56 protein-coding genes, 1 tRNA gene and 2 pseudogenes (1 of these 59 cut by a window edge) are annotated in these 56,101 nt (G+C 62.4%); 22 read left to right on the top strand and 37 right to left on the bottom strand.

Annotated elements, in window-relative coordinates:
- From X773_RS63785 to X773_RS78315, 6 genes and pseudogenes are all read left to right on the top strand, one after another.
- On the top strand, nt 1-956 hold the 3' portion of the coding sequence (locus X773_RS63785; RefSeq protein ID WP_023678726.1) for a tetratricopeptide repeat protein. The gene continues 319 nt to the left of window position 1, outside the view; only the last 956 of its 1,275 coding nucleotides appear in the window; its start codon lies beyond the left edge, outside the window; the stop codon is at nt 954-956.
- A gap of 11 nt (nt 957-967) precedes the next feature.
- Nucleotides 968-1,777: a FecR domain-containing protein gene (locus X773_RS63780; RefSeq protein ID WP_198023599.1), complete on the top strand. Its 810-nt coding sequence runs from the start codon at nt 968-970 to the stop codon at nt 1,775-1,777.
- Nucleotides 1,778-1,792: 15 nt separating this feature from the next.
- Nucleotides 1,793-3,838, top strand: coding sequence for an adenylate/guanylate cyclase domain-containing protein (locus X773_RS63775; RefSeq protein ID WP_023678724.1), 2,046 nt, complete (start codon nt 1,793-1,795; stop codon nt 3,836-3,838).
- Nucleotides 3,839-4,536: 698 nt separating this feature from the next.
- Complete coding sequence (locus tag X773_RS63770) at nt 4,537-4,782, top strand: type II toxin-antitoxin system VapB family antitoxin (RefSeq protein ID WP_023678723.1); 246 nt, start codon at nt 4,537-4,539, stop codon at nt 4,780-4,782.
- Nucleotides 4,782-5,210, top strand: coding sequence for a type II toxin-antitoxin system VapC family toxin (locus X773_RS63765; RefSeq protein ID WP_023678722.1), 429 nt, complete (start codon nt 4,782-4,784; stop codon nt 5,208-5,210). Before X773_RS63770 ends, X773_RS63765 begins: the two co-directional genes overlap by 1 nt.
- Nucleotides 5,211-5,388: 178 nt before the next feature.
- Nucleotides 5,389-6,033 (top strand): annotated as a pseudogene (locus X773_RS78315) (IS5 family transposase); the annotation flags it as partial.
- A 24-nt stretch (nt 6,034-6,057) separates the two neighbouring features.
- On the opposite strand, the gene X773_RS63755 reads toward X773_RS78315, so the two are convergent.
- The 7 genes from X773_RS63755 to X773_RS63725 are packed head-to-tail and all read right to left on the bottom strand — an operon-like array spanning nt 6,058 to nt 12,330.
- On the bottom strand, nt 6,058-6,849 hold the full coding sequence (locus tag X773_RS63755) for an SIS domain-containing protein (RefSeq protein ID WP_023678721.1): 792 nt from the start codon (nt 6,847-6,849) through the stop codon (nt 6,058-6,060).
- 43 nt (nt 6,850-6,892) lie between these two features.
- Nucleotides 6,893-7,663 (bottom strand): GntR family transcriptional regulator, encoded by a 771-nt coding sequence (locus X773_RS63750; protein ID WP_023678720.1) that lies wholly within the window; start codon nt 7,661-7,663, stop codon nt 6,893-6,895.
- Nucleotides 7,660-8,535, bottom strand: a complete 876-nt coding sequence (locus tag X773_RS63745; RefSeq protein ID WP_023678719.1) for an ROK family protein — start codon at nt 8,533-8,535, stop codon at nt 7,660-7,662. The genes X773_RS63750 and X773_RS63745 overlap by 4 nt, the downstream gene beginning before the upstream one ends.
- Nucleotides 8,532-9,272 (bottom strand): PIG-L family deacetylase, encoded by a 741-nt coding sequence (locus X773_RS63740; RefSeq protein ID WP_023678718.1) that lies wholly within the window; start codon nt 9,270-9,272, stop codon nt 8,532-8,534. Before X773_RS63740 ends, X773_RS63745 begins: the two co-directional genes overlap by 4 nt.
- The gene (locus X773_RS63735) at nt 9,269-10,102 is read right to left on the bottom strand and encodes a carbohydrate ABC transporter permease (RefSeq protein WP_031212239.1); all 834 of its coding nucleotides are present in this window, start codon (nt 10,100-10,102) and stop codon (nt 9,269-9,271) included. Before X773_RS63735 ends, X773_RS63740 begins: the two co-directional genes overlap by 4 nt.
- 2 nt (nt 10,103-10,104) lie before the next feature.
- Nucleotides 10,105-11,037, bottom strand: coding sequence for a sugar ABC transporter permease (locus X773_RS63730; protein ID WP_031212238.1), 933 nt, complete (start codon nt 11,035-11,037; stop codon nt 10,105-10,107).
- 27 nt (nt 11,038-11,064) lie between these two features.
- Nucleotides 11,065-12,330: an extracellular solute-binding protein gene (locus X773_RS63725; protein WP_023678715.1), complete on the bottom strand. Its 1,266-nt coding sequence runs from the start codon at nt 12,328-12,330 to the stop codon at nt 11,065-11,067.
- Between the two features lie 325 nt (nt 12,331-12,655).
- On the opposite strand from X773_RS63725, the gene X773_RS63720 reads away from it, so the two are divergent.
- From X773_RS63720 to X773_RS63710, 3 genes are read left to right on the top strand one after another with little or no spacing between them, the layout of a single operon-like run.
- The gene (locus X773_RS63720; RefSeq protein ID WP_023678714.1) at nt 12,656-13,948 is read left to right on the top strand and encodes an extracellular solute-binding protein; all 1,293 of its coding nucleotides are present in this window, start codon (nt 12,656-12,658) and stop codon (nt 13,946-13,948) included.
- A 43-nt stretch (nt 13,949-13,991) separates the two neighbouring features.
- Complete coding sequence (locus X773_RS63715; protein WP_023678713.1) at nt 13,992-14,882, top strand: sugar ABC transporter permease; 891 nt, start codon at nt 13,992-13,994, stop codon at nt 14,880-14,882.
- Entirely contained in the window at nt 14,879-15,751 is an 873-nt protein-coding gene (locus X773_RS63710; RefSeq protein ID WP_023678712.1) for a carbohydrate ABC transporter permease, read from the top strand. Before X773_RS63715 ends, X773_RS63710 begins: the two co-directional genes overlap by 4 nt.
- A gap of 561 nt (nt 15,752-16,312) precedes the next feature.
- Here the strand turns inward: X773_RS63710 and X773_RS63705 are convergent.
- The 9 genes and pseudogenes from X773_RS63705 to fdnG all read right to left on the bottom strand — a co-directional run bounded on the left by X773_RS63705 (nt 16,313) and on the right by fdnG (nt 26,808).
- Nucleotides 16,313-16,621 (bottom strand): hypothetical protein, encoded by a 309-nt coding sequence (locus tag X773_RS63705; protein ID WP_156937398.1) that lies wholly within the window; start codon nt 16,619-16,621, stop codon nt 16,313-16,315.
- Nucleotides 16,622-16,783: 162 nt separating this feature from the next.
- Nucleotides 16,784-16,879 (bottom strand) — tRNA-Sec (locus X773_RS76575).
- Between the two features lie 123 nt (nt 16,880-17,002).
- Nucleotides 17,003-18,838, bottom strand: a pseudogene (selB, locus tag X773_RS63700) (selenocysteine-specific translation elongation factor); the annotation flags it as partial.
- A complete protein-coding gene (locus X773_RS63695; RefSeq protein ID WP_023678709.1) occupies nt 18,835-19,623 on the bottom strand; it encodes a tetratricopeptide repeat protein in 789 nt (262 codons plus the stop codon). The gene X773_RS63695 and the pseudogene selB, both read right to left, overlap by 4 nt.
- Complete coding sequence (selA, locus tag X773_RS63690) at nt 19,610-21,031, bottom strand: L-seryl-tRNA(Sec) selenium transferase (RefSeq protein ID WP_023678708.1); 1,422 nt, start codon at nt 21,029-21,031, stop codon at nt 19,610-19,612. Before selA ends, X773_RS63695 begins: the two co-directional genes overlap by 14 nt.
- A 7-nt stretch (nt 21,032-21,038) precedes the next feature.
- Nucleotides 21,039-21,959: a formate dehydrogenase accessory protein FdhE gene (gene fdhE / locus X773_RS63685; protein WP_023678707.1), complete on the bottom strand. Its 921-nt coding sequence runs from the start codon at nt 21,957-21,959 to the stop codon at nt 21,039-21,041.
- 114 nt (nt 21,960-22,073) lie between these two features.
- A complete protein-coding gene (locus tag X773_RS63680) occupies nt 22,074-22,772 on the bottom strand; it encodes a formate dehydrogenase subunit gamma (protein WP_023678706.1) in 699 nt (232 codons plus the stop codon).
- Entirely contained in the window at nt 22,759-23,709 is a 951-nt protein-coding gene (gene fdxH, locus X773_RS63675; RefSeq protein WP_023678705.1) for a formate dehydrogenase subunit beta, read from the bottom strand. The genes X773_RS63680 and fdxH overlap by 14 nt, the downstream gene beginning before the upstream one ends.
- Before the next feature lie 12 nt (nt 23,710-23,721).
- Nucleotides 23,722-26,808 carry a formate dehydrogenase-N subunit alpha gene (gene fdnG / locus X773_RS63670; protein WP_156937397.1) on the bottom strand — a complete coding sequence of 1,029 codons (3,087 nt, stop codon included), beginning with the start codon at nt 26,806-26,808 and terminating at the stop codon, nt 23,722-23,724.
- Between the two features lie 478 nt (nt 26,809-27,286).
- Here fdnG and selD point away from each other — a divergent pair, with 478 nt between their 5' ends.
- The gene (gene selD, locus X773_RS63660) at nt 27,287-28,363 is read left to right on the top strand and encodes a selenide, water dikinase SelD (protein ID WP_031212232.1); all 1,077 of its coding nucleotides are present in this window, start codon (nt 27,287-27,289) and stop codon (nt 28,361-28,363) included.
- Here selD and X773_RS77470 read toward each other — a convergent pair.
- Nucleotides 28,314-28,655, bottom strand: coding sequence for a hypothetical protein (locus X773_RS77470; protein ID WP_280952122.1), 342 nt, complete (start codon nt 28,653-28,655; stop codon nt 28,314-28,316). The two genes, selD and X773_RS77470, sit on opposite strands and share 50 nt — an antisense overlap.
- A 50-nt stretch (nt 28,656-28,705) precedes the next feature.
- Here X773_RS77470 and X773_RS79340 point away from each other — a divergent pair, with 50 nt between their 5' ends.
- Nucleotides 28,706-28,867 carry a hypothetical protein gene (locus X773_RS79340; protein WP_023678701.1) on the top strand — a complete coding sequence of 54 codons (162 nt, stop codon included), beginning with the start codon at nt 28,706-28,708 and terminating at the stop codon, nt 28,865-28,867.
- Nucleotides 28,868-29,017: 150 nt separating this feature from the next.
- Here the strand turns inward: X773_RS79340 and X773_RS76560 are convergent, their stop codons facing one another.
- Nucleotides 29,018-29,188, bottom strand: a complete 171-nt coding sequence (locus X773_RS76560) for a hypothetical protein (protein WP_023678700.1) — start codon at nt 29,186-29,188, stop codon at nt 29,018-29,020.
- A gap of 11 nt (nt 29,189-29,199) precedes the next feature.
- On the opposite strand from X773_RS76560, the gene X773_RS63650 reads away from it, so the two are divergent.
- The 3 genes from X773_RS63650 to X773_RS63645 all read left to right on the top strand — a co-directional run bounded on the left by X773_RS63650 (nt 29,200) and on the right by X773_RS63645 (nt 31,781).
- Entirely contained in the window at nt 29,200-29,889 is a 690-nt protein-coding gene (locus X773_RS63650; protein WP_023678699.1) for a DUF899 family protein, read from the top strand.
- A 132-nt stretch (nt 29,890-30,021) separates the two neighbouring features.
- Nucleotides 30,022-31,029, top strand: a complete 1,008-nt coding sequence (locus tag X773_RS76555; protein WP_156937396.1) for a hypothetical protein — start codon at nt 30,022-30,024, stop codon at nt 31,027-31,029.
- On the top strand, nt 31,023-31,781 hold the full coding sequence (locus X773_RS63645) for a hypothetical protein (RefSeq protein WP_023678697.1): 759 nt from the start codon (nt 31,023-31,025) through the stop codon (nt 31,779-31,781). Before X773_RS76555 ends, X773_RS63645 begins: the two co-directional genes overlap by 7 nt.
- A gap of 442 nt (nt 31,782-32,223) precedes the next feature.
- Here the strand turns inward: X773_RS63645 and X773_RS63640 are convergent, their stop codons facing one another.
- The 5 genes from X773_RS63640 to X773_RS63620 form a co-directional block, all read right to left on the bottom strand.
- Entirely contained in the window at nt 32,224-32,763 is a 540-nt protein-coding gene (locus tag X773_RS63640) for an aminotransferase class V-fold PLP-dependent enzyme (RefSeq protein WP_198023597.1), read from the bottom strand.
- A 4-nt stretch (nt 32,764-32,767) separates the two neighbouring features.
- Complete coding sequence (locus tag X773_RS63635) at nt 32,768-33,121, bottom strand: DsrE family protein (RefSeq protein WP_023678695.1); 354 nt, start codon at nt 33,119-33,121, stop codon at nt 32,768-32,770.
- 492 nt (nt 33,122-33,613) lie between these two features.
- A complete protein-coding gene (locus tag X773_RS63630; RefSeq protein ID WP_023678693.1) occupies nt 33,614-34,051 on the bottom strand; it encodes an EF-hand domain-containing protein in 438 nt (145 codons plus the stop codon).
- A gap of 184 nt (nt 34,052-34,235) precedes the next feature.
- Nucleotides 34,236-35,534 carry an MFS transporter gene (locus tag X773_RS63625; protein ID WP_156937395.1) on the bottom strand — a complete coding sequence of 433 codons (1,299 nt, stop codon included), beginning with the start codon at nt 35,532-35,534 and terminating at the stop codon, nt 34,236-34,238.
- Nucleotides 35,535-35,537: 3 nt separating this feature from the next.
- The gene (locus tag X773_RS63620; protein WP_023678691.1) at nt 35,538-36,278 is read right to left on the bottom strand and encodes an MBL fold metallo-hydrolase; all 741 of its coding nucleotides are present in this window, start codon (nt 36,276-36,278) and stop codon (nt 35,538-35,540) included.
- A gap of 73 nt (nt 36,279-36,351) precedes the next feature.
- Between X773_RS63620 and X773_RS63615 the strand changes: the two genes are divergently transcribed.
- The 4 genes from X773_RS63615 (at nt 36,352) to X773_RS63605 (ending at nt 39,071) form a co-directional block, all read left to right on the top strand.
- Nucleotides 36,352-37,020 (top strand): metalloregulator ArsR/SmtB family transcription factor, encoded by a 669-nt coding sequence (locus X773_RS63615; RefSeq protein ID WP_023678690.1) that lies wholly within the window; start codon nt 36,352-36,354, stop codon nt 37,018-37,020.
- Nucleotides 37,021-37,080: 60 nt separating this feature from the next.
- Complete coding sequence (locus X773_RS63610) at nt 37,081-37,893, top strand: nucleoside phosphorylase (RefSeq protein ID WP_031212222.1); 813 nt, start codon at nt 37,081-37,083, stop codon at nt 37,891-37,893.
- Between the two features lie 232 nt (nt 37,894-38,125).
- Complete coding sequence (locus X773_RS73770) at nt 38,126-38,596, top strand: hypothetical protein (RefSeq protein WP_156937394.1); 471 nt, start codon at nt 38,126-38,128, stop codon at nt 38,594-38,596.
- A gap of 13 nt (nt 38,597-38,609) precedes the next feature.
- Nucleotides 38,610-39,071, top strand: coding sequence for a hypothetical protein (locus X773_RS63605; RefSeq protein ID WP_023678687.1), 462 nt, complete (start codon nt 38,610-38,612; stop codon nt 39,069-39,071).
- 321 nt (nt 39,072-39,392) lie between these two features.
- Here the strand turns inward: X773_RS63605 and X773_RS63600 are convergent, their stop codons facing one another.
- The 10 genes from X773_RS63600 to X773_RS63560 all read right to left on the bottom strand — a co-directional run bounded on the left by X773_RS63600 (nt 39,393) and on the right by X773_RS63560 (nt 49,357).
- On the bottom strand, nt 39,393-39,824 hold the full coding sequence (locus tag X773_RS63600) for an mRNA interferase PemK (protein WP_023678686.1): 432 nt from the start codon (nt 39,822-39,824) through the stop codon (nt 39,393-39,395).
- A gap of 9 nt (nt 39,825-39,833) precedes the next feature.
- Entirely contained in the window at nt 39,834-40,133 is a 300-nt protein-coding gene (locus X773_RS63595) for a type II toxin-antitoxin system Phd/YefM family antitoxin (protein WP_023678685.1), read from the bottom strand.
- A 534-nt stretch (nt 40,134-40,667) separates the two neighbouring features.
- Complete coding sequence (locus tag X773_RS79090; protein WP_280952121.1) at nt 40,668-40,796, bottom strand: hypothetical protein; 129 nt, start codon at nt 40,794-40,796, stop codon at nt 40,668-40,670.
- A 109-nt stretch (nt 40,797-40,905) separates the two neighbouring features.
- The gene (locus X773_RS63590; protein ID WP_023678683.1) at nt 40,906-41,784 is read right to left on the bottom strand and encodes an SMP-30/gluconolactonase/LRE family protein; all 879 of its coding nucleotides are present in this window, start codon (nt 41,782-41,784) and stop codon (nt 40,906-40,908) included.
- A 35-nt stretch (nt 41,785-41,819) separates the two neighbouring features.
- On the bottom strand, nt 41,820-42,776 hold the full coding sequence (locus tag X773_RS63585; RefSeq protein WP_023678682.1) for a 3-keto-5-aminohexanoate cleavage protein: 957 nt from the start codon (nt 42,774-42,776) through the stop codon (nt 41,820-41,822).
- Nucleotides 42,773-43,720 carry a 3-hydroxyacyl-CoA dehydrogenase gene (locus tag X773_RS63580; protein WP_023678681.1) on the bottom strand — a complete coding sequence of 316 codons (948 nt, stop codon included), beginning with the start codon at nt 43,718-43,720 and terminating at the stop codon, nt 42,773-42,775. The genes X773_RS63585 and X773_RS63580 overlap by 4 nt, the downstream gene beginning before the upstream one ends.
- 10 nt (nt 43,721-43,730) lie before the next feature.
- Nucleotides 43,731-44,537 carry an SDR family oxidoreductase gene (locus tag X773_RS63575; RefSeq protein WP_023678680.1) on the bottom strand — a complete coding sequence of 269 codons (807 nt, stop codon included), beginning with the start codon at nt 44,535-44,537 and terminating at the stop codon, nt 43,731-43,733.
- A gap of 13 nt (nt 44,538-44,550) precedes the next feature.
- On the bottom strand, nt 44,551-46,623 hold the full coding sequence (locus tag X773_RS63570) for an ABC transporter permease (RefSeq protein WP_023678679.1): 2,073 nt from the start codon (nt 46,621-46,623) through the stop codon (nt 44,551-44,553).
- A complete protein-coding gene (locus X773_RS63565; RefSeq protein WP_084641443.1) occupies nt 46,620-48,158 on the bottom strand; it encodes a sugar ABC transporter ATP-binding protein in 1,539 nt (512 codons plus the stop codon). The genes X773_RS63570 and X773_RS63565 overlap by 4 nt, the downstream gene beginning before the upstream one ends.
- A gap of 71 nt (nt 48,159-48,229) precedes the next feature.
- Nucleotides 48,230-49,357, bottom strand: coding sequence for a sugar ABC transporter substrate-binding protein (locus X773_RS63560; RefSeq protein WP_023678677.1), 1,128 nt, complete (start codon nt 49,355-49,357; stop codon nt 48,230-48,232).
- 242 nt (nt 49,358-49,599) lie between these two features.
- On the opposite strand from X773_RS63560, the gene X773_RS63555 reads away from it, so the two are divergent.
- Nucleotides 49,600-50,280, top strand: coding sequence for a GntR family transcriptional regulator (locus X773_RS63555; protein WP_023678676.1), 681 nt, complete (start codon nt 49,600-49,602; stop codon nt 50,278-50,280).
- A 139-nt stretch (nt 50,281-50,419) separates the two neighbouring features.
- Here X773_RS63555 and panC read toward each other — a convergent pair whose 3' ends face one another.
- A complete protein-coding gene (gene panC, locus X773_RS63550; protein ID WP_023678675.1) occupies nt 50,420-51,379 on the bottom strand; it encodes a pantoate--beta-alanine ligase in 960 nt (319 codons plus the stop codon).
- Nucleotides 51,376-52,212, bottom strand: coding sequence for a 3-methyl-2-oxobutanoate hydroxymethyltransferase (gene panB, locus X773_RS63545; protein ID WP_023678674.1), 837 nt, complete (start codon nt 52,210-52,212; stop codon nt 51,376-51,378). The genes panC and panB overlap by 4 nt, the downstream gene beginning before the upstream one ends.
- 448 nt (nt 52,213-52,660) lie before the next feature.
- On the opposite strand from panB, the gene X773_RS63540 reads away from it, so the two are divergent.
- Together X773_RS63540 and X773_RS63535 are read left to right on the top strand one after the other, a co-directional pair.
- A complete protein-coding gene (locus X773_RS63540; RefSeq protein ID WP_031212213.1) occupies nt 52,661-52,972 on the top strand; it encodes a hypothetical protein in 312 nt (103 codons plus the stop codon).
- An 865-nt stretch (nt 52,973-53,837) separates the two neighbouring features.
- The gene (locus X773_RS63535; RefSeq protein ID WP_023678672.1) at nt 53,838-54,149 is read left to right on the top strand and encodes an FCD domain-containing protein; all 312 of its coding nucleotides are present in this window, start codon (nt 53,838-53,840) and stop codon (nt 54,147-54,149) included.
- Between the two features lie 58 nt (nt 54,150-54,207).
- Here the strand turns inward: X773_RS63535 and X773_RS0138565 are convergent, their stop codons facing one another.
- Both X773_RS0138565 and X773_RS77465 read right to left on the bottom strand, forming a co-directional pair.
- Entirely contained in the window at nt 54,208-54,522 is a 315-nt protein-coding gene (locus X773_RS0138565; RefSeq protein WP_245274764.1) for a hypothetical protein, read from the bottom strand.
- Between the two features lie 97 nt (nt 54,523-54,619).
- A complete protein-coding gene (locus X773_RS77465; protein ID WP_023678670.1) occupies nt 54,620-55,282 on the bottom strand; it encodes a nucleotidyltransferase domain-containing protein in 663 nt (220 codons plus the stop codon).
- A gap of 517 nt (nt 55,283-55,799) precedes the next feature.
- Between X773_RS77465 and X773_RS63525 the strand changes: the two genes are divergently transcribed.
- A partial coding sequence (locus X773_RS63525) for an SOS response-associated peptidase family protein (RefSeq protein WP_023678669.1) occupies nt 55,800-56,101 on the top strand: 302 nt, incomplete at its 3' end.

Below are 56,101 nucleotides of genomic sequence, written 5' to 3'. Positions count from 1 at the left end.
TCGAAGTCGGCGGTCTGACCGCAAGTGACCAGCAGGAAGCGGTTCGCCTGCTCGCCCGCATCGAGCGCGCGTTGCGTGGCGTCACCTGGGAACTCGCCCTGACCGGCGGCGTGTTCAGCGCATTTACCGATTTTGAGCCCGGCGGGGCGCAGGACGACGACAGCTTCGTCTCGCCCTATGGGCGGGCGGAAGGCTTTGTCCGGTGGGACCTCGGCACGCCAAGTGCTGACGCTCTCGTCCTTTCAGGGTCATTGACGGCGACAGAGCGTTTTTTCACGGAAGACCTGTCGGTTCCAGGCAGCGAGAAGACTTTTATCCACGGCAACGCCGCGATTACCTGGGACAAGGGGCTACCCAACAGTGGGATCGATTCGCTGCGCCTGCTGCTTTCGGCGTTTACCGTTACGGATCGTTTCGACAGCGATATCCACGAAACCGGCATCGGCCTCAGTGGACGCTTCCTCGTTCGCCCGACGGTCGAGACGACGCTCTTCGCCGGTGGCGGCTATATCGATCTAAGCCCCTCGCAAGGCATTTTCGCCGATAGCAGGGTCTTCTATGAGGCAGGCGGCAGCTACCGCTTCCGCAATGGCCAGGCGCTCGGACTGCGCTTTGTCGGCTCGAATGACTTCGCTTCCGGATCTGGCGAAATCGGCCGCAGCTACACGGGCGAGGTCCGCTATGGCGGCCTCTTGATGAACGTACCGGATCTTTTCGCATGGTCGCACCAGATCGCCTTCTCGGCCGGCCACAGCGACACTCCCGATCTGTCTGTCGGCATCGGTACAAATATCAAGAGCGACTTCTGGCGCATTGCCTCGGAAAGCGATTTTCAGCTGACGGAGGCGCAGAAGATCAGCGTCGATCTCGCCTATCGCGAAACCAACTTCGACATCGCCAACCGCGACCGAAAATCGTTCGAAATGCTCATGAGCTATACGTTGACGCTCAATTGAAAGAGGCCGCGATGAGGACCCCGTACCGTCAGATCGCCATTTTTATCGCCTGCCTTGCCTTCGCGGCACCATCCGCCGCTGAGACGGTCGGGTCGATGACGGCCTATCAGACCAACATCGTCCGCAACAACGGCGGGACAATGAACGTTGGTGCCGGCGTCGAACTCGGCGACCAGTTGCGCAGCAATCCCACCGGTCTTGGAATGCTGGTGTTCCGGGATGAATCGAGCGCCAAGATTGGTCCGAACACCAGCCTGACGATCGATGAATTCGTCTACAATCCAGGCTCCGGATCGGGAAAGATCGACATCGGCATGAACAGCGGCCTGGCCCGTTTCTATGGCGGCCAGGTTTCGAAAGGGGGCGTCATGCAGGTTGCGACGCCGCACATGGTGCTCGGGGCGAGAGGCGGCATCATCGAAGTGCTGGTGGCAGCCGGCCAGACCGTCGGCATACTGCGCGCCGGCCGCATGACCTGCACGATCAATGGCAAACGGCTGGTCATCACAAACCCGGGCTACGCCTGCACATCGGAAGATGGCAAGCTGCTGACCGGCTACGGCGGAATCGACACCTTCCCGATATTGGACAGCATCGACCGGATAGCCGGCACCGGCCTGCCAGGCGCACCGGGTCCTGGATTGGACGTAAGCGCGATTTGTGCGTCGGCACTCGGCGGCTCGCTCAAAGTCTGCGAGTCCACGGACGGCGCATTGCCAGGAGTGGTCATGGAGTTCCCCGACAGCCTAACGCCACCTGTGGGCGGGGGCGTGGATAAGGGCGAGTGTGAGGGTGAGGGTTGCTGCTACTACTGCAATTAGGCCTGGCCGCACGACATGAGCCCTTTGGTCGGTTGGCGCTGGGCTGATTGGCGGCAAGCTGGCAGGCGCAAAATATCCGGCCTTGTGGTCGTGCTCCTGCTGCTCGCTTGCCATTTGGCTTTTGACGGGCCGTTGTCGCGCCTGCGTGAGCGGACGTACGACTTCTACCAGTTTCTCGCCCCACGCCAGGCGACGAGCAATCCTGTCGTGATCGTCTCGATAGACGACGCCAGCCTCAAGGCACATGGGCGATGGCCCTGGAACCGTGGCCTCTTGGCCGATCTGGTCGATGGCATCACCGAATCCGGCGCGGCGGTGATCGGGCTTGCGCTGGTACTGCCCGAGGCCGACACCTCACCTGAGGGCATCGCCGGAGACAAGCGCCTGGCAGCGGCGCTGGCCAAAAATCGAACGGCGCTTGCCGTCAGCCTGGGCGATGAGGCGACGGTTTCAGAAGCAGGGCCCAAAGCCGGCTGGTCGATCGTCGGGCAAGTACCCGACACACTTCCCGGCTTCACCGGCCTGACCGGCTCGCTTGCCGAATTCTCGAACGCCGCCGCGGGCCTCGGCGTAATTCGCACCTTGCCCGATCCCGACGGCGTGCTGCGCCATGTGCCGCTGCTCTGGCTTCGCAATACCGCTCAAGGCGTGCAGCTGTGGCCGTCCTTCGCGCTCGAGCTTCTGCGCCTTTACGCCGGGCAGGACGGCTACATAGCCCGGATGAATGCCGCCGGGTTCGACGCACTCAGGATGGCCGGCGCCATTGTGCCGCTCGAGCCGGAGGGAAGCATCCGGCTCTGGGAAACCGCCACCGATACGCCGCGTATATCTGCCAGCACTATCCTTTCGGGCCATGGCGATCCGCGGCTGCGGGACGCCATCGCCATCGTCGATCTGTCGGCCGTGGGACTGACGCAGTATCTGCCCACCCCGACGCGTCCAGCGCGACCAGGCGCGGACATCCACGCCGATGCAATCGCCCAGTTGCTTGCCGGGCGCTACCTTGCAGAGCCAACGCACGCACGTACGCTTGAGCGGCTCTGGTTTGTCCTCGGCGCCATCGTTTTCATCGGACTTTCCGGAGTGCTCGCCGGGCGTGTCGTGCTTGGTGCCCTGGCTCTCGTGCTGCTGGCCGTCACGCCGTTCGTGTTCGGCGCTCTCGAATACAGCCTGCAGGGTGCACTCTATGACCCGCTGCAGCCGGCGCTTGCGACGATCCTTGTAGCCGGCTTCGAAGGCTATGTCCTCTACAGGCGCAGCGAGCAGCGCCGGTCCACCCTGGCACGGCAATTCTCCCAGTATCTGTCGCCTTCCGTGGTGCAGCGCCTCGCAAGCTCGGACACCGAAGCGATCCTGTCCGGCGAGAAGCGCGAGATCACAATTCTGCTCAGCGACATACGCGGCTTCACGACGATGAGCGAACAGCTCGATACCCAGGAAATCGCCAAGGTGGTCAACCACTTCCTCGGCATTGCGACCGATGAGATCCTCAAGCGCGACGGCACCATCGACAAGTTCATGGGCGATGCGGTGCTCGCCTTCTGGAACGCGCCGCTTGATCAACCCGATCATCGCGAGCGTGCGCTCGACGCGGGCCTTGCCCTTATCGAGCGGGTGAAGCGTGAAGACGCCGCCTTCAGCGCGGACGGTCACCCCTCCATCGCAATCGGCGTCGCCATCGAGACGGGCATTTGCTCGGTAGGCAATTTCGGCTCCGAACGGCGTTTCGATTACACCGCGATCGGCTCCCCGGTGAACCGCACGGCTCGGCTCGAGTCGACGACCAAGAAGCTGGGCATCCCCCTGGTGCTTGGTCCCGGCTTTGCGGCAGGAGCGCCGATGCCGGTCGTCCAGGCGGGCGCCTTTGAACTCCAGGGTTTCAAGGGCGAGGTGCCGGTTTTCACCGTTCCGGAGATGCAAGCTGCTCACCAAAGTATGAGCCGCGAAGTAGACAGCCAACGTGGTGAGCAATCTGGCGCCCCTGCCGTGGTGGTTGGTTCGCCGCCATCCGTGCAAATGGCACCGCCTGATCTTGCACCCCGAACCCGAAGCACACGCTGACCGGATCCAGCGGATCGCAGGGGTGCCGACCTGCTTTGTGAACTAATACTGTTGGGGAGGCCTAGGTGTCATCAAACGGCCCTTTAATTGCGGGTGGCTGTCAATCCGGATCAGCGCGACAGCCGATGAGACGCGGATAGACGGCGAAGGGATCGGTCGAGGTAACCCCGGCAATGATTGTCGAGGCCGCCGAGTTTTCGTGTTATCCAGTTCACCACCAATGGCAGCACGGCTTCGTTGAGTTCGCCGGCGCCATCATGTGGAGGCAGCGCGTGCGCTCGGGATGTTCCCAAGAGCATCCAGCCGTAGCACTCCCCGAGCTGCCCTAACGAGAGAGTTCGCTGGGCCGGGATTATGGCCGTTATGAACCTGACGCAATCGATGCAGCTAGCGCTGGCCTCGTCGGCGTGGGCGCTCTATCGACATCAATCGGTCGCCGCGGATCTTGGGGTGCGCAGGCGTCGGCGCACGTAGCGCCAATGCGCCTTGGGCATGTGTGCGTTGACAGTGACATGGCCGGAGCGACGTGTTTCAGACGCCGAGCAATTCCAAGGACTGAGCACCAGAACCGAACCTCCCGACGGATTTTCGCGGGCTGCATTCCTCCCTCCCCTCCTTATCAAAACCGCCGCTCGCGAATTCGCTGGCGAGTATATCTCCGATATGATATAGATATATCACTCATGAGGATATACAAAATGCCGCTTTTCATTCGCGATCCCGACGTCGACGCCATGGCCGTCGAGCTGCAGCACATTACCAACGCGCGCAGCAAGACAGAGGCCGTCAGAACCGCCTTGCGCCATGAGATCGAGCGCAACCGCGGCAGCGTCCCGCTGCGCGAGAGACTTGCCAAAGTCAAGGAAATGGCGCGGCGGATCGGGCCGGCCAACCCTGATTTCGATATGAAGAAATTCACCGACCAGATGTGGAGCGACGACTGATGTTCGTCGATGCCTCGGTGATCGTTGCCATCCTGAACGAGGAACCTGGCGCGGAAGAACTGGAAAAGCGGCTCGCGGCCGCGACCAAGCCGCTGTATATCTCCCCGCTCGTCCGGTTCGAGGCAGTCCAGGGTCTCGCGCGAGCGTCGGCCGAAGCCATCAAAAAGAACGCCAAGCCCACGGCCAACATGCTGGCGCAAGCCCGTGATACCGTCGACGCCTTTTTGATCGAGATCGCCGGCAAGGAAATCATGATATCCGGCGACATCGGCGACCGGGCGATCGAAGCCAGCATGAAATACGGCAAAGCAGTCGGGCACAAAGCCGATCTCAATTTCGGCGATTGTTTTGCCTACGCTTGCGCGAAGGCTCACCGGCTTGCCCTGCTTTACAAGGGCAATGACTTTTCACAAACTGATCTGGCGTAAGGCTTTCCTGGCCTTGCATCGCGGCGCGAGAGCCGATGGGCCCTTTTGCATGCTTTGGGCGAATCGTCGTCTTTCATGGCTAAACGCAATATTGCGAGGAACGTTCGCTGCAGCACTGGTTTTCTTCGGCACGATCACCGTCCAGGCACAGCGGGCAGACGGCAGCTTCTGGGTGCTGCGATCGGGTGCGCCATGGCGCGATCTGCCAGGGGCGATACGGCCCACGCACCACCTGCTACAATCGCTTCGTTCGATGGCGGAAAGCAGGTGTGTGGGACCGCCTCATGCATGGCATCACCAAAGCCCATGATGCAACGATGCAGATGATCGATACCTCCATTGTTCGCGTCCATCAGCATGGCGCGTCGGCAAAAAGGGGTTCGAGATCATTGTCTCGGTCGATCCCGAGGGCGGGCTGACAACCAAAATCCATGCTCTTGTCGACGCCAAAGGCAGGCCGATCAGGCTGATGCTCACGGCAGGACAGAAGAGTGACATCGCCTCCGCGGCGGACTTGATCACGGATTTGCCCAAGGGCGCCATGCTGCTCGCCGACAAGGGCTATGATGCCAACGCCTTGCGCAATGCCGTCACCGAGCGAAAGGCATAGGCCAACATCCCGCCCAAGGCCAACCGCAAGGACCCGATGTGCTTCAGCCGCTTTCTCTACAAGGCCCGCAACCTCGTCGAACGCTTCTTCAACAAGGCCAAGCAGTTCCGTCGCATCGCAACTCGATATGACAAGCTGGCAGAAAACTACCTTGCTGCCCTGAAACTCGTGTCAACTCGCATCTGGCTACGCGGTGATGAGTCTACGTCCTAGCGTTTTGCGTGCCCTGCCCGGTTGTCATTCGCCGCGCATGGTCGCCTGGAACGTCGGCAGGTGCTTCTTCTGCGCCTCGAGCATTTTCTCGCGATAGACGCCATAGATGACGTCGGTGTCGTGCAGTGTGACGCCGGCAATTGTCGGCGAGGCAAAAACCGGCAGTTCGATGCCGCGTTTCGAAAGCGCCTCGGCGGTGCGGGCGATCAGCTCATGCGCCAGGATCATGGCAAGCACGGTCGACGAGCCGGAGACCGGCCGGCTCCAGCCCTCGACCGGCACGATGGCATCCTCGATCGGCGAGCAGGTGTCGATGACAAGGTCGGCGGCGTCGGCAAGCCGCTTGCCGGAGGAGTGCGTCGCCGGCTTGTCGAGATTGTTCTTGCTGGTCACCGCAACGACGAAGATGCCGCGTTTTTTCGCATAAAGCGCGGTGTCGATGCCGGACGAATTGCGGCCGCTGTGGCCAAAGATGATGATCGAATCGCCTTTGTTCAGCGGCTGGTGGTCGAGGAATTTCTCGGCGTATTTCTCGGTCCGCTCCAGCCACAGAAGTTCGCGCACGCCGCCGGCGCCGAGCACGTTATGCCACATGACACGCGGGTCGGTCAGCGGATTGAAGCCGACATAGCTGCCGTAGCGCGGAAACACTTCCTGGACCGGCAACACCGAGTGGCCCGAGCCGTAAAGATGAACCAACCCGCCGCTCTCGAGCGTGTCGGCAAAGCGGCTGGCCGCCTCGCCAAAGGCTTCGGCATTGGCTTTCGAGGCCTGTTCGATCAGAGCGGCGAGGCGGGGTATGTAGAGATCGGACACGTCGGTACTCCTGTTATTGTTATGTGTCGGCTTCGGTAATGGCTCAGCTTCGTGCGTTTGGCGGGGCGCGGCCGGCGCGCAGCGTCGAGCGGATTTCGTAGCGGTCGCCACGCATGACCGAGACGGTGAATTCGAATGGGCCACGCTCGTCGGTGGTGATGCGCTCGACCACGAAAGCGGGACTCCCCGCAGGCAGATCGAGCAACTCGGCATCCGCCGCCCCGACAGCGCCAACACGGTAGTTTTCGCGCGCCGCGACCGGCACGATGCCATAATGGCGTTCCAACGCTTCGTAGAGCGAGCCCTGCAACAGGCCGGCATCGAGAAAGCCGGGCACGCGCGCGGCCGAGAGTTGCGCAGTCTGAATACCGATCGGTTCGTTGTTGCCGAGCCTGAGCCGCCGGATGCGCACCACCGGGTCGCTCTCCTCGATCTCCAGCGCTCCGGCCGCAGCGGCATTGGCGGTGGTCAGGCTGCAGTCGAGCAAGCGCGAGCCGGCGACCACGCCCATATTGCCCATTTCCTGCGTGAAGCTGGTGAGTTCGCGGGTGCCGGCGACCAGCGTGGTGGAGCGCACGAAGGTGCCACGGCCATGTTCGCGCCTGAGCAGCCCGTGCTCCTCCAGATTGCGCAGCGCGTGGCGCAGCGTGATGCGGCTCACCCCGAACAGGGCGCACAGTCTGTCTTCGGCCGGAATCTGGTCGCCAGTCGCCCAATCGCCACTCTTGACGATGGCGCGAATGGCCTCTTCCACCTGATACCAGAGCGGCTCGGGCCTTCGGCGGTCGGGCAGCTGGAAGCTGACTTGGCTCATCTTATCTGCCTCCACTGTGCTCCGGCGAGACCGGCCAGCGAGGCGCCGACGAGACCGGCGCGGGAGCCGAATTCGCCGGACCGCAGCACGACATCGCGCAGATGCGGCGGCAGCTGACGCTGCAAAGCCGCAAGCAGCGGCGGTCCGACCACGTCCAGCGCATCGGCAAGCCCGCCGGAAATCAGGACCGCCTGGGTGTCAAGCAGCGCGACCGCACCCGCAAGGGCAGTGCCCAGCCGGCGCGCCGGCAGCTCCAAGGCGTCAAGGGCGGCCGTGTTGCCAGCCCGCGCGGCCTCGACAAGCCTGCCGCCATTGGCCACCCCGATCTGGCGCGCCGCGGCGTCGAACGCCCCCCCGGAAGCGAAGCGCTCCAGCCAGCCGCTGCGGTCCTCGCCTTCATCCTCGATGTCGGCGCAGGCCCAGCCGAATGAGCAGGCGCCGCCACGTGCGCCTGCAACGATGCGGTTGTTGGCCAGAACGGCGGAACCGATGCCGGTGCCGATCGCCAGCAGGATGGCATCGGACAGGCCTGTTGCAGCACCTTCGACCGCCTCGGCCAGCATGGCGATCTGCGCATCGTTGCCAATGGCAACAGGCAGACGAGGAAACAAGGTCGCGACGTCGACACCATCGAAATAGGGCAGGTTCGGAACCCAGCGGCAGATCGAGCCCTCGACAAGCCCCGGCACCGCCAGGCCAAGTGCCTCGACCGGACCGGCCTCGGCGCGCAAGGCACCGATTCGGGCGACGAAGGCATCAAGGCTTGCCGGCGCAGGCTCGCGGCTCAGCATCTCCAGCCAGCGAACATCGCCGGTATGGATTGCGGCGCGCAAATTGGTGCCGCCAAGATCGATGGCCAGAACGCGTGTCATCGAGAGCGGCTCCGATTGGCAGCCGGCGCGAACAGCCCGCTGCCGGCATGCCAGGATTGCGACGCTGCCACAAAACCCTGCGCGTAGCGCGTGCCGCGCAGGCAGCCGCGCAGCCGATAAAGTGCGCTATAATAATCGACGTAGGGGAAACTGCTCAGGCCACGTGCAAGTTCGTATTCCTGCACCGCCTCGCTCCAGGCGTCGAAGCCGTCACTGACATCGACGAGATGCTCGGCACGAAAGCCTTCGTCGTCCTCCCAGTTTTCGCCGAACAGCAGCAGTTGCGGCGTGTATGCGCCATGCTCGCGCTTCAGCGTCGGCAATGCCGCAAAAAAAATACCGGTCTGTGTCAGTCGGGCCGCGGCGCGATGGTCCTTGTGCCAGCTGCCATGCCAGTGGGTGATGACGATTTGCGGCTTCAACTCGCGCACGACATCGCAAACCTTGAGCGCCGTCTCGTCGTCGCAAGGCAGGAAGGCGTCGTGCAGCCCGAGACTGCGCATGGCAACGCCGAGCCTGGCTGCGGCCTTTGCGGCCTCCTCCTCCTTCTGGACGAAATAGTGCTCGGGGGCGAGGCTTGGATGGCCCTGCTCGCCCATGCTGAGATGCAGGAAGGTGACTTCGGCACCGCCTTGGACCGCAACCGCCGCCAGCGGACCGGCAATCACCTCGGCATCGAAGGCGTGCGCTCCCACGACCAGGATCGAGCGTGCGGCATAGACCTTGTCCTCGATCATTTCGCGCCTCCCCCGGAGCCGACGCCCTCGCGAATCTGGCGGGCCAGCAGACAGTACATGATCAGGATGGGCGCCATGGAGATGGCAAGCGAGGCGAACACCAGGCCCCAGTCCGTGCGGAACTGGCCGACAAACACGCTGATCGCCAGCGGAACAGTCTTGTAGCGGTCGTCGAAGATGAAGATCAGCGGGAAGAAGAAGTCGTTCCACACGGCGATAGCGGTGAAGATGGCGACGATCGATATGGCCGGCTTCACCATTGGCAGCACGATCTGGAACAGGATGCGCGCCTCGCCGGCCCCGTCCATGCGCGCAGCCTCGTCGAGCTCGGACGGCAGCACCCGCATGAAGTTTGCGAAGATGAAGACGGCGAAGGGAATGCGGATCGCCGAATAGACGAGGATCAGGCCGGTCAGCGAATCGAGCAGGCCAAGGTTGCGCATCAGCGTGAACAGCTCCACCGAGGCAAGCCGGATCGGCAGCATGATGCCGGACAGGAACAGGCCGAGCATGATGCCGTTCCAGCCCAGCCGATAGCGGCTCAGCGGATAGGCGGCCATTGCCGACACGATAATCGTCAGGATCACCGCGCCGGCGGTGACGATCAGGCTGTTGATGAAATTCTGGCCGAGATCGGCGCGCGTCCAGGCCGCAACGAAATTGTCGAAGGCAAAGCTTTGCGGCAGGCCGAGCCTGTTGTCGTAGATCTCCGCCGTGGTCTTGAAACAGGAGACGACGAGAATATAGAGCGGCAGCAGCACCGCTGCGGTCCACAGGACCAGCGCCGTCCAGCCGGGCAGCCGTGCGAGCTGTTGAGGGATGGCGAGCATATTCACAGTTGCACCGCGCGGCGGTCGAAGAAGCGCAACATCAAAAGCGTGCCGATGCTCAGGATCAGGAACAGCAGCGTGCCGAGCGCCAGCGCCAGGCCTATATCGGTGATACCGACCGCGCCTTCGGCGCCGAAAGCGAGCCGGTAGAAATAGGTCACCAGCGTGTCTGTGGAATAGCTCGGATTGCCCTGCACGCCTTGCATGACATAGACGATGTCGAACTGGTTGAAGGTGTTGATGAATGACAGCGTCGTCAACGTGCCGACGGCCGGCATCAGCAAAGGCAGGGCAATCGAGACCAGCATGCGGCCGCTGCCGGCGCCATCCAGCCTGGCAGCCTCGAATATCTGGGACGAAATCTGCCTGAGGCCGGCGGTGTAGATCAGCACCGGCAGGCCCATCCAGTTCCAGGCGTCGACGGCGATCAGCATCACGAGTGCCGTGTGGCTGTTGCCGAGAACCGTCAGGCTGCCTTGATGCAGGCCAAGGCCGTTGAGCATCCATTCGATGGTGCCGCCGGGCGCCAGCAGCAGCCGCCACAGGGCGCCGACGATGACCGGGCTCAGCACTGCCGGGAAGAAGAAGACCGACTGGAAGAAGGCCGCCCCTTTGGCGCGCAGGAACAGCAGCCAGGCCAACAGCAGACCAAGGCCGTTCTGAAACAGCATGATGCCGAAGAACCAGGCGACGTTGTGCCAGAGCGCTCCGTAGAGCCGCCCACCGCTCGGGAAAACGAACAGGCGGGTAAAATTCGACAGGCCGGTGAACTCCAGCATCCGCAGGCCCCTCCAGACGAAGAAGCTGCCCCACAGCGACATCAGCAGCGGATAAAGGACAAACAGCGCATAAACGGCCAGCGCCGGCACGATGAACAGCACGGCCATGCGCTGCTGGGTGCGCTGAAGGCTGCTTTTGCGGCGGCGGGTGATCATGTGCTGTTTCGCGCAGGGTGTGACGGCCTACTGCTTCGGCTTGAACCAGCTGCTGACGGCGGCCTGCATGTCCGCCGCCAGCTTCTGCGGCGTGATGTTGCCTTCGACCATGTCGATGATCTCGGACTGCAGGATCGAGGAGGCCGTCGGCGTCTGCCAGCGGAAGCCGACAAGCGTCAGATAGGGGGTGGAGTTCTTCGACATCTCCATCATCGTGGCGAGTACCGGGTCTTTGACGGTGACGTCGGTGCGGGCCGGCGGCCAGCCCAACTCGTCGGCGAAGAGCTGCGCGAACTCGGCCGAGGCCATGAAGTTGAGCACCTTGGTCGCCGCCTCCTTGTTGGCGCTTTCAGAGACCAGGCCATAGGAGCCGTCTGAAAAGGCCGATGTGTAGAGCTTGGTTGCCGGGTCATCGGCGGGGAACGGGAAGATCGAGAATTTCAGCTTCGGGTTCTGCGCCTTGAAGCTGCCGTTCTCGAACGAGCCGCCGAAGAACATGGCCGCCTTGCCGCCGATGAATTGCTGTGTCGAGGTGGTGTAATCGACCCCGGCAAAGCCGTCGGAGAAATACGGTTTCAACTCGGCATAGCGTTTCAGGGCAGCCACGTAGCGCGGATCCTCGAAGGTCGCCTTGCCGCTCATCATTTCGTCGTAGAAGCCCGGGCCATAGATGGTCGGGCCGACGACGCCGACGCCGATCTCCAGCGCCCAGGCGGAGCCGTTGGCGCCGCCGGCGGCTATTGGCGTTATCCGCGCCCCTTTCAGCTTCTCGCAGGCGGCGACGAAATCTCTGTAGGTCTTGGGGATTTCGATGCCCTGGGCGGCGAAGATGTCTTGATTGTAGAAGACACCCATCATCGGCACCGAATAGGGCACGCCATAGATCTTGCCGTCGGCGCGGCCACGAGCGCCGCCCAGCGCGCTATCGGGCATGCTCTTCAGCTCCGGCACGCTGTCGTCGAGCGCGTCGAGATAGCCACCCTCGATGAACGGCTGCAGTTCGCCGTAAGCCTTGAGCTGGGCGATATCAGGCCCGCGGCCGCCACGCAGCGCCGTGCTCAGCCGGTTCTGGTAGTCGGCGTCGGGGGTGAACTGGATGTTGACCTTAATGCCGGGAGTCTTGGCCTCGAAGGCGTCGAAGATGCGGCGCATCGCAGCCTCGTCCTCGGTGCGCCAACTCCACAGGGTCACGGTATCGTCAGCCTTTGCCGGCAGTGCGGTGAAGACCCCGGTGCAGACTGCGGCAAAGCCGCCGATCAGGCCGAGTGCGGCGCGTCGATGAATTGAAAACATACTCAGTCTCCCATTCTTGTCGATTGTCATTCCCACGGCGGTTCAAAAGCCGAGAGGCAGTCATAAGCTTTTCTCATGTCATTATAACGACATGATCTCGACCGCAAGTGCCTTGCAGTAAGTCGGGCACGGCCGGCAGGGGAGAATCAGCTCGAACTGTATCAGATAACTCTTTGTTTTTACAAGATAATCTCGCATGCTTGTGGACCGTAGTAAGAAAACGCCGCAACACCGGCAGGAGCTCTCCACGAAGATAGCGCTTGCATCGTTGCTTCACGTTGTCATAACGTTATGGACATCGCTGTGCGGCTATGCGGAGGGTCGGATGTCTTTGGCTTGGATTTCGAAACTGGCACTGGCTGCAGGGTTGTTGGCCTCGCCCACCGTTGGTTGGGCCCAATCGGTCAACATCTCCTATCTGACCCACTGGTCGCCCGAAACGGTCGCTTTGCTGGACGCCGCGGCCAAGGACTACGCCAAGAGCAATCCGGATGTGACCGTCACCGTGCGCGCCGTCCCCTTCGGCGATCTCCTGACGACACTGCGTTCCCAGGGCGGCAGCTCGGACGGGCCGACGATCGGCGGCATCTATGATTTGTGGCTGCCCGAACTGGCGCGAGACAAGCTGGTCGCGCCGGCCCCCGATGCGGTTGCCGGCGAGGTCAAGAGTGCGTGGCCGGCCGGTGTCGTCAGTGCGGCCTCTGTTGGCGCCACGCTTTACGGCATTCCAAACGAGATCGACGTCTATGCGCTGAACTACAACAAGGAGCTGTTCAAACGGGCAGGCATCACAGCCGCGCCGAAGACCTGGTCCGAATTGAAGGATGCGGCCCAGAAGCTGACCAGGAAAGATGCCGGCCAGCAAGGCTTCGGCATGATCAATTCCTGGGCGGCGGGCGTCGTCCATCCCTTCGCCTCGCTGCTGGTCTCCAATGGCGGCGAGCTGGTCAAGGACGGCAAACCGATGCTCGACAGTCCTCAAGCCGGTGAGACTTTCCAGCTTTACGAGGACCTGATCAAGTCCGGCGCCAGCGATCCGGCGATGGCCACGGCCGACGCCAACACAACCGGCCCCTTCCTAGACAATTTCGTCTCCGGCAAGACCGGCATGATCATCATGGCCAACTGGTGGGAAAGCGCATTGAAGAGCGGCATGGGCGACAAGTTCTCCAATATCGCCACCGCACCCATCCCGGTCGGTCCGAGCGGCGACAAGCCGCACTCGATCTCCTATTCATGGATGACCGTCGTCAACGCCAATGCCGGTCAGGCCGAACAAAAAGCGGCATGGGATTTCCTGGTATGGCTGAACAGTCCGAAGTCCGGCAAGAACGGCGCATCGGCAATGTCGGATATTCTGATGTCGATGGGCATCCTGCCGACGCGGACCTCCGACATCGAAGCCCACAAGGACAAGCTTGGTTCCGAGTTCCTGTCCGGCTATGTCAGCGTGCTTGCCGACGCCAAGCCCTTCCCTGTCGTCCCGGGCGGCCAGGAGTTCAGCGAATCGCTCCAGCAGACGCTCGAGGCGTTGCAGTATGGGCAGCTCTCGGCCAAGGATGCACAGGCGAACGCGCAGGCCGATGCCGTCTCGATCCTGGAGCGTGCCGCCAAATAGCGAAGGCGCTGTTTCGAGAGCCCGACGCTTTGGAAGCAGAGCGATGATCAAGACCTATCGTGCCTCGGCGGGCATCATGCTGGCGCCCGCCGTAACACTGATCGGCGTTTTCATCCTGCTGCCGATGCTGCTCACCATCTGGCTGTCATTCCAGGACTGGTCGACGCAGACGCCTTTTTCCAATGCGAGCTTCATCGGCTTCGACAATTTTCGCGAAATATTCGGGCCGACCTCGGTCGGGCGGGATTTCAAGCGAGCGCTGCTCAACACCGCCATCTACACGGCATTGTCGGTGATGCTCATCCTGCCCCTTTCGGTAGTGTTCGGCTTGATGGTCCACCAGCGCGATGTCGCAGGCGGCACGGCGCTGCGGACCGTGTTGTTTTCCACCTACATGGTGCCGATGATCGCCGTGACGCTGGTCTGGTCGAAGCTCTATTCGCCGAGCGAGGGGCCGCTCAACCAGGTGCTCGGTCTCGCCGGCATCGGCCCGCAACTCTGGTTGTCCTCGCCAAGATCGGCGTTGATCTCGATCGTCGTCCTCAATGTCTGGCAGCAGATCGGCTATTTTACGGTGCTGGCCGTTGCCGGGCTGACCCAGATCCCGGGCAGTCTTTACGAGGCGGCGACGCTTGACGGCGCCAACCGGCGCGAACAGTTCCGCTTCATCACCTTGCCGCTATTGAGCCGCACGCTCTTGTTCAGCGCCGTCATTGCCATCATCAACGCCGTGCAGGTGTTCGAGCCGGTGGCGCTGATCACCCAAGGCGGGCCGGTCGGCTCGACCAACGTGCTGACCTACCATATCCGCCGAGTCGGCATCGAGCGGGCACAAGGCGGGCTGGGCTCGGCCATGGCAGTGATGCTGATGCTGGCGCTGATCGTCATTGTGTGTGCGCTGTTTGCATTCGCCAACCGGAAGGATGACGAATGAGCGCGCCGGGCCGCTCAGCATCGAGCCGGTTGGCGCGCAAACGCCTGGCGGGCCGCGGAGCGCTGCTCGCCACGCTGATGCTGCTGGTTGCCGTGGCCTCCGCCTTCCCGCTGTTGTGGATGGTGCTCTCCAGCCTGAAAACGCCGGCCGAAACCATGCAGGTGCCGCCGGTGTGGATACCGCGCACGCCGACCCTCGAAGCGTACGAGAAAGTGTCCGGCGTCATCAATGTCGGCCGCTCGATGTGGAATTCGCTCGTGATCGCCACGATCACCACCGCCGGCATTCTGGTCACCAGCATGATGGCTGGCTACGCCTTCGCCAAGCATCACTTTCCCGGCCGCTCACTGCTGTTTTCGGTGCTGATCGCCACCATGTTCCTGCCGCCGATCGTCACGCTGATCCCGCTTTACCGTCTCGTCGGATCAATCGGCCTGAACGCCAGCCTTGCCGGTATTATCGTGCCCAATCTCGCCAATGCGTTCGGCATTTTCCTGATGCGCCAGTTCATAGCCGGCGTGCCCGACGATCTGATCGACGCAGCACGGATGGATGGGGCGTCGGAACTCCTGATCCTGTTCAAGATCGTCGCGCCGAGCGTGGCGCCGGCAATCGCGGCACTGGCGCTGTTTGCCTTCGTCTATCACTGGAATAGCTATCTCTGGCCGCTGACCGTTCTACAGGGCAATGCACACGAATATCCGATCGTCATCAGCCTTAGTCGCCTGCTCAGCTACAATCGAGGCGCTCTCAACACGGGACTGGTGATGGCTGGGGCGACGCTTGCCGTGCTCCCGCCACTGGTGCTCTTCGTCTTGCTGCAGCGGTTCTTCGTGGATTCGATCGTCGGCTCGGCGGTCAAGGGATAGCGTCGGCGGCATTGGCTATCTGTTTATCGCGAATCTGATGCGAATGCCTCACAAGTGAACGTCGGACGTACGTTGTTGTCACTTACCGAACAAACTCAACCACCTATGTCCTGGTGCATGGTCGGCCAGCTCGCCTTTCCGCGTACATCGCCTGTCAATGCCCAAATGCCACGCACCATGGCTCAGTTAGCCGGATTCGGCCGGGTTTCGACACCAAAGAGGAAGTGCGAGTGGCCATGCTGCCGCGCTCCGCGGGCCGCCTGCTGATTGCTCTCTGTCTTCTTGCGCGTCGTTCCTGGCGCCGAGCGCCTTTCGTTCTGTGACATATCCCCTGGCTTGAGAGCGCGCGCGATCTCTAGGTAGCCGGTCAATTTGTCAACCTCGACGACATAAGGCTCGAATATGGCTCCTATGTCATGGGAGTGAACGCCTTCCGGCGTCCGCCCCCAAAGCAGCTGCTTGCGGCGGTGACCGAGGCGCCGGTTACCGCATCGTATCGTCGGTAATAAAGCGACGTTGCGCTCTCTGCTTTCGCATCCGGGTATGCCGAAAGTCCGTCGGTCAAAAGTCGACCAGCGGCGTGTCCACGATCTGGTGCTCGAATAGCAACCAGAACGGCGATCCCCGGGATTCGGAGTACCAATGCTCAAAAATCGCAAGGGCCTCGCCGATATTGGTGGCGGGTTCGTCCTCGGGCAGCCTCGCGGCCTGGAACAACGAAAGCGCAACGGGGCCAAAATGCGTGATCGCTTCCGTGCGCGCCTCGCTGTCCGCATTCCAGCCGAGCCGCAAGCGCAGGACGGCCAAAGCGCTGGCCACGGCGATCTCCTCACTTTCGGCTGAGGCCACGGCGTCCGAGATCGCCTGCATGAGGTTGAGCCGCCTGAAGGCGAAAGCGCGCTCCTGTTCCAGAACCGCGATCTGATTGGCCGCTTGTCGCCTGAAGCTTGCCTCGGTTGTCCTGGCGGTCTCAGCCGTCGTTTTCAGGTCATTCAGAAAGGAAGCCGTCGGGTTCATCTTGGCTCACTAGGATGGCGGAAGAGAGTGGGAGTCGAACCCACCAGAGACCGACTCGCGGCCCCTCCCGGATTTGAAGTCCGGACGCCCCACCGGGGACGATGCTCCTCCAGAAATTTGCGCCATCGGCGGCTCACCCTCGCCTGTCAGGCGGAACAGGTCCAGCCTGCGCCTGTTCAGACGGCGCAAGTCTCCCCGCCGCAGCGTCACGCCGTGCCGATCGAGAAATTCGAGGATATGGATGGCGACCTTGCGTCCGCTGCCCACGCGATCGCGAAATTGAGCAGCGGTGAACTCGTCTGTGGGCATCGACGCAGCGAGGTCGCGCGCGATCTCGATGATCTGCGCCAACGCCTGGCGCTGGAAGAAGTGGTCATGAGCGACCTCGTGGACCTTCCCCATGCGGCCGGCAAGCTTCAGAAGCCGCCGGATTTCCGTCGCCGGCGCGGCCAGCACCTCGGCAATATCCCACACTCTCGGCGGATGGAACCGTTCGGGTCCGCCGATGAGAGGCTGGATTTGCAGCCAGAGAGTTTCATCCTTTGCCGTCAGGTGCGCCTCATGACCGGGCAGCCGCACCCAGGCGCCGTCCAAGGCAACTTCTCCAGCGTGCGAAAGGCTCCGCAGAACTGCCGTGAAAGCGGGCGCCGGCAGACGTGGATCAAGCCCAATACGCAGTCTCTCCATTCCTACGCCCGGCAAATCCGGATTGTCGGCATGGAAGGTCTCCAGGGTCGCGGCCAAGTCGCGCTTGAATCGCAACCAGCGCTCCGGCGACAGCACGAGGAGCATTTCTCCGACGGCAAAACGGACAAGCCCGAGTTGATCGATCAGGCCTTCCGTCTCGCAGTCACTAAGCGCCCTGTCGCGCGCGAAAGCCTTCAGGTCGAAATAGTGGGGCGGCGCATCAAGGAGTGCGGCGGCGGCCAGTTCGGGCGCCAATAGCGCATGGGCATCGAGTTGGACCAGCCGTTCCGGCGCGCGGCGTTTGCGGCTGGGCGCCCGCAGATCGAGAAAATGTCCGCCGCCGATGGTTCGCTGCGCGGAGGTGTCGCGCACCACGTAAACGTCGCCGGCAGCGGCCGCGATCGGACTGTCCAGCACCAATTGAACATTGGCCGTGCCGCCAGGCTCGATCGGTTCGTCTCCGAGGAGTACGATGCGTGCCCCGACCTCCGTCGCGGCATGGTGGAGCCGCACCGGAAACCATTGGCCGATCGGCTTGCGTTCACCCGGCAGAACGCGAAGGCTTGCATCGATCCGGCCCGACGGCGCGTGAAGCTTCGGATCGACAATTACGTCGCCGCGCCGGATCGCCTCCTTGAAAACCCTTTCGCCGGTCAGATTGAGCGCGCAACGGTCTCCCGACCGACCACGTTCAGTCGGCCGGTTCTGGGCGTGGATCGATCGGACCCGCGCAAGCAATCCCGACGGGCTTACGACCACGTTGTCCCCAATACCGAGAGAACCCGAAAGCACGGTGCCCGTCACGACGGTGCCCACGCCGCGCAGCGTGAACGAGCGGTCCACCGCTAATCGAAAACGGCCCGAAACTGCACGCCGGGCAAGATGCGACGCCTCCTCGAACAAGAGATACCTGAGTTCATCGATACCTTCGCCTGTAACGACCGAGACGGGAATCAGGTGGGCCTCGGCAAGCATCGTCCCGGCAAGCACCGAGCGGATATCGCTCGCCACCGCGGTGCGGCGCTCGGGACCGGCCAGATCGCATTTCGTGAGCAGGACGGCGCCGCGCTTGACACCGAGCAGATCGACGATGGCGAGATGCTCCCGGGTTTGCGGCATGACGCCGTCGTCGGCGGCCACCACGAGCAACACGAAGTCGATGCCGCTGGCGCCGGCAAGCATCGTGTGTACGAAACGCTCGTGCCCGGGAACATCGACGAAACCGATGCTATCCCCACCCGGCACCGGCAAATAGGCGAAGCCGAGATCGATGGTCATGCCGCGTGTCTTTTCCTCCTGCAAACGATCGGTGTTTATACCGGTCAGCGCATGCACCAGCGCAGTTTTGCCATGATCGACATGTCCCGCCGTGCCGACGATCATGATGCGGTCTCCGGCAACGGCGCGGCGGCGCGACGCTCGGCCTCGGCGGCATCGCCCGCGCTCAATTCGGCCCGCACCGCAGCCAGATAGCGGCGGGCAAGGGCGCTGCCGCCTGCCTCGGCACGCAGGAGCCAAACCAGCGCCTCGACCGCGTCAGCCGGCACGCCCGTACCAAGATGGCAGGCGGCGCCGAGCATTGCCTGCCCTTCGGCGTCTCCTCGCATGGCAGCACGGCGCCACCAGCGGACAGCCTCGTCCGGATCGCGCGGCACGCCGAGCGCATTGTGATAAAGCATGCCGATCCGGGTCATAGCGGATGCGATGCCCTGATCGGCCGCGGCAAGCGCCCAGCGTCGCGCCTCGCCGGCATCGGGAGCCATCACTTCGCCCTCCAGCAGCATCCAGCTCAGCATATCCTGCGCCGGTCCGTCGCCAGTTTCCGCTGCGGCCCGATAGAGCTCGGCCGCCCGGCGAAAGTCCTGCTGAACGCCTTCGCCGCGGAAATAGAGCGACGCCAGGTTCCTTTGCCCGACAGGATCTCCTGCCTCGGCGGCGAGCGCCAGCCAGCGAAAGGCCATATCCGCATCACGCTCGACGCCGAGCCCTTCGGCGAAGCAGGCACCGATATTGTTCTGAGCGCGGGCAACGCCCTGGTGAGCCAGCGGCTCCCATATGGAGAGAGCCACGGCATGATCGCCTCGCCGCGCGGCTTCGAGGGCCTCGGTCATGCGTGCGGCCACAGGCGTCTCGGCTGGGCGGCGCGCAAGGCGGTCAAGCCAGCGCATCGGTTCCTCCCAGATTTAAGCCAGCTAGATTGGCGATGAAGTTCGCCTCGTCTTCCAGGCAGCGGAAATCGAGCACGAGCGCCTGGTTTTCGATGCGCCCGATCACGGGGACGCCCAGCCCACGCAGCGCAGCCGCAAGCGCTTCGAGCGCCCGGCCGCTCCCTGAGCGCGGCTTGAGAGCAAGCCCGGCGCTTGGCACAGTTTCGAGCGGCAGCGCGCCGGATCCGACTTGGCTCCGGCACTCCACCGTGTCGACCGCAAAGGCTTCGCCCACGGCGTCAGCAACCAGGGGAGCAAGGCGCTTTGCCTGCGCTGCAATCTCCCTCACCGGGCGCGCCAGCAGCCTTAGCGTCGGCAGGCGCTCGGCCAGGCGGTCGGGGTCGCGGTAGAGCTTCAACGTCGCCTCGAGCGCGGCCAGACGAAGCTTGTCGACCCTGAGCGCCCGCTTCATCGGGTTGCGGCTGATCGCTGCGAGCAGGTCCCTGCGGCCGACGATGAAACCCGCCTGCGGACCGCCGAGCAGCTTGTCGCCGGAGAATGTGACGAGATCGGCGCCGTCGGCGACCGCCTCGCGCACGGTCGGCTCGCGCCCAAGGCCGTAGCGGGCTAGATCGACCAGCGTGCCCGAACCGAGATCATGGACCAGCGGTACCCCATGCGCCTTTGCGATTGAAGCGAGCTCGGGTGCCCGGATCTCGGCCGTGAATCCTTCGACCCGGTAGTTCGATGTGTGCACCTTGAGGATGAGCCCGGTCTCCGGGCCGATCGCCGCGACATAGTCTTTGCGATGCGTGCGGTTGGTGGTGCCGACCTCGACAAGCCTGGCGCCGGCGCGCGTCATGATCTCGGGCATCCGGAAAGAGCCGCCGATCTCGATCAACTCGCCTCGCGAAACGATCGCTTCGCGACCGAGCGCCAGCGTGTTGAGGACGAGAAGCACGGCAGCCGCGTTGTTGTTGACGACGGTTGCATCCTCGGCTCCGGTCAGCTCGCAAACGAGCGATCGAAGATGATCGTCCCGTTCGCCGCGCTCGCCTTTCTCGACATCGAATTCGAGAGCCACCGGTTCGCGCATCGCCAGCCCAATAGCCTCGACCGCCTCTTTCGCGAGGAGGGCTCGTCCGAGATTGGTATGCAGCACCGTTCCGGTCAGGTTGAAAACGGGGCGCAGGGAAGAGCGTTCGCCGCCCCTGAGCTGCACGAGCGCGTCGCCGGCAAGATCGTTTGCCTCCGGCACGACGGCTGCAGCATTGCGGGAGGCCATTCGTGCATCGGCGACGGCTCGGCGAATGGCCTCCGTCGCGGCCTGCCGTCCGAAGCGCTCGATTGCGGCCGCCGCCAGCGGGGTCCTCAGCACTTGGTCGACCGACGGAAGATTGCGCAAAGGGTTTGCGGATGAAGCGGTCATCGTATCCTCAATAGCCAACAAGGAACGGATTGAACGATCCGCGGCGATGGCCACCCTCGCGGACGAGCAGGTCGAGGCCGAGCGTCGCCACGTCGTCGGCGACCGGATCGAGAGCCGGATCCTTGTGCTGGTACAGGATCTTTACATAGCAGCCGCATGCATCGCAGGTCTCGGCCTTGACCGTGCCAGGGCCTCCCTCGATTTCCTGATAGCCTATCCCCTTGGTCGAGCCGCACAGCGTACATTTGACACGGACGTGGTTCCACAATGTTCCACACAGCGCGCAGACGCAGAACCGCGCCCCGTGTGCGCCGTGCCAACCGACGATGATCGAGGATACGGGCGGCCCACCGCAGGCCGGACAGGCGCCGTCGGCAACCGGAACCAGCTTCGAGCTGTCGAGACATGCCGCGAGGCGGGCAAAGTGAACCTGCAGCGCGGCCGCGACATAGACATGCTCGGCAAGCGCGTTCATTGGGATCGCATCGGTGAGCACATTGCGCACCATAGAGTCGACCCCGGACGCATCGATATTCGCCAGCCTGTCCAAGGCGGCTGCGGCCGCCTTGGGTTTTTCGATCGTGGCTGCCACTTCGAACAGGCGGCCGAGCGTCATTCCAAGGGCGGCATCCGAAGTGGATTGGTTGCGATCGAGCGGCGGCATACCGAAGGTTCGTGCGCGCTCGCGCGCCTCCGCGGTCGGCAATTCGATCTCCGGCAAGCCGTCCTGGATGCGGTGCTGCGCATCCGTCAGTGCAGAGAGGAAGCGGAGATAGGGGCCGAGCTGGTGGTCATCCGCCAACACATCCAATCGCTCGGAGCGGCGAATGAACAAGGTCCGCGGATCAGGCAGGCGCGCAAAGGGTGGGGCCGAGACCTCGCCGATTACAGTCGGGTCAGGGCGTGACGGATCTTGTTGCTTTGGCATTTCAACCTCACGAACCTCACGGGCCACGTGGTCGGCTTGATACTGCTCCAGAGCAATTCCACGAAAAGTGTATAACGGTTTTCCGTCCGGAATTGCGTAAAAACAAATACCCGCTCATTCGGCGGGATTCGATCCCGAACGTCCGTCCGGTTTGCCTGCGATCAGTTCACGCAGCCATTTGCGATGATGCCGCCAAGCCCAGCCGCCGGTCACCCGTCCGCGCGTCATGGCGGGAATGGTGCCGCGTACCCAGATGGCCGAATAGAAATGGATAATCCAGACGCCGATGATCGCCACGGCAGCGATCGAATGAACAAGCAGCGCCACCCGCTGCTGACCGATCGTGGTGTAAGCGGCGAAATATTGTTGCCAGATGACGATGCCGCTCGAAATCAGGATGACGATAAGGATCGACATTGACCAGAAGACGAGCTTCTGGCCGGCATTGTACTTGCCGACTTCGGGGACGTTGTCCTCGTGATTGGACAATACGTCACGGAAACGGGCGAGCCACGTTCCGTCCTCGGGCCTCCACAAATTGGCCTTCCAGAACCGAAGGAAAAGCCCAAGGAAGCTGAAGAAGAGCAAGACGCCGATCCATGGATGAATGAAGCGCGTGAACTGGCCGCCGCCAAACAGCCCCGACAGGAAGAACAGGCTCGGGTGAAACATGGCAAGGCCGGACAAGGCGAGCAGGATCAGGCTGGCCGCCGTGATCCAATGGTTGATCCGCGCGCTCACCGTGTAGCGGTCCACGATGACTGGCTTGCCGGGATGTACCTGCTCGTTCGGCTTCACGTCATATGCGGCCATCGTTGTCGCCTTCCGTCAGCTCTTCGGCATGCTCCTCATCCGTCTCGGAGACCCTGTTCGGTCCCATGACCAGATGGTGAAGCAGGCCGACGCCGGCCGCCACGCCGAGAATGGTGAGGCCGGCATATTTGGTCACGCCCTTCCACGCCTCCACGAGCGGACTGATCTTCGGCTCCTTCGGCAGACCCGAATAGAGCTCCGGCTGGTCGGCATGGTGCAGCACATACATCACATGCGTCCCTCCGACGCCGGGCGGATCGTAGAGGCCGGCATTCGAATAGCCGCGCGATTTCAGGTCCTTGATGCGGCCGTCGGCGTGCTGTTTCATCTCGTCTTTTGTGCCGAACACGATCGCCTGGGTCGGGCAGGCCTTGGCGCAGGCTGGTCCCTGGCCGACAGCCACGCGGTCGGAGCAGAGCGTGCATTTGTAGGCCGTGTGATCGACTTTGGAGATGCGCGGAATGTTGAACGGGCAACCCTTGATGCAATAGCCGCAGCCAATGCAGTTCTCATGGACGAAATCGACGATGCCGTTCGAATACTGCACTATGGCGCCTGGTGCCGGACAAGCCTTGAGGCAGCCCGGGTCAGCGCAGTGCATACAGCCATCCTTGCGGATCAGCCATTCGAGTTCGTTCGTCTCGGGATTGTCCCATTCGCTGTAGCGCATCAGCGTGAACATGTCCGGCGTCAGATCGGCAGGATTCTCATAGACGCCGGCATTGAAGCCGATCTCCGGATGCGTGTCGTTCCACTCGATGCAGGCCGTCTGGCATGCCTTGCAGCCGATGCATTTCGAAACATCGATGAGCTTGGCGACTTCTGTCAATCGCTGCTCGGGCGCGGGGACCGTCGAGGCAGAGCGGCGGATGAGGTCCTTGCCGGAAAAACGCGGTGCGGTATCCGTCGTCGAAGGATTTGGAAGTGGAGGAAACATCGCTTACTCCTCCTACGCTACCGGCCCGGCGATGGGCTCGATGTTGACAAGGAACGCCTTGTATTCCGGCGTCTCGATGTTAGCGTCGCCGACAAAGGGGGTGAGCATGTTCGGGCCAAAGCCTTTCTTCGCCGCTCCCGTGAAGCCCCAGTGCAGCGGTATTCCGACGATGTGGACGGTCTTGCCATCGCAGGTGAGCGGCCTGATCCGCTTGGTCACCATGGCCTTCGCCACAACGGAACCGCGCTTCGACCAGACGCGCACCCAGCCGCCTTTGGTGATGCCCTTTTCGGCCGCAAGCTGTTCCGAAATTTCCACGAAAAACTCCGGCTGCATCACCGCATTGGTGATGACGTGCTTGGTCCAGAAGTGGAAATGCTCCGTCAGTCGGTAGGAGGTCGCCGCGTAGGGGAACTCCTGCGAAGCCGATTCGGCGAACTGGGCCATATCGCCTTCGAACACCCGCGCTGCGGGGTTGCCGCGGACTTTGGGAGCTATCGGGTTCGCGATGGGCGACTCGAATGGCTCGTAATGCGCCGGGAATGGTCCGTCGCGCATCATGCCCCGGGTAAAGAGGCGCGAGACGCCTTCCGGATTCATGATGAACGGGCCTACTTGATCGGGCTTTGCCGTTGGCAAGATGTCGGGGACATCGTAGCCCGACCATTTCGTGCCGTCCCATTCAATCACCTTGCGGCTTGGATCCCAAGCCTTTCCGGTGAGGTCAGCCGACGCCCTGTTGTAGAGAATGCGGCGGTTGGCAGGCCATGAGAACGCCCATTTGGAATAGGCGCCGGTTTCGTCAGGATCGGTGGTGTCCCGCCTGGCCATGTTGTTGCCGTTTTCGTTGAAGCAGCCGGAATAGATCCAGCAGCCGCAGGAGGTGGAGCCGTCGTCGCGCAGCGCGGCGAAGCCCGGCAAGAGCTTTCCGGCCTCGGCCAGCACCTTTGTCGGGTCGGCCGTGTCGGTTACCCTGGCGAGCGCCCTACCATTGATCTCCTGGGCAAGCTCCTCGGCCGTCGGATCGCCGGGATCGGCATAAGGCCAGTTGAGCTTGACGATCGGCTCGGCGAAGGCGCCACCTTCCTTGGTGTAGAGCTCCTTCAGGCGCAGATAGAGCTGCGCCATAATCCAGGTATCGCGTTTGGCCTCGCCGGGGGGCGTGCCGCCGGCCCAATGCCACTGCAGCCAGCGCCCCGAATTGACCAGCGAGCCGTCGTCCTCGGCGAAGCAGGTGGAGGGAAGCTGGTAGACTTCCGTCTGAATCTGCGACGGATCGACATCGTTGTACGGCCCGTGGTTCTCCCAGAACCGGCCCGTCTCCGTGTCCAACGGATCCATGATGACGAGGTATTTGAGCTTCGAGAGGGACTCGATCACCTTCTTCTTGTTCGGAGCTGCCTGTAGCGGGTTGAAGCCCTGGCAGAAATAGCCGTTCATCTTGCCCTGGTGCATCAGCTCGAACGCCCGCAGCAGATCGTAGCCCGGCAGGTCGAGCTTCGGCAGGTAGTCATAGGCGAAGCCGTTCTCCGGCGTTGCCGCATTGCCCCACATTGACTTTTGGAAGCTTACGAAGAACTTCCTGTAGTTCTGCCAGTAGCTCATCTGGTTCGGCCGGAGCGGCTTGAAGCCTCGGGTCGACATGTAGGCTGCCAGATCGACCTCCTTCTCGGTCGGCAGCGTCAGATAACCGGGCAGCAGGTTCGACATCAGCCCGAGGTCGGTCAGCCCCTGGATGTTGGAGTGACCGCGAAGCGCGTTCATGCCGCCGCCGCGTATACCGATATTGCCCAGAACAAGCTGCAGCATCGCCATGGCGCGGATGTTCTGCGAGCCCTTCGAGTGCTGGGTCCAGCCGAGCGCGTACATCGAGGTCATCGCCTTGGTCGGAGACGATGTCTCGGCGACCATCGCGGCCACCTTCAGGAACCGGTCCTTCGGCGTGCCGCAGATGCGCTCGACCATCTCCGGCGTGTAGACCGCGACATGCTTCTTGAGAAGATTCCAGACGCAGCGGGGATTGGCCAATGTCGCGTCGACAACGGCAAAGCCGGCCGTGCCTATGTCATAGTCCCAACTGGACTTGTCATAGTCTCGCTTCGCCTCGTTATAGCCGGAGAAGAGGCCGTCCTGATAGGTGAAGCCCTCCTTGACGACATACGTCGCGTTGGTGAAGGCCTTCAGATAGTCCCATTGCACCTTGTCGTTCTGGATGCAGTAGTTGATCAGCCCGAGCAGGAAGGCGATGTCCGTTCCCTGGCGGATCGGCGCGTAAAGATCCGACACCGAAGCCGAGCGCGTAAAGCGCGGGTCGATGACGATGAGCTTGGCGCCGCGGTTGGCCTTCGCCTCTGTGACCCATTTGAAGCCGCAAGGATGCGCTTCCGCGGCATTGCCGCCCATGATGACGACGAGATCCGTGTTCTTGATGTCGGTCCAGGAATTGGTCATTGCGCCGCGGCCGAATGTTGGGGCGAGACTCGCCACCGTCGGGCCGTGTCAGACACGTGCCTGGTTGTCGAACACCAGCATGCCCGCGCTGCGGACCACCTTGTAGGTCGCGAACGCGGTTTCATTGGTCGAAGCCGAGGCGGCGAGGAAGCCGGTGGTGATCCACCGGTTGACCGTCACGCCGTCATTGTTCGTCGCAACGAAGTTCTTGTCGCGATCGTCCTTCATCAGACGGGCGATGCGGCCGAGTGCGTCTTCCCAGCTTATCGGCTCGAACTTGTCCGAGCCCGGTTTGCGGATCATCGGATGTTGCAGACGGGTCGGCGACTTGACAAATCCGAGCAGGGCCGACCCTTTGGGGCACAAGGTGCCGCGATTGGTCGGATGATCAGTGTCACCCTCGATATGGGTGATCTCGGCCGGCTCGCCCTTTCTGAGATCGCCCTTCGAATACAAGATTATGCCGCAAGCCACCGAGCAGTATGGACAGGTGTTGCGTGTTTCGGTGGTGTTCGCGAGCTTGAAGGGCCGTATAGCGGCCGCGTGGGCGGCCTCGCTATCGCCGAAGCCGAGGGCTCCAAGCGTAGTGCCGGCGAGACCCGCGCCTGCTGTTTGCAGGAACGCGCGTCGAGAAAGATCGATGTTCATGGGTTCCTCCCGAAGCCGATGCCCCACAAGGCAACTCGAACCAACGGTCAATCCGACTAACTAGTCTCGGACCAAATAAAATCAATGCCAAAGAACGAGGTGCGTACGGTGCAGCAAAAGTGCCCCTCCGAACCGCCTTCCTGCAACAGGCGTGTGCCCGCAAATCGGCTTTGTGTATTATTGTTGAATATTCTTGTCATCTTTTCGTAACCGCGACTGCGATTGACGAAAACGAACGCATTACCATACAGTAAAGCGTGGTGGTGAAACAGCTCCCGCGGGTCGGGGCGCCTTTCGATCGATACCCAATGACGGCGATGCCTCGCACGCCGGATACGGTGCTTGCCTTTCCTAACTTAATGAAATCCGCTGAGAGCAAGCGTGCTCCAAACGCGCCGTGCGTTGGCGCGATCGTATTTTCCATTCCGGTTGACCTTGATCCCTACTAAAGCGTGCCAGCAGAGGAGGCTCGACGACTATGGCAATCGCCCTCTCGCCCGAAAAAACCGATGCGCCCGTTGTGCGCCTGACCAGCCTCGCCCATGGCGGCGGTTGCGGCTGTAAGCTGGCACCGTCAGTGCTGCAGCAGCTTCTCGCTAATCCGGCGGCTGCCAGTCCCTATCATCAGCTTCTCGTCGGCACGGAGACCGGCGACGATGCGGCAGTCTGGCAACTCGACGGCGCGACTTGCGTCATCGCGACCACCGACTTCTTCATGCCTATGGTAGATAACCCCTACGATTTCGGCCGGATTGCCGCAACCAACGCCCTGTCCGATATCTATGCGATGGGTGGCCGGCCGATCATGGCGCTGGCGATCCTCGGGATGCCTCTCGACAAGATCCCGATGCTCATGGTCCGCGAAATCCTGAAAGGTGGCGAAGCTGTCTGCGCCGACGCCGGAATCCCGGTTGCAGGTGGCCACTCGATCGACTCGCCGGAGCCGATTTATGGCCTCGCAGTCATCGGCACATGCCGACCCGGAGATATCCGACGCAATTCTGACACCAGGCCGGGTGACGCCTTGATCCTGACGAAAGGGCTCGGCGTCGGCATCTACTCCGCCGCCATCAAGAAGCAGGCGCTTTCCGAGAGCGGCTATCGCGAAATGATCGCCTCCACCACCCTTCTCAACCGGATCGGATCGGAGCTGGCGCAGGACGCGAGCGTCCACGCCGTCACCGACGTGACCGGATTTGGCTTGCTCGGACATGCCCTCGAGATGGCACGCGGTTCCGGGTGCACGCTGATAATTTGCAGCCACGACGTGCCGCTCTTTTCCGAAGCTGCCTCGCTCGCGGTCGACGGCCACGTCACCGGCGCATCGCGGCGCAACTGGGCGAGCTATGGCGACGCGGTAAGCTTACCTCCCGGCATGCCCGAGTGGCGACGCCATCTTCTCACGGATCCACAGACTTCGGGCGGGTTGCTGGTTGCTTGCGAGACCGACCGCGCAGCGGCGCTCGTCGAGAGGATCGTCGCGGAAGGTTATCCTTTGGCTCGCATCATCGGCCATGCCAGACCCGGCGCGCCGACAATAGTAGTAGAGGCCTGAACGGCCGCTCCGCTTCCCCGCCAGATGACGGGGCGCGCCCTCCAGTCCGCGGCACTCCACCTCCTGCCACCACTGGATCGGCAGGCAAAGACGCCGCCTGCCCTGTCCACGCTGGATTGGCGGCGAACGCTGCGACTGCTTTGGTGACCGGATGATTCGAGCGAGCCTGAGTTCGCCAGATCATGACTGGGCGCCAGGCACGAGCTTGAAACATCAGCTCCTCTATCCGGAGCATCTCGTTCCATTTGGCCATGCGTTCGGAACGCGTGATCGAACCAATTTTTCCCGCCAAGTATCGCAGCGCTTGCCCCGATTGTGCTGGCTAGACCGGCGTTTGCCGCCATGGCGACCGGCAACTTGACCGTGCGCAACATGATCCAAGCTGAAGGCAAAGTTCAGACTGTCAGCGATCTGGATTTCGGCACGAGGGGTGTCGTCAATATCGATCAGTCCAACACCGTTGGCGTGCAATGCACGACGTGCAAACTTGTAACGTCGGCGTGAGTGCCGGCGACAGCGCCGGCGCTACTATCGCGGTTCGCAAATTGACTGGCCCGCGTCCGCAAGTGGTACGACAGCCTTGACGCGTTCCGCCGCGGCAGCGACAAGCACGCCGCGCCCGGGCCGCATCTCCTTGTCCCCGCCGCGGCGAACCTACAGCCCGCCGTCGCGGTGTACCTGTGCCCGCCGGGCGAGCCGGGCTACCATCCGTTCGCCCTGTGCGTCCTGCACCTCGAGGACGGACGGGTCGCGGAGGCCGTCGACTTCCAGGTGCCGATGAGATTTCTGCTCCCGCGCGGTTTCAACAAGGACGAGGTCGAACATAGGAAGATCGGATGAAGGTCGCGACTGAGCAGGAGTGGCAGGCCGCCCGCAAGGAGCTGCTGGCGGCCGAGCAGGAGCTGGCGGCGCACGAACAGCGCGTCACCAAGCAGCGGCGTGAGTTGCCCTGGGTTCCGGTCGAGAAGCACTACGCCTTCGCCACCGACGACGGGCTCAAATCCTTGCCGGAGCTGTTTGATGGCCGCTCGCAGCTCCTCATCTATCACCTGATGTTCGGGGAAGACTGGAAGATGGCGTGCCCGGGCTGCACCTCGGTCGGCGATGGGCTGGGCGGCATGATCACGCACGTTAACGACCGCGACGTGACGCTCATCGCGATGTCGCTGGCGCCGCTGGAGAAGCTGATGGCAACTAAGGCACAGCGCGGGTGGACGATACCCTACGTGTCGGCCTGCGGCGACGACTTCCTGTTCGACTACGGCTTCGCATTCCGCCGGGAGGAGATGTCCGGAATCGCCCGCGACGAGTTCGACATGGGGCAGCTGCTCCGCGAGGCGCCGCAATGGCTGCAGGATTACCGGGACGACGTCGGTGCGCCGGACCTCCAGTCGGCCGTGTCGGTGAGCGCAGGGTGGAGCGTCTTCGCGATGGAGGACGGAGCGGTCTACAACACCTACCGCCGCTATCCGCCGCTGGTGGGGCCGCCCTACGCGCCGTTGCTCGAGTTCGTGCCAAAGCCGTGACATCCGCAACTTCGGTGCGCACGCCCGCCTGATCGATGCGGTCATGTAATCCCCATAGGACGGAGCTGCTGCCTGATTTGCTTCTAACATCACACTTGCATAATAACACTAACGAGGTTAGCGTGCAGATCAATGTTAGAACGTGACCGGATCAGCACTGAAGGAGCGTTCGCTGAGACGCTTGAGCGCTATCTCGGAGATACGCTTCATGACCACGTTCGGGTTCAGGAATCTACAGCCCCACAAAACCTTCCTTCATTCCTCGATCGGGCCTACCATTTCTACGAAGCGCGGATAGCGGGAAGACGGTGCGTCTTCCTTGCCGCCCTGGACAGTGCCGCTACCCCTTCCGACATTACCAAGCACGTCGGTTTGGTCCGCAACTCGATTGACGCAATCGTCATATTCGCTGCTCCATCACTGAGCGCACACAACCGCGCACGCCTGATCGGTCAACGCGTCCCGTTCGTCGTTCCCGGGAACCAGCTCTACATCCCTGACCTCGCCATGGATTTGCGTGAGCATTTTCGGGCCCCCAGACAGCGGCATGACGACGGTCTATCACCGGCGGCGCAAGCTGTGTTGTTCGACCATCTCTTGCGGCACGCCGACAAGGCGATGATCCCGTCGCTCATTGCCGCGCGACTGCGCTACTCGGCAATGTCGATCGGTCGTGCTTTCGACGATCTGGCTGCATCGGGCCTCGCACACACCGAAAAGCACGGCAAGGAAAGACACATCCGATTCAAGGCGGAAGGACGCCAGCTGTTCGAGGCAGCGCGCGATCTCCTCCGCAGCCCGGTACGCGCGGTGAAATTCGTCCGAGGCGATCACTCCCAGGCACCGCTCAAGCAGGGGGGCGAATGGGCGCTTGCCGCGCTGACCGATTTGTCCCGGCCGTCGATAATTACCTACGCCGTCGCCGCCGGCAACTGGAAAGCCATCGCGCAAGCCTCCGGCTTTGTTGAAACCTCCCGCGATCAAGCCGAACTCGTCATCGAAACATGGTCGTACGACCCTGCCGCCTTGTCTGATACCGACACCGTGGACCCGCTGTCACTTTATGCGCAGTTCAGGGACCACCGTGACGAGCGTGTCTCCATGGCGGCAGAACATCTGTTGGAGAACATCGCATGGTAGCCGGCATCGAGAAGTTCCGGGAGCATTTCGCCCAACATGAGGATCACTACGCGATCATCGGCGGGGCCGCGTGCGACCTGCTCTTCGATGCGGCCGGTCTTCCGTTCAGAGCGACCAAAGACATCGACATGGTGCTCTGTGTCGAGGTGGTCGATCCCGCATTCGGCGCGGCTTTCAAGGCGTTTCTTGATGCAGGCGTCTATCAGGCGCGGGAGCGCAGCGATGGCAAGAAGGAATTCTATCGCTTCCACAAGCCGGAAGACCAAAGCTTCCCGTTCATGATCGAACTCTTTTCGCGCAAGCCGGGGGCTCTCGAGCTTCCGGAGGACGCAGCGCTCACACCCATCCCCGTCGAAGAGGACATCGTCAGTCTCTCGGCGATCCTCCTCGACGAGGGCTACTACGAGGCGCTGCAGGCCGCGAAACGCAAGGTGGATGGCGTCACGGTCATAGACGAAACACTGCTCATTCCGTTCAAGTCCCGCGCCTTTCTCGATCTGACCAAACGCGCAGAGGCAGGCGAGAAGATCGATGGCAAGAACATCAAGAAACATCGCAACGATGTCTTCCGCCTGGTCCAGTTGCTGCGCAGAGACGCCTCAATCAAGCTGGCCGACCCGATCCGCGAGGATCTGCGAAAATTCCTCGAACTTGCTCAAGCCGACGATACTCTGGACCCCAAGGCGTTCGATGTGCCGCTCTCTCGCGACGAGACCATCGGTCTTCTTCGTTCGGTCTACGATTTGAATTAGACTAACCTCCGCTCTCGACCGCGATTCCCGAAAGGCGGCGCTAGACGGGTTCCTTGGCGAAACTTCTCGTGAGCCGATGACGAGATATGGCAGAGACGTGCTGCGCAGCTTGGTGCTGCCTCTTCGGACATCGCCTGCCAAGTGAGGTTTGACATGCACGAGGTCGAGGAATTCGTCGATGACCGTCAGAACTCGTGGTGCATCCTTGCGCGCGGCCGCTTGCGGGCCTCGACACAAACGAGGATCATGTCCCGTCGAAAAGCCTGCTCATCAAACCCCGCCCGCACCATCTGCCGATCGTGAAGATCTGCAGGGAGTGCAACACGACCTTGTCGGCTGTTGTCGTGAAAGTCAGGAAGTGGCGCGACCGAGCCGGTCGGCGCATGGGCTGGGAATATACCGCGATCGAGCGTTCTAGGTATCAATTGGGTGGGAAGCAGACTTACCGAAGCGCAACCGTATGAACGCGGATGTCGTGCTCCCGGGCGATGGCGCTGATGTCCTCGATCGGCTGGATCGTGCCGACCTCGTTGTTGGCGTGCATGACGCTTATCAGGACGATGCGCGGGGTGATGGCACGGCGCACGGCTTCGGGATCGACCCGACCCGTCGAGCCGACGGGCAGATATGTCACCGTCGCGCCAAGCCGCTCGAGAAACCGACAGGAGGCGAGAACGGCGGGATGCTCGACGGCGGTGGTGATGATGTGCTCGCGCTTGTGCTTGAGCGCGAAGAACGTGCCCTTGATGGCAAGGTTATTGGCCTCGCTGCCGCCGCTTGTGAACACGATCTCGTCGGGCGCCGCGCCGAGCAGCGTGGCGACCTGGCCGCGGGCGCGCTCCAGTGCGGCCTTTGCCGGCGTGCTCGCCCAATGGCCGCTGGACGGATTGCCAAAGGCTTCGTCGAGGAAGGGTTGCATTGCCGTTGCCACCGCCGGATCGATCGGCGTGCTGGCGTTGTAGTCGAGATAGATCTGAGCCATCGGATCAGAACACCAGTACTTTGTCGGCGGCGATGGTGGCGGCCGCGAGTTCATTCATTGTACTGCGCCTTGCACCAGCCATGAGATCGGCTTCAGTCAGGCCGCGCGCGTTCATGCAAGTGCCACACAGCAAGATCTGTCCCTTGCCGGCAATTGCCCCCTTCAGCATGCACTCGACATTGTAGTAGCCGTCGGCAGTCTTCTGACCCGCCTTTGCGGCCACCACGGCGTCGGCCATCAGGAACACTGTGACTCCGGTTCCGCGCTCGTTCTTGATGAGAGCAAGAGCCAGGCGCAGGCCGTTGTAACACCGCTCGGTGCCATAGGGCGGGTCATTCAGGATGAACAGGATCTGCACAGGTGTCCCTTTCTTCGGTTCTTCGAATGCGCCTCCATCAAAAGGCGACTTCCGCAACCATCAGCCGTGCGACGAGCCCGCCCTATTCGCCGAGAACGCGGCGCCGCTCCTCGAACTCTATTTGTCGATCTCGCCGCGCGCAAAGCGCTCTTTGAGAATGTCGAGCGGCGTGCGGCCCGGCAGCGTGTGATGCGGTGGCGCCGTTGTCTTCACGGGCCGCCGACCCGGCGGACGAGAGGGACCCGGCCGCGATCAGCACAGCGAGAAAGAGGATCATGAACAGCGGCCCGAAAATCATGGGCCAGCCTCCACCCCACCCCATCATATGAGGCCCGCGTGCGTATCGTTCGGCGTCCGAAGGTGCCTGAGCCCACAGAGCATTTGGCGCGAGGACCGCGCCCGCAGCGACGAATATCGGAACCAGAACCTTCTTCATGGATCAGCATTGGATGGGCGGCGCGGCCGCGAAGCTCGCCCGCGCCCGTCGTGCGGCTACTCCCGCATGAAGGTCTGAACCTCCTCGGGCGTCACTTTGCCGTCCTTGTCTGCGTCGACCTTCTCGAAGATTCGCTTTTGGATGGTCGTAATCTCCTCGAAGGAAAGCCCGCCGTCGCCGTTCGTGTCGGCAATGGCGAACATGATCTTCATCATGTGCCCGTGCATGCGCATCATTGGCATGCCTCCCATCATCCCTTGACCCATCATGCCTTGGCCCATCATTCCAGGAGGCATCATGCCGGGCTGAGCGGGCTGTGCTCCTTGGTCCTGTCCCGCCGCATCTCCAGGCTCAGCAGGTGGGGTGGCCTGTGCAGTCCTCGAATCGGGGTGGTGCGGGTCGACGGCGGTTGTTTGCCCGGCGTCTGCGGCCGTCATGCCGGTGGCGATGGTGGCAGCTAACGCAGTCGCGCGTGATAGTGCAGTCAACGTCATGGGAACCTCCTTCTTGTGCAGAGCTCTGCGGAACCCGTTCCAACCCGCTTGCGGCTGCGGCTTCCAAACGCAAAAACCGGCAAGTCGCGGTCGCGATTTGAACCGCAGTCTAGGTCAAAAGCAGCGCGGCGAATTTGTGCCGGATCAACTGCTCGGCCAGTCGGACTTCGATCTGCCATCATCGTCATGTTGCTCGCCTCGAAGACGGATGCGGCTCCGTAGGCGTGCGCGAAAGATCAGGTTCGCGCATCACGAGGGCCACGACCAACCCGGAGAGAAACGTCAGGGCGGCGATAGAAGCGATTGCGTACGAGAGCCCGAAAAAGTCAGCAATAAGGCCCGCCGACAGCGCCCCGATCGCGTAGCCGAGATCCCGCCAGAACCGATAGACGCTGAGCGAGCGGGCGCGCCAGGTTGGATGCGAGGCGTCAGAGACGGCCGCAATCAGGCTCGGGTAGACCATGGCCGTCCCCAGTCCGAGTAACAGGCTGCCCAGGAGCCACCACTCGAACTGGCGTGTTGCGGCCGTGAGGAACAGGCCCGCGGCTTGCACCCACATGCCGGCGACGATCAGGCCCTTGCGGCCCCAACGGTCGCTCAAGGGGCCGGTTGCGATCTGCAAGATGCCCCACGTCGCGGGATAGATCGCCTTCAAAATGCCGATGCGCTCGACGCCGAGGCCGAAGGAGGCGAAGAACAGCGGGAAGATACCCCAGCTCATGCCGTCATTAAGGTTGTTGACGAGGCCGGCCTGCGAGGCGGCGAAGAGATTACGGTCCTTGAACGACGTGAGCGCGAAGACTTCCCGGAAACGGATCGGCGCAGCCTTCTGCGTGTGCGAGGAGGCCTCCAGCCGGACATGGTCTCGCGTATCGCGCACCAGCAGGATCGACAACGCGGCTCCCAGCATTGCATAGCCGATGCCGAAATAGATCGGCGCCGGGCGCAAGCCATATCGCGAGGCGACATAGCCAGTCAGAAACGCGGTCACGCCGACGGCGAGATAGCCGGCGAACTCATTGAGGCCGACGGCCAAGCCGCGCGACTTCGGTCCGACGAGATCGACCTTCATGATCACCGTCATCGACCAGGCAAGCCCCTGGTTGATGCCGAGAAGCGCGTTGGCGGCGATGACCCATTCCCAGTTCGGCGCCCAGATAATCATGAAGGGAACCGGCAGGCCAACAAGCCAGCCGAGGACGAGAACGCGCTTGCGGCCCCAGATATCGGCGAGTTGCCCGGAGACGAGATTGGCAAAGGCCTTCACCAGGCCGAAGCTGATGATGAAGGAGACGACGAGCGTCGTCGAGGTGATGTGGAACTCCTCGGCGCCGATGAGCGGCACAACGGTGCGCTCGATCCCGACCATGCCGCCGACGAAGGCGTTGATCAGGATGAGCAGCGCGAACTGCGGCCAGTTCTCTCTAAGGCCCAGCCTGACTGCCGAGCTCGCCGACCGAGAATCCGATTTTGCCACTCTCATCGGTCAGGCCGCGGCAGCCGTGTGGCTGGAATTGGCGGTCCTGATCTGCGCGGCCTGCGGCGGGGCCGGCGGAATCTCGGCGAGCATGAAGCAGATGAACTCGGCCTCGTCCTCGATTCCGAAGGCCTCGTTATGGCGCTTCTCGAAGCCGATGGTGGACCAGGGCTTGCCGCTCAAACGCCGGCCGCAGACCGAGCCGGCATAGGCCCCGGAAAGGACTTCGACATGGTCGGGAAGAGCCTTGAGGCGGCCGGCGCTCCGGAAGAGGTCTTTGGCACCTTCTTCGGAGCTGACCGCTAGCTCGGTGCGGCCGAGATCGCCGACCATCAGAGTGTGGCCGGTCAACACAAACCAGGGCTCGGCGGCCCGCGTGCGGTCGCTCACGAGCAGGCAGATGTGCTCAGGCGTGTGCCCGGGCGTATGCATGACCGTCGCGCTCACGTTGCCGAGCGGGAGGACGTCGCCGTCGCGTACTCCTCTGAACGGGAACGAGACGTCCGCCTCGGTCGACAGCACGTACTCCGCACCGGTAGCCTCGGCGAGCGCGCGGCCGGCGGAGAGATGGTCGGCGTGAACATGCGTGTCGATGACGAAATGAATGCGCATGCCGGCGTCTTCAGCTGCGCGCAGGTAAGGCTTGATGTCGCCGACTGGATCGACGACGGCTGCGGCCGACTTGCCGCCACAGCCGAAAAGATAGGAGATGCCGACCGGATCTGTGTGGAGGAATTGGCGAAGGATCATGGGGTTGCACTCCCTGCTGCGAAGGGTTAGAAACATTCAATCATTCCGCTGACTGTTCCACTGAGGAGCTGCCGTGTCAAGCATCGGACCGAAACAAGCGATCTACGAAAGCCTCGCCGAGGTGGCGCAGGCGCTCGGCCATGCCCACCGGCTCGAGCTTCTGGAGCACCTGGCGCAAGGGGTGCGCAGCGTCGAGGAACTCTCCGCGCGAACCCGCCTGAGCTTCGCCAACACGTCGCGCCACCTGCAGATCCTGCGGCGCGCGCGCCTCGTCGAGACGGCGCGCCGCGGCAAGCATGTGCTCTACAACCTCGCCGGTGATGCCGAGGTGGTGACACTGATCAAGGCGCTCGGCCGTGTCGGCGAGCGAAACGTGGCCGAGGTCGACCGCGTGATGGCCGACTACTTCCGCGCTCGTGATGCACTGGAGCCCGTGTCGCGGAAAGATCTGGTCTCGAGGCTGCATGATGGGGCGGTCACGGTTCTCGACGTGCGGCCGGAGGATGAGTTTGCGGTCGGACATCTTCCGGGCGCCCTCAACATTCCACTGGCCGAGCTGGAGCGCCGCTTAGGCGAGCTTCCGGCAGACCGGGAAGTGATCGCCTATTGTCGCGGTCCGTATTGCGTTCTCTCGTTCGAAGCGGTTGCCGCCTTGCGAGAGCGGGGTTATCTCGTCCGTCGGCTTGAGGACGGCTATCCCGAATGGAAGGCTGCCGGGCTGCCGGTCGAAGCGGTTGGCTGAAACGAGACACACGCGGCTAATTCCATGGATCAGAAGGCAGGCGAAACGGGAAGAGAGGGCTTGGCGTGGCCGATCGTGAACGGCAAGGACCACGCGTCTCCCTCCGTGTTCCGGCCGGACGCTCTGCTGCGCGAGGCACGCCGGCAGAAAGAACTGCCGCTCGTCGCAGTTCCTCCTGTGTGTGTTCTCGATCCCGACGGCGACGTGGTGCGGCTCCTCAAGCGTGCAGGCAAGGGCCGTGCACACGAGGGGTGGGCCTGCTACCACACCGAGCTTCTTGCCTTCGATCTCGACGGCATCGGCGAGATCGGCATCATCGGCTGCGCGGTGGGCGCTCCCTTTGCAGTGCTCGTGGCCGAGCAGCTTTTTGCGTCGGGCTGCCGCCTGCTCGTCAGCGTTACGTCCGCCGGCCAGATCACCGACAACGGAGCGACGCCCTACTTCGTGCTGATCGATCGCGCCATGCGCGACGAGGGCACGAGCTACCACTATCTTCCGCCAGCGACCTTCGCCGAAGCCCCCGACGCAGGGCTTCTCGGCGATGTCGAGAGGGCTTTGTCGGATCTCTCCGGCGTCAGTGTCCACCGCGGTGCGACCTGGACGACGGATGCGCCCTATCGCGAAACCGAGATCGCGATTGCGTCCGCACGGGAGCTGGGCGCACTTGCTGTGGAGATGGAGGCTGCCGCCCTGTACGCGTTTGCAACCGCAATGAACCGGTCGGTCGTCTGCTTCGCGCATGTAACCAATGCCATGGCGCGGAGTGAAGGCGACTTTGAAAAAGGCGAGGCGGACGGAACCACGGCAACGCTTGCCGTCATCGCGGCGACGGCGCGCGCCTGGTCGAGCGCTGCGACCGCCGCCGAGAAATGAGCAGATGCGGGGCGCCTATGCGGCGCCCTCGACGATTTGCGCGGCGCCGAACGGCCCGGCCTAGCCATCTCTCCGTCATCGATGGACTTTGCGACGCCGAGAATGGACGCCGCATCCACCGCAACAAATCGGTCGAAAAATAGTGCACGCGGCCTTTCCGCATTCGCGTCCGTCACCCGATCCAATGCTCAAGTCCGGCATGTTGCCGAACCTGAGCAGAGGAAATTTGAGAATGAAAACTGCAATCTTTGTCGCGATCGGTGCCGGGCCACTCGATCGCGTTGAACTGGACGAGACCGCTGTCCTAGCGGATCTTCTCCACCTGCTGAAACAGCGCGGCGTCGACGTCGAGGAATTCCTCATTTTCATGGAGGATCACGACGAGCCGCTGGAGCACTATCATCCGCTTCATGGCCACGACCATCCGATCTTTCATGCCCACCGTTGCAAGAAGGTCGAGATCACGGTCCACTACAAGACCGACGCTTTCAAGCACAAGTTTGCGCCTTCGGCGACCATCGCCAAGGTTACCCGCTGGGCTGTCGAGAAGGTCGGCCTCGGCAAGGAAGAGGCCGAGGAACACGTCCTCCATATCCATGGCAGCCAGCTTCAGCCGCCGTCCAATGCCCATTTGGGCAGCTACGCCACCGACAGCTGCGCCGTGGTGTTCGATCTGGTGCGCAAGAAGCTGGTGCAAGGCTGATGGAGGCGTCAATGTGCGCAGAAGAAAGGGTGTTCCAGGCACATCTGGAACGCCCGATTTCCTGCTTGGCAATATCAAGGGGCAGTGGCGCCTGTTGCGCGTGGCGTGGCCGACCGCGGACTTCGCGGTCAGGGCGCGTGACGGCAGGGAGTGGGGCTTTCGGTTTCTGTTGGATGGCTATCCGGCCGCACTGCCGAATGCGAGGCCTTGCGATGTGGAGACGGGCACTCCGCTGACCGGAGAGCATTGGCCGAGCGGTTCGGGGCGGGTGCGAGCAGCCTTCAACCCGGCCTGGAACCCAGCCGCCCTGTATTTGCCCTGCGACCGCCTTGCCCTGCCCGGCCACGAGCAGTGGATCACCGAACATCCCGAACTGCTTTGGCAGCCGACGCGCGGCATCATTCATTATCTGGAGATCATGTATGACCCTCTTTCTTCGTTCGCTTATCTCTCGGCTGTTCGGCCGGCCGCCTGATCTGGCCATCCCACGCCTCTGGCGCGAACTGCTGCAGGGGTTGCGCCTGCGTGGCGGAACCGCCGCGAAAGCGGCGCCTTCCTGATTCGAGTTAGTCAAGCTATCCGGGCTGTTAGGTTGACTTGCAGGGGATTTTCCCTGGCGTCATTCTCACTATCGATAATGACGTCTTATCGATAGCGTGATGGCTTTGGCGCCGCAAAGGCCCTGGACTCGGCGCAAAGCACGGCCGCGACGGCCGCAGAAACCCGCCTGGAAGACGCCTTGATGGAGACTGCCCCTGCCCTGATGCCGCCCGGCATGCCGCAGCGCCTGCCGGCGTCACGCCGTGCGCGACGTGCTGGTGTGCGCCAGGCTTGTCGCGATGGCGACAAACCGGCGCTTGACCGCGGTAAACAAAGCCGGCGGCAGCGGCCCGTAATAGCCGCTCTCCGTCTCCAGCGGCCGGATGTCGGGGCCAGGCCAGGCGAACCGATTGCTTTCCGTCAAAACGATCCACGACCGCTCACCGTCAAGCCGCAAACGCAGCTTGACCGCAGCCGGAATCTCGATGGCATCATCGGGATCGGACGGCGGCGTATGGGTGATCGGCAGGACCCGGACGACCGGCGAGCCGTCCTCCTGCATGGCGACCAGCGCGAGCACCAGGCAGGGCCGGTCCTTGTCGCCTTCCTCGCGGCCTTCGCGGTGTTGCCAATGCCAGAGGTAGGAGTAACGGAAGACGTGGCCGACCTTGATTTCAGCCGGTAGCATTTTTTGCCGTCAGGCCTTTTGCCCCGAGGGGTTTCGACCCGAGGGTTTTGACCCAGAGAGCTCGTCGTTGAGATGGTCGAGATCCGGCTCCATTTCAGAGGCTTCGACCGCGGCGATCTCGTCCGAGCCGAGTTCCGCTGTCAGATCGACCCGCCGGTCGCGCTTCGACAGCCGGACGAAATCCTCATAGGCCAGCAGCACCGTGCGCGGGCGACCGTTCTTGGTGATGATTACCGGGTCCCGGACCGCAGCATCCTGATAGGCGCCAAAATTTTTCGAGACGGCGGCGGCGGTGACGGTGGTGCTCATCGGCGAGACTCCTTTATTCCAGAATATACGGGCTTTCCGGGCTTTCCGCAAATGTCGGCGCCCGCCAAATGGAAACGAGGCAGTGACAGGGCAGCTTCCAAAGGCCCTCGTCTGTTCGCCTGGGTTCGTTCTGCGAGTGCGCCGCCGATATTGTCCAAGACGCAACGCCCAGAACACCTCCACTTGCTGTAGGCAGCCGCAACTGGAAATGATGCCGGACGTTGCTATGACGAACAGGAATAAGGCTGTCTGTGGCGGCAAGGCTGATTGAGGAAAGCCCAGACCGTTATGAAGCCAATGACCGAAGAGCATCCTGCGGCACTAGCACAATACGTCCCGCGGCAGCTCTCGACTAGCGAAAGACTGACGACGACGTCTGTTTGGGGTCGAACTTGCCTATTGGCCGCTTGCCGGAGGGTGGACATTCGCGGACCGCCACACTGCTATAGCCAATGCTATGGATCGACTGCAGCACCTGGTGCCCGCGTGCGGCGGCCGTGATGATTTTTCGGGATCGTCGGTCCAGACGAAGGACTATGACTGCAGCTTGTGGTCGATGACGAAGCGGTTGATGGCGGAAACCCACATGCCCTCAACACGGGACTGGTGATGGCTCGCGGCGCCTGCCGTGCTGCCGCCATTGGTGCTTTTAGTTCCTGGCACGACCCCCACGCCAGAACCGCACGGCACGAGCTTCCAGCGCCGGTTGCCCTGCGGCGGGAGGCTGGGTGGTACCAAGAGGCCGGGAGGATGATCGCCATTAACCACCGATTTATGCGGCGAATCTTGGCTCCGGAACTCCCGTTGCACCCAGGCCGGTGATGGCAAAAAGGCTGCCGCGCAAGACACCGTCGCTTGGAAAGCGCGGCAGCGGCGGCTTGGCCATCGAAGTGACGTACAGGGTGTCGAGCTTCGGCCCGCCGAACATGACGCTGGTGATCTTCTTGACGGGCATGTCGATGATGCGATCAACGCTGCCGTCGGGCGCGTAACGCACCAACCTGCCGTCATAGACCAGCGCGTTCCACAGGAATCCTTCCGCATCGACGGTCGAGCCGTCAGCCGCCCCTCCCCGGCTGGTATCGACGCGGGTGAAGGTGCGCCGGTTGTTGGCGGCACCCGTTTCGATATTATAGTCGTAGGCCCAGATCTCGCCGGTCCAGGTGTCGGCGAAATAGAAGGTGCGGTCGTCCGGGCTCCAGCACGGACCGTTCGAGCAGATGATGCCGGAATCTATTCTGGTAACGGAGAAATCCGGATCGAGCCGGTAGAGCCCGCCGGAGGGTCCCTCTTCCATCGTGTCCATTGAGCCGGCGAAGAAGCGGCCGCGCCGATCGACCTTGCCGTCATTGAGCCGGTTCATCGGCCTGTCCGGCTCCGGATCGTGAATCGGCGTCACCTCGCCGGTGGCGAAATCAAGCAGATGGAAACCGCGCTGCAGCGATACCACCGCGCCACCGCCGTCCTTGCGCAATGCCATCGAACCGATCTTCATCGGCACGTCCCAGCAACGGATCTCGCGGCCGTCGGCGGTCGCCCGAAACACACGCCCGTCGAAACTGTCGATCCAATAGAGGCGCTCCTGCTCAACGTCCCACAGCGGTCCCTCGCCCAGCGTGGTCTTCACGTCCACCACGACTTCGATCTTCATGCCGTCCTCCTCTGTTCGAACCTTGCAGAAACCCGTCAGAACGCGACCTGGTCGCCGCCCTTCAATGACAGGATTTCGCGGGCCTCTTCAGGCGTCGCCACTTCCATGCCGAGGCCTTCGATGATCTTGCGGGCAAGCACCACCTGCTCGGCATTTGACTTGGCAAGCTTGCCCTTGCCGGCCCACAGACTGTCTTCGAGCCCAACGCGAATATTGCCGCCAAGCGCTGCCGATTGCGCGGCTATGCGCAACTGGCTGGCGCCCGCACCCAGAACCGACCAGCGAAACTGATCGCCGAACAGGCGATCGGCGGTACGCTTCATATGGGCGACGTCTTCCGGGTGCGTGCCGATGCCGCCGAGCAGGCCGAACACGGACTGCACGAAGAATGGCGGTTTCACCAGTCCGCGATCGGCGAAGTGGGAGAGGTTATACAGATGGGCGATGTCGTAGCACTCGAACTCGAAGCGCGTGCCATTGTCGTAGCAGGTCGCCAGTATGTATTCGATGTCCTTGAATGAGTTGCGGAAGACCAGATCGCGCGTCGCTTCCAGATGCGGCTTTTCCCAATCGAACTTGAACCTCTCGTATTTGTCGGCGAGGTGATAGAGCCCGAAATTGATCGATCCCATGTTGAGCGAGGCGACTTCCGGCTTGAACTGGGCGGCGGGGCGCACACGCTCCTCGACCTTCATGTAGGGACTGCCGCCGGTCGTGATGTTGATGGCGGCATTGGTGCCTTGCTTGACGCGCGGCAGGAAACGCGCGAACGCCTCCGGCGTCTGGTCGGGCTTGCCGGTCTCAGGGTCGCGGGCATGCAGATGCAGGATCGCCGCACCAGCCTCGGCCGCCGCGATCGCCTCCGACGCGATCTGGTCTGGCGTGATCGGTAGATAAGGCGACATCGTCGGCGTATGGATTGCCCCCGTCACCGCGCAGGTGATGATGACCTTGGGCTGTGGGGCGCCGGGCTTGCGGGTTGTTTGCGTCATCGTCCAAACTCCTGATCCGATTTTTTCTTGTGCGCCGCCAGTGCCATCAGCCGGCGGTCGCGCCAGACCTGCCGTTCGCCGAGTTCTTCTCGCGGCAGGCGCTTGCGACGCTCGGCCTCGATGGTCTCCATGACCTCGCCGGCCCAGTCGACACGGCGCAGCATCTGCGGGAAGATGTTGGAATAGATCGTCTGATAGCGATCGACATAGTCGCGCACACCACCTGGTGCATTGAGGTCGATCGTCTCGAACGGACCCATGAACGACCAGCGCAGCGCCAGCCCGTCGCGCAAGCCAGTGTCGACGTCCTCGACGCTGGCATAGCCGTCGGAGACAAGCCGGAATGCCTCCTCCAGCAGTGCGCCTTGCAGGCGGTTCATGATGAAGCCGTCGAGCTCGCGCTTCATCACCAGTGGCGCATGGCCCGCCTCGACAAGAAAAGCGCGGGTCCTTTCCACCGTTTCGGCGGAGGTCCATGGCGCCGGCACGACTTCCGCCGCCGGGATGAGATAGGGCGGATTGATCGGGTGCACGACGAGGCAGCGATGGCGCCCCTCAAGATGATCGGTGAATTTCGACGGCAACAGCGCCGAGGTGGAACTGGCGATCACCGCCTGCGGACCGGCAAGTGCGTCGATCCGGGAGAACACTTCCCGCTTCACCTCGAGGTTTTCCGGCGTGTTCTCCTGGACGTGGACGGCATCGGCCAGGGCCTCGCCGAGCTCCGCCACAATGGTGATGCGGCCGAGCACGGCATCGACCGCCTGTCCCCGCAGCAAATCGTTGGCGGCAAGGTCGCCGAGCACGCCAGCGATATAGTCGCGCGCACCGCTGGCCGCGGCCGGCGCCTGGTCCCACATGCGCACATCATGGCCTGCACGAGCGAAGCTGATCGCCCATGCCCGCCCGATGAAACCGCTTCCAATGATTGCGACATTGGCCATTGTCAGTCCCTCACAGTGTTTCGACGTTGCCGTCGACGCCGAGCGACTGGCCGGAAATGTTGACGCCCGCCTCGGAAAGCAGAAAAGCCACCATCGCCGCGACATCGTATGGGCTGGTCATGCGGCGTAGCGAGATGTTCTGCAGATAGCGTCGTGTCATCTCCTCGTTTGAAACGCCTAATTGCTTTGCCCGGTCGGCAATGACCTTGTCGATGCGCGGCCCTTCGATGATGCCGGGCAAGATGGCGTTGACCCTGATCCCATGCGGTCCGAGTTCCTTGGCAAGACTCTGGGTCAGGCCGACAACGCCGAACTTGGCAGCCGAATACGGCGTGCGGAACGCGTAGCCATGGCGGCCGGCGGCGGAAGACATTGAGACGATCGAGCCGCCGCCCGCCGCCTTGATCAGCGGCACGGCACGCCGCGCGCACAGGAACTGGCCGGTCAGGCAAATGTCTATGCAACGCCGCCAGTCTGCCGGATCGATCTCATCGACGCCACCGGTCGGCCCGGCAATGCCGGCATTGTTGATCAGGGCGTCGAGCCCGCCGAGCTTCTCCTTGACCGTCTCGAACAGCCGGTCGACATCGTCGTCGCGAGAGACGTCGGCCTTGACCGCGGCGGCAAGCGCTATCTTATTCGGAGCGGCAGCCAATGCTTCGTCGGAAATGTCGCAGATCACGACACGCGCTCCGAGCCGCGACAGCGTCTCGGCAATGGCAAAGCCGATGCCGCCGGCGCCCGCCGTCACCAGCACGCGCTGGCCTTTGAGCCCGGTCAGGAATTTGTCCGCCGATGCCGGGGCGCTTGAGCTCATTGTTCAATTCCTTTCACTGAATCCGCCTTTCGCGCAGCGCCATGACGGCACCGAGCACCACCAGCCCGAACAGGATCGCCCGCGTTGCATAAGGCAGCGTCGTGCCGGCGAGCAGCATCTGCAACGCGGTCAAAAGCAGCACGCCGCCCAGCATGCCGAGATAGTGCCCGCGCCCGCCGGTGATCAGCGCACCGCCGACCACGACAACGGCGATCGAGGGCAGCAGATAATCGTCGCCCATGCCGAGGCTGGCCTGGCCGGAAAAGCCGGTCAGCATGATGCCGACGAGCCCCGCGCAGACCGCCGACAGCACATAGACGAGGATGAGCGTGCGCCCGACCGCGATGCCGGAGAGCTGGGCGGCGCGCAGGCTGTTGCCGATGCCATAAACCCGGCGGCCGAAAGCGGTGCGGCCGAGCAGCAGCACGGCAAAGACGACGAAGGCGATCATGAACAGCACCACCGGCGTCACAACGAATACCTTCCCGGTCATGAACCAGCGCAGCATCGGCGAGGAGAAGCCGGCCGGCGTACCCTGCGAGTAGAGCAGCGCGACGCCTTGCAGAATGCCGTTGGTGGCCAGCGTCATCACGATCGGCGAAATGCCGAGGAAGACGATGCCGATGCCGTTGGCAAGACCGATCAGGCAAGCGATGAGCAGCACCGCCGGCAGCGCATAGGCAAGTGCAGCATCCGAGCCGTTGACCATGCCGGCAAGCAGGATGCCCGAGAGGCCGATCGTCCACGGCACCGACAGGTCGAGCCCACCGGTGAGGATTACGCTACCTTGCCCAAGCGCCAGGATGGCGAGGAAGCTCGACAGCACGAACAGCGAGTTCCAGTAGGTGACGTTGACGATGGCGCGTCCGAGCCAGATCTGGGTGACGATCACGACGACGGCCAGGCAGACATAGGCCGGCAGCGCATAACGCAGCGTCTCGGCATTGCGGATATGGAAGGCCGGATGCGGCGCCTGCTGATCGTCGGTGCTGCCACGCGCGATCCTCAGCCGCCGGTCGGTGCGATCGATCTGCGAGGGCAGCATTCCGGCGCGCCATGCGGCCAGCCGAGCGTGGAGCGCACGCAGTTGGCGGGCGAGCACAGAGCCATGCGACAGCGAGCCGGCAAGCACGGCAAGGATCAGGATCATGCCCTCGGCGATCGTCGAATAATAGGCCGAGACGTTGAGCACGAGCAGGATGTTGACGACCATCATCAGTATGTAGGCGCCAAAGACAGTGCCAACCGGCCCGCCTTGACCGCCGCCCAGCCTTGTACCGCCGACAACGACCGCCGCGAACATCGACAGCAACAACGGGTTGCCGACGAGCGGATCGCCGCTGCCGGTCTGGGCACTGATGAAGACGCCGGCAAGCCCGTAGCAGCCGCCGGCTACGACGTAGACCAGGAAGCGCACGAGAACGACGCGCACGCCGACCGATGCGGCCGCATCCGGATCGCTGCCGATCGCATAGAGAGCCGTCCCGAAGCGTGTGCCTTTGAGCCAGAACCAGCCGAGCAGGACGACACCAATAACCACCAGCGGCATCGGTATCCAGCCGGCGATGGCATCACCGAGATAGAAGGCGCCAAGATCGGGAGAGACGAAGCCGCCCGGCTTGTCCATAACCAGCAGCGTTACCCCCTGCAGGATGAACATGGTCGACAGCGTGACGACGATTGGCTGCATGCGCAGGACGGCGATGAAGAAGCCGTTGAAGGCGCCGACCAGCATGCCGACACCAATTCCGGCCAAGGTCCACAGCGCGACACTGGTGCCGGTCGCCATCGGATCCATGCCTTTTGCCAGGACGACATTGACCAGCGAGATCACCGCGCCGGCGGACAGGTCGAAACCGCCGGACAGGATGACCACGGTCTGGCCGATCGCCGCCAGTGCCGAGGTGGCGCCGCCGCTGGAGAGAAACGAAATGTCGAAATAGGTGAGCCGCCCGGCACTGACCAGATCGACGATAAGCAGGAGCACCGCAAAGACGATCGCCGCGATGATCGCGCCGCTGTGCCGCGCGAGAAGCCGCGACACTGTTGCGGCCGGTGCCGCGGCGGGCGAACTCGTCACGCTCATTCCGCCGCCTCCCGGACCAAGTCGCCGTGCCCCAACGCCGGTCGCATGATCGCGCCTTCCGTGATGTGGTTACCGGCAAGCTCCGCCACCAGGCGACCGTCATAGAGGACGAGCACTCGGTCGCATTGATGGACCAGCTCGGGAATTTCGGTTGAATGCAGAAGGATCGAGCCGCCGGCCGCCACATAGTCGCGCATCATCACATAGAGCTCGTGCTTGGTGCCGACGTCGATGCCGCGGGTCGGGTCGAAGAGCAGCAGGATGCGGCTTTCGGCGACCAGCCATTTGGCGATGGCAATCTTCTGCTGGTTACCGCCCGAAAACGCCCCTGCCCTCGTCCACATGGCGCGGCGGTCGACCTCGACCGCCGAGAAGGCGGATTGGACGGCCCGCGCCTCTTCGTCCCTGCTGATCAGGCCAAATCGGGTAAAACGCGCGACCACCGGCAGCGATACGTTCTGCCGGCCCGAGAGCTTCAGGAACAGGCCTTCGGTCTTGCGGTCCTCGGGCACCAGCCCGATCGCCATGTTGGGCTTGAGCGCATCGGCGGGCGAGCCGAGCCAGACCTTGCGGCCGTCGACCAGGACATGGCCGCGCTCGATCTCGGCCATGCCGAAACAGGCGAGGAACAGGTCGAGCTGCCCCATGCCCTGAAGCCCCGCAATGCCCAGGATCTCGCCCTTGCGCAGGTCGAAACCGACGCCGTCGAGCTTCCTTCCGGCTTTGAGATCGCGCACGCCGAGCACCGGCGGACCCAAGACGGCCTCGCTTTCGGGTTTCGGCGGGAAGGTCTGGGCGATGCTGCGGCCGATGATCTTTTCGATTACTTCTCCATCCGGGACATCGGCAGCCGGTGCGGTCACGATATGGCGGCCGTTCCTGAGAATGGTCAGCGTATCGCAGAAGGCCCGCACCTCGCGCATGCGATGGGTGATGAACACGACCGTCGTACCGGCCGCCTTCAGCCGCGCGATGATGCCGCCCAGCCATTCGACATCGCCGCCCGACAGCGTCGAGGTCGGTTCGTCGAGCAAGAGGATGCGCGGCTTGCGATAGAGCGCGCGCGCGATTTCAATCTTCTGCCGGACGGCGAGATCGAGCGTCGCCACCTCGGCATCAAGATCGACCGAAAACCCGAGATCGGAAATGTGCTGGCGCACCGCCTTGCGCGCGGCCGACCGCTTGATCAGGCCGATCGGGCCGACAGGCGCGTAGGGCAGCAGCATATTGTCGAGAACGCTGAGATCGCGCACCAGCGTCATTTCCTGGAAGGCTGTCTGCACGCCCTTGGCGTGCGCGGCGCGCGGCGAACCGAGCGGCGCCGGTTCACCAAGAACGGTGATTTGCCCTTCGTCGGGCCGCACCAGTCCCGACAGCAGTTTGACGAGCGTCGACTTGCCCGCACCGTTTTCGCCGAGCAGCGCGTGCACGCTGCCTGAAACGATCTCGAAAGAGACGCCATCGAGGGCGACGGTCGCGCCGAACGCCTTGCGGACGCCCTGTATGCCGACAGCTGTCGATTGCGCTGACATCATGATCCCAGTCCCGGCCTACATGGGGTGCGTGGAGTGCCTCGAAAGCACCCCATGCCCCATTTCGGAGAGCCTTACTCCTCGGGCTGGCCGACAAGGGCGGCCGCGAGACCGATTTCAGGTGTCTGGTCGGAGAAGATCGAGGCGAACCAGCCGGGGTTGGAGACAAGCGAGGGTTTGAAGGCGTTACAGCCAGCCTTCATCTCCGCCCAGGTGCCTTCGTCACAAAGCTTTATCGTGTCGTTGGTGACGACCGGCAGTGGCAGGATCGTCTTCTTGGCAACCTCCTTGCCGTCAAGCGCCTCGACCGCAAGCTTGAGGGCCAGCGCACCGGAATAAGGCGGCGACGCGTAGGACATGCGCGGCGCGCCGAGCGGCGCATAGGGAGAGGTTGCGCCCTCGACCTCCGTGCCCTCCGGCAGCATCTGGATGCGCCCGCCATTGGAGCCCTCGCCGGCGCAAGGCAGGAGTTCGCTGACCTTCTTGCCGGCCTCGAGCTGCATGGAATTGGCAGTGAAGCAGCCTACCTGCATCCACAGCCCATTTATGTCGTCCCAGCTGCGCGTCGCCAATATCTTGGAAAGTTCGGTACGGGCCACCGCCTGGCTCCACATGCCGACAGCCTCCCCAACGATCTTGATGTCGGGATGCTTGGCAAACACCTCCTTCGCGGCCTTGGTGCGCAGATCATCGACCGAGGTGCCGGGAACGCCGGTCACCGCAATGATGTTGCCCTTGCCATTAAGTTTCTTGACCAGCCACTCCGCCGTCACCCGGCCAGCCTCTTCCTGGTCGATATGGACGTTGTAGGCGCAAGGCTCCGTGATCTCGGCATCGTAGGCAAACACCTTTACCCCCTTGTCGCAGGCGTTCTTCACCACCTGGTTGAGCGCGGTCGGCGAGATCGGGAAGATTACGATGGCTTCGGCACCTGCCTGCACCATCGCGTTGATCTGCTGGATCTGGCGCTGTGCGTTCGGCCCGGCCACCTGAACCTGGAGGTCGACCTTGTCGGCCATGCTCTTGTGCGACGCCATCGCCTTGACCATGTTGGCGGCCTCGGCCTGCCAATCATTGCCGATGAAGCTCATGCTGAGAAATATCTTGTGCTTTCCGGCCGCTTCGGCCGCCGACATCCCAAAGGCGCAAACAGCCATGCCGGCAAGCAGCGCAAGCCGCCGGGCTTTCGATCCGATACCCATTCGAAACTCCTCCCAGTTCAGACGACCGAATGCCTCCCAGGGGCACGAAACGTACCGCCTTGTCATTCGATGCAGCTGACCGTATCATGATTTGATCAAAGATCAATGATGAAATACTAATAGGTAAAAAGCCGGATACGCCGGCGCTTGACGCGGCAATCCGAACCTTGCATTCCGGGCACAGGCGCCGGGTAGGACAAGAGCGTCGCCGTATGTCGCCGTATGGGGAAAGGTAGGCAGAGATGGCTGGGGCGGCATTCAGGAAGCCGGGCGTCGAGATCACGCCGCTTTCCAGGGAAACCCTGCAGGACAGGGTCTACCGGCACGTTACCGAGTTGATCCTCGATGGCAGTATCGTTCCAGGTGAAATGGTGACGGTGCAGAGCCTTGCCGACGCTTTCGGCGTCAGCCCGATGCCGGTTCGCGAGGCGCTGCGGCGTCTGAGCGCCGCCAACGCCTTGATGGTGGTTTCGGGCCGTTCAATCGGTATCCCGGCATTAAGCCGCGCGCGACTCATCGATCTCAGGAACGTCAGGTTTGAGATCGAGGCGATCGCCGCCGCATGGGCGGCCGAGCGAATGGACGATGCCAGCGTGGCGCTGCTGCGCCAGCATCTGGACGCACTCGAACAGGCCAATGCCGCCGGCGACGTCAAATCCTACCTCAGGGCCAACTACGCCTTCCATTTCTCCATCTATCGAGCCGCTGGCTCGGAAAACATGCTCAACATCATCGAGAACCTGTGGCTGCAGATCAGTCCCTATTTCAACATGCTGCACGATTCCGGAAACTATTCGACCGCCAACCAGCACCATCAGGAGATGTTTGCAGCGCTGCGAGACCGCAACGCGGAGGCGGTCCGGGCTGCGGTTCGCGCTGACATCGACGCGGCTTTCACTGTCCTGATAAAACTGCTGAAATAGTCGCAGGTCGCCAAGCCCGACATGGCAGGACGGCGATGCTCACCACCAACCGAACCGCCGAGCATCAGCGGACATTTCCAGCGCCCTGCTGCGGTGATTCATCCAGAGGGACGATCCAGCGCTCACAGGGCCGAGTTGGTCAGGGGTAGCGCTTGCCAGAGCCTACAAGCTCATCCTTAATCGCTGGCGTTGCGGTGTGACCATCGGCACGGGTGAAGGCATGCCCGAGCGGCTTGTCAACAAGAACGGGAGACGGCAGTGTTCTGACGTTATCAATGAGCCGCGTCTCGCCGAGCCAGGCCGCTGCAAACAGGCGTGCCGGCCGATCCAGGCTCGCTATCGGTTGCAGATCTGCCTCGCCACGGAGTTCCAGGTACTCGACCTCGCGATAGCCCGCGGACAGGATCGCTGCGCGCGCTTCGGCAAGCGTTGGCAGGACGGGAGAGCCGTTCGAGAGCCCCGACGCCGTATCGAGTAGGACCGATGCTAGCCTTGGGGCGACGGCGCGCTCTGCCGGCGAGAGCCGGACATTGCGCGATGACAAAGCGAGACCATCGGCTTCCCGGACTGTCGGACAGGGGACGACGGTGATCGGAATATCCAGGTCCCGGACCATGCGCCCGATAAGTTGAAGCTGCTGGAAGTCCTTCTCTCCGAAAAAGGCGAAATCAGCGCCGGTCTGCAGGAAGAGTTTTGCAACGACGGTCGCCACCCCATCGAAATGGCCGGGCCGGAACGCACCGCACAGGCTTTCACTGATGCCGGACACGGACACGGTCGTGGCGAAGCCGTCAGGATACATCTCAGTCGCATCCGGAACATAAAGCAGGTGGGCGCCCAGCCGCGTGAGCTTTGCAGCGTCTTCGTCTTCCGTGCGGGGATAGGCGGCAAGATCCGCCGCACTGTTGAACTGCTTGGGATTGACGAACAGCGTCACGATCACGCGATCGGCCTTTTGAAGCGCAGAACGCACGAGACTCAAATGCCCTTCATGCAAGGCTCCCATCGTAGGCACCACGGCGATATTGACACCGGAACGGCGCCATCCCGCCACAGCGGTACGAAGCTCGGCAATGGTGCGGACGATCGGCGTGCTCACGCGGCTTCTCCGGCTTGCGGTGCGTCGGCGAAGAGATGTTCGGCCACCGGAAAGCGCCCTTCCCGCACATCAGCCGCGTAAGCCGCAATGGCGGCTTCGGCCTCTGAGCCCAGTTCGGCATAGCGCTTGACGAATTTCGGACGAAAACCGGTGAACATGCCCAGAATATCGTCGACGACCAGAACCTGGCCGTCGCAGGCGGCGGAGGCGCCGATCCCGATGGTTGGAATCGTAACCTCCTCGGTTATTCTTCGTGCGAGCGGCTCGGCCACCTTTTCCAGCACAACAGAGAATGAGCCGGATTCGGCAACAGCAACAGCGTCCCGCAAAATCCTGTCGCCGTCTCTGCCCCTGCCCTGGACCTTGTAGCCGCCAAGCACATTGATCGCTTGCGGTGTCAGCCCGACATGGCTCATGACGGGGATGCCGCGGGCAATGAGAAAGCGGATCGTGTCAGCCATGCTCTCGCCGCCCTCCAGCTTGACCGCGGCGCATCCGGTCTCCGCCATCAGCCGGGCGGCGTTGCGAAAGGCCTGTTCGCAGCCCTCCTCATACGAGCCGAAGGGCATGTCGACGACCATCAGCGCCCGTTCAAGACCGCGGCGGACGGCCTTGCCGTGCATGATCATCATCTCCAGCGTAACCCCGAGGGTTGACGTCAGGCCATGAAGCACCATGCCGACGCTGTCGCCGACCAGGACCACGTCGCAGTGCCTATCGGCGAGGCGCGCAACGGGCGTTGTATACGCTGTTAAGCAGACAATCGGCTTCTTGTGCTTTCGGGCCGCAATGTCCGGCGGCGTCAGCGCCTTTGTTTCGACAGCCACACTCATCGGCACATTCCCTTGGGTCAAGTTCCAGCGGTGACGGTTTTGCATAGTTCTGTGCAGGTGCGAAGGCCAAAACCGCACTGCATCAGAAAAGTTTGTGCGTCGCGAAGCAGGCTCTCCGCAAAGCAAACACAGAGGGCCAGCGTTCCTCTGCTTCGGTGATCCTGCGCGACAACCGTGTTGCTGAGCGGCTGAGCAATCGGGCTCCGGCCGTTTTCAACTCGAACAGTTTAACTGCCGCACGGCGGTTCACGCCAGAAGCGACCTTGGTTGCAAGCCTACCCGAAATGCGTTGTGACGGAAGCATGCGCCCGCACTCCAGACACTACGATTTGAATCAATATCGCTGGTTCGAATCGGTTCCAAAACAAGGTGCACGCTGGCGGCGTTGGCATTTTCCGCATATTACCAACCCCTTGACTACCGTCAAAGCCGCTCCAGAATCATGGGCATGGCTTGGGAAATTGCGGACATCAATATCGGCGATGAGGTGGCGATCACCGTGACGGTGCTGAAGCTCCTGGACGACGGAAGAGCTAGCGTCAGCATCCCCTCCTATGGTTTTCCGCATTCGATCCCTGCTCCTAAAAAGTCCAAACCAGGTGACGAGCTCCAGCTCACTGGCGAGGTCACGCGGGTCGACGAGGAAAATCGAAGGGTGACCGTGAAAGCTGGCGGGCTAATCACCGTGGATGCCGATACGATCACCGACTGGACGCCTGTCCGCCGCAAAAAGATGTCGCTCACAGATGAGGCGGATTAGCGAACGCAGATCAAACCATCGATGCCGAAGACAAGTCCGCAAGGCCTGGCCGTCCTTGCTCTGGTGCGCGTGGCATCGAGGAGACCTGCCGGCCGGCGTGCTGCCGATCGAGGAGGCTGTCTTCCTGCTCTTATGGCCAAGAGCCCATGCATGAGGGTGAGGCGCTTGCCAAGGCTATCATTGAAACAGTTGAACGGCTAACTGCTTGCGGGAAGGCAATCGGCCCCAGGTGGCGCACTGTATGAAAATTACCAACTTCGTTAGCCGGGAACAAGCACTCTACATCAAACGTTTTTTTGCGCGAGACTGAACTCTCCTCCGTTCTCCAGTCTGGCTGTAAAGGCCCGCTGCTCTGCACGGGCAGCGGGCCTGAGGGTTCGCACATGCCGCAGCGCCAGCGTACCAATCGCACCTGCCTTAGTCCTCATGATTTGGCTATTTGCCAGCGCGTTTTCGATCGGATTTGCGCAGACGAAGACCTCGACCCTTTAAGCCAACAGGGCAAAATCCTGGCGGAAACGGTAGTGGCGACTTTTCGAAATGCTCACACTGATGAGCGCGAACTGCTGAAGGCAGTCAGGTCTCATCGAGGAAATTGAGCAGCAAAATTTCACCCGACCGACAAGGTCGGGCTTGACCCATTCGGCCTTGTCCCCGGAGCAGGCCCGGGAGCTAACGAGGCCCTAACTGCCAACAAGATAGGCGTCACCGATTGCGGCGTCGCTGTGTTGACGGTCGTTTTGCGCCCTCATCATTCCGCTCTTGCATAGCAGTCCCAGTCTTCAGCCGCTGTTCCCGTAGTCTGGCCGTTTTTGCCTCCCGTGCCGTACGCTCAGTGCGGTCCTTGCTTTCCTGATGAGCAGCCATGCTTCACCTACGTTTTTTGCTGGTGCCCAACCTTCGTCAAAACCCGCTGTTCCACTCCGGATCCTACCTCAGGGCTAACTACGCCTTTCATTTCTCCATCTACCGGGCCGCGGGCTCGGAAAACATGCTCAACATCATCGAGAACCTGTGGCTGCAGATCAGCCCCTATTTCAACATGCTGCACGATTCTGGAAACTATTCGACCGCCAACCAGCACCATCAGCACTGTTTGCAGCGCTGCGAGACCGTAATGCGGAAGCTGTCCGGGCCGCGGTTCGCGCCGACATCGACGCGGCTTTCACAGTGCTGATCAAACTGCTGAAGTAACATTCAGGTCGCCATAAGCGACATGCCGCCTGCATTGCTGATCAGACTTCCAGTTCTTTTTCCGCCCACTCCGCGAACTTTTCCAACTTGTCGAGCAAGCTCTCGGCTTCGGGTAGTGATTTTGCCCTGATTCCGTATTGAGCTTCGTCCTTCTCATCGAGGATGCTCCGCAACCTGCTGGCCTGCGCTGCAGGAAGGCGATTTCCAAGCGCATCGCGCATGGTTTTCACCACGCCCGCATGATCCGCGCGGTTGATCTTTCCTGCAAATCGGCCAGTGAGCGCATCGGCGTATGCTATTGCCGCATTCACGATCTGCGACATAGCCGGATTTCCGATGTCACCCGTTTCAGACATTGCCACCTCCAAACGGGCAGCCTTCAAATATGAGCGGGCGATGCGCAATTGCCCGCGCCAAAGCCTGTCTCGACTGCTTTCGTCGCACCTCTTCTGGTCATGCCAACGCCTTCTGGCGAGTTTTTGTTGCGAGTTCGTCCGGGCGTGGACCCAAGACGAGCAGGGCATTAGCTTCGACCCCGCCCCACCAAGGGTCTCCCGTGCTCGACAGCCTCGCCACATCCTGCGGAGTGAGTCCCACGACCGAGGGATTGAAGCCAAGCTCTTCACCGTGGGTCACCAGTGCCTCACGGATCTCTTGGAGCGCGCTTTCTAGCTTTTCGGATGGCGTAACCACTGCGATGTCGAGATCGCTGTCTGGACGGTCCTCGCCCCTCGCCACGCTGCCGTAAATCCAGGCCGCGAGTACGTTCGGCCGAACTGCGGAGACCGCCTCAGTGACTACAGCGCGAATGTTGGAATACCGAAGCGCCTCCTGCTCAAAGAGGGCTTCCAGTGATGTCGCCAGTGGATGGCGATCATTCAACCGATAAAGACGAGCCCTGCCGGTTCCCTCTGAAGATACAATGCCAATCCCCTCCAAGGTTGCGAGAGCAGACCACACGCTTGCCCTCGCAAGCCCACTACGAGCCGCGAGCAATGGCGAAGAAAGCAAGCCGCCGTGCCGGGATAATTCCCGGAGCAATCTCACGCTTGCTTCGGTGCCGAGCATAATGGTGAGTGGATAGCGCAAAGCGCTTTGAGCGGTCGAGCGTGCCATCGCGCAAGTTCCTTCTGCTCTCGCAGCCTAGCATCGATTGCCGGATATCAAATCCGATGTTTTGTTTTCTAAACAACTGTCCTGTTATCTGAGTCTTGGCGGTTGCTGCGCCGCTGTCACGAATGTATCCGAGCGATGTTGATCGTCTCGAGCGACGGCGAAAGCCGGGCTTGATCCCTACGCAAGAATATCGCGCATCTAAGATGCGCGAAATTCCCTGACATCTGACCGCAGGCCTGAATTATCGCGCATCTGTAATGCGCGATAATTCTGTGCCGCGCCTCGCAAGCGCACCCATCTGCGCGCTGAACCAGCGGAGCGGGTTCAGCTCGTCCAGGGTGTGTTTGTCGATTCGCAGCAGCCGACCTTGCACATACGGTAGTTGCCCGGAGCGAGTGTGAGCTTTGCCAAAGCAGGCCTTGCTAAACTTCTGCTAGTCCATTTCAGGGGAATGGAGGCCGTGCCTATTGCCCTGTTGACATTGCGACACGGCAGCGATTGGGGCACATTCCAAGCCATGTGCAATCTCTACAACATCACGACCAGCCAGGAGGCCATCCGCCAGTGGACCCGCGCCTTGCGCGACATCCTCGGCAATCTCGAACCCTCCATCGACATCTATCCCAACCAGCCCGGCCCGGTGGTGCGCAACGCGCCGGACGGCGAACGCGAATTGGCCAATCTGCTGTGGGGCATGCCGACGCCACTGGAGCGGGTCAAGGGCAAGGCCGACTACGGCACCACCAATATCCGCAATCCGCAATATGGCCATTGGCAGCAATATCTCGGCATCGAGAACCGCTGCGTGGTGCCTGTCAC

Source organism: Mesorhizobium sp. LSJC280B00, assembly GCF_000502835.1.
GTDB lineage: Bacteria > Pseudomonadota > Alphaproteobacteria > Rhizobiales > Rhizobiaceae > Mesorhizobium.
This window is presented reverse-complemented; position numbering and strand designations above follow the sequence as displayed.

Excerpts from the sequence above, each read along its gene's own strand:
- X773_RS63765 (WP_023678722.1), top strand. The coding sequence starts at position 4,782 with ATGTTCGTCGATGCCTCGGTGATCGTTGCCATCCTGAACGAGGAACCT.
- X773_RS63585 (WP_023678682.1), bottom strand. The coding sequence starts at position 42,776 with ATGACGCAAACAACCCGCAAGCCCGGCGCCCCACAGCCCAAGGTCATC.
- X773_RS63780 (WP_198023599.1), top strand. The coding sequence starts at position 968 with ATGAGGACCCCGTACCGTCAGATCGCCATTTTTATCGCCTGCCTTGCC.
- X773_RS63540 (WP_031212213.1), top strand. The coding sequence starts at position 52,661 with ATGGCTTGGGAAATTGCGGACATCAATATCGGCGATGAGGTGGCGATC.
- X773_RS63775 (WP_023678724.1), top strand. The coding sequence starts at position 1,793 with ATGAGCCCTTTGGTCGGTTGGCGCTGGGCTGATTGGCGGCAAGCTGGC.
- X773_RS63580 (WP_023678681.1), bottom strand. The coding sequence starts at position 43,720 with ATGGCCAATGTCGCAATCATTGGAAGCGGTTTCATCGGGCGGGCATGG.
- X773_RS63745 (WP_023678719.1), bottom strand. The coding sequence starts at position 8,535 with ATGACACGCGTTCTGGCCATCGATCTTGGCGGCACCAATTTGCGCGCC.
- X773_RS63595 (WP_023678685.1), bottom strand. The coding sequence starts at position 40,133 with ATGAGCACCACCGTCACCGCCGCCGCCGTCTCGAAAAATTTTGGCGCC.
- fdhE (WP_023678707.1), bottom strand. The coding sequence starts at position 21,959 with ATGCCAAAGCAACAAGATCCGTCACGCCCTGACCCGACTGTAATCGGC.
- X773_RS76560 (WP_023678700.1), bottom strand. The coding sequence starts at position 29,188 with ATGTTCGACCTCGTCCTTGTTGAAACCGCGCGGGAGCAGAAATCTCAT.
- X773_RS63640 (WP_198023597.1), bottom strand. The coding sequence starts at position 32,763 with ATGGCTCAGATCTATCTCGACTACAACGCCAGCACGCCGATCGATCCG.
- X773_RS63565 (WP_084641443.1), bottom strand. The coding sequence starts at position 48,158 with ATGATGTCAGCGCAATCGACAGCTGTCGGCATACAGGGCGTCCGCAAG.
- X773_RS63730 (WP_031212238.1), bottom strand. The coding sequence starts at position 11,037 with ATGATCACCCGCCGCCGCAAAAGCAGCCTTCAGCGCACCCAGCAGCGC.
- panB (WP_023678674.1), bottom strand. The coding sequence starts at position 52,212 with ATGAGTGTGGCTGTCGAAACAAAGGCGCTGACGCCGCCGGACATTGCG.
- selA (WP_023678708.1), bottom strand. The coding sequence starts at position 21,031 with ATGACCGCTTCATCCGCAAACCCTTTGCGCAATCTTCCGTCGGTCGAC.
- X773_RS63560 (WP_023678677.1), bottom strand. The coding sequence starts at position 49,357 with ATGGGTATCGGATCGAAAGCCCGGCGGCTTGCGCTGCTTGCCGGCATG.
- X773_RS63740 (WP_023678718.1), bottom strand. The coding sequence starts at position 9,272 with ATGATCGAGGACAAGGTCTATGCCGCACGCTCGATCCTGGTCGTGGGA.
- X773_RS63710 (WP_023678712.1), top strand. The coding sequence starts at position 14,879 with ATGAGCGCGCCGGGCCGCTCAGCATCGAGCCGGTTGGCGCGCAAACGC.
- X773_RS63620 (WP_023678691.1), bottom strand. The coding sequence starts at position 36,278 with ATGATCCTTCGCCAATTCCTCCACACAGATCCGGTCGGCATCTCCTAT.
- X773_RS63715 (WP_023678713.1), top strand. The coding sequence starts at position 13,992 with ATGATCAAGACCTATCGTGCCTCGGCGGGCATCATGCTGGCGCCCGCC.
- X773_RS63590 (WP_023678683.1), bottom strand. The coding sequence starts at position 41,784 with ATGAAGATCGAAGTCGTGGTGGACGTGAAGACCACGCTGGGCGAGGGA.
- X773_RS63720 (WP_023678714.1), top strand. The coding sequence starts at position 12,656 with ATGTCTTTGGCTTGGATTTCGAAACTGGCACTGGCTGCAGGGTTGTTG.
- X773_RS63555 (WP_023678676.1), top strand. The coding sequence starts at position 49,600 with ATGGCTGGGGCGGCATTCAGGAAGCCGGGCGTCGAGATCACGCCGCTT.
- X773_RS63630 (WP_023678693.1), bottom strand. The coding sequence starts at position 34,051 with ATGACGTTGACTGCACTATCACGCGCGACTGCGTTAGCTGCCACCATC.
- X773_RS63625 (WP_156937395.1), bottom strand. The coding sequence starts at position 35,534 with ATGAGAGTGGCAAAATCGGATTCTCGGTCGGCGAGCTCGGCAGTCAGG.
- X773_RS76555 (WP_156937396.1), top strand. The coding sequence starts at position 30,022 with ATGTTAGAACGTGACCGGATCAGCACTGAAGGAGCGTTCGCTGAGACG.
- X773_RS63650 (WP_023678699.1), top strand. The coding sequence starts at position 29,200 with ATGAAGGTCGCGACTGAGCAGGAGTGGCAGGCCGCCCGCAAGGAGCTG.
- X773_RS63570 (WP_023678679.1), bottom strand. The coding sequence starts at position 46,623 with ATGAGCGTGACGAGTTCGCCCGCCGCGGCACCGGCCGCAACAGTGTCG.
- X773_RS63705 (WP_156937398.1), bottom strand. The coding sequence starts at position 16,621 with ATGCAGGCGATCTCGGACGCCGTGGCCTCAGCCGAAAGTGAGGAGATC.
- selD (WP_031212232.1), top strand. The coding sequence starts at position 27,287 with ATGGCAATCGCCCTCTCGCCCGAAAAAACCGATGCGCCCGTTGTGCGC.
- X773_RS63695 (WP_023678709.1), bottom strand. The coding sequence starts at position 19,623 with ATGCGCTGGCTTGACCGCCTTGCGCGCCGCCCAGCCGAGACGCCTGTG.
- X773_RS63735 (WP_031212239.1), bottom strand. The coding sequence starts at position 10,102 with ATGCTCGCCATCCCTCAACAGCTCGCACGGCTGCCCGGCTGGACGGCG.
- X773_RS0138565 (WP_245274764.1), bottom strand. The coding sequence starts at position 54,522 with ATGTCTGAAACGGGTGACATCGGAAATCCGGCTATGTCGCAGATCGTG.
- X773_RS63600 (WP_023678686.1), bottom strand. The coding sequence starts at position 39,824 with ATGCTACCGGCTGAAATCAAGGTCGGCCACGTCTTCCGTTACTCCTAC.
- fdxH (WP_023678705.1), bottom strand. The coding sequence starts at position 23,709 with ATGTTTCCTCCACTTCCAAATCCTTCGACGACGGATACCGCACCGCGT.
- X773_RS63770 (WP_023678723.1), top strand. The coding sequence starts at position 4,537 with ATGCCGCTTTTCATTCGCGATCCCGACGTCGACGCCATGGCCGTCGAG.
- X773_RS63535 (WP_023678672.1), top strand. The coding sequence starts at position 53,838 with ATGCTTCACCTACGTTTTTTGCTGGTGCCCAACCTTCGTCAAAACCCG.
- X773_RS73770 (WP_156937394.1), top strand. The coding sequence starts at position 38,126 with ATGAAAACTGCAATCTTTGTCGCGATCGGTGCCGGGCCACTCGATCGC.
- X773_RS63645 (WP_023678697.1), top strand. The coding sequence starts at position 31,023 with ATGGTAGCCGGCATCGAGAAGTTCCGGGAGCATTTCGCCCAACATGAG.
- X773_RS63680 (WP_023678706.1), bottom strand. The coding sequence starts at position 22,772 with ATGGCCGCATATGACGTGAAGCCGAACGAGCAGGTACATCCCGGCAAG.
- X773_RS79340 (WP_023678701.1), top strand. The coding sequence starts at position 28,706 with ATGGCGACCGGCAACTTGACCGTGCGCAACATGATCCAAGCTGAAGGC.
- X773_RS63575 (WP_023678680.1), bottom strand. The coding sequence starts at position 44,537 with ATGAGCTCAAGCGCCCCGGCATCGGCGGACAAATTCCTGACCGGGCTC.
- X773_RS77465 (WP_023678670.1), bottom strand. The coding sequence starts at position 55,282 with ATGGCACGCTCGACCGCTCAAAGCGCTTTGCGCTATCCACTCACCATT.
- X773_RS63750 (WP_023678720.1), bottom strand. The coding sequence starts at position 7,663 with ATGAGCCAAGTCAGCTTCCAGCTGCCCGACCGCCGAAGGCCCGAGCCG.
- X773_RS63725 (WP_023678715.1), bottom strand. The coding sequence starts at position 12,330 with ATGTTTTCAATTCATCGACGCGCCGCACTCGGCCTGATCGGCGGCTTT.